This is a genomic window from Streptomyces sp. GS7, assembly GCF_009834125.1.
Taxonomy (GTDB): Bacteria; Actinomycetota; Actinomycetes; order Streptomycetales; family Streptomycetaceae; genus Streptomyces.
Genome location: NZ_CP047146.1, coordinates 7050029 through 7107699, shown reverse-complemented (window position 1 = coordinate 7107699; position 57671 = coordinate 7050029). Strand labels below are relative to the sequence as shown.

Sequence of the window (57671 nt, the reverse complement as noted above, 5' to 3'; positions counted from 1 at the left end):
ATGATCCTGCCGTCCGCCATGAAGACCACCCGGTTCGCCGCGGAGCGCGCGAACCCCATCTCGTGGGTGACCACGACCATCGTCATGCCGTCCCGGGCGAGCTGCTGCATGACCTCCAGCACCTCGTTGATCATCTCCGGGTCGAGGGCCGAGGTCGGCTCGTCGAAGAGCATCACCTTCGGGTCCATCGCCAGGGCGCGGGCGATCGCCACGCGCTGCTGCTGGCCACCGGAAAGCTGTGCGGGGTACTTGTCCGCCTGGGCGCCGACGCCGACCCGGTCGAGCAGCGTACGGGCCTTCTCCTCCGCCGCGGCCTTCTCCGTTTTGCGGACCTTGGTCTGGCCCAGCATCACGTTCTCCAGCACCGTCTTGTGCGCGAAGAGGTTGAAGGACTGGAAGACCATGCCCACGTCGGCGCGCAGCCGGGCCAGTTCGCGGCCCTCCTGCGGCAGCGGCCTGCCGTCGATGGTGATGCTGCCGCTGTCTGTGGTCTCCAGGCGGTTGATCGTGCGGCACAGCGTGGACTTGCCGGACCCCGAGGGCCCGATCACCACGACCACTTCACCGCGCCGGATCGTCAGGTCGATGTCCTGGAGCACGTGCAGCGCGCCGAAGTGCTTGTTCACGTTGTCCAGCACGACCAACGGGTCCCCCGCGGGCGCGGGACCCTCGGCGTTCTCGGTCACCGATACTTCGCTCATCGGCGTACAGCTCCGTCCTCCTCGGTTGGGAGGACCCTAATGACGCCCCGCGACCAGCGTCATTACATCTGAGGGAGAATTGAGCATAACGATCCGGCTGCAACCGGACACACCCGGTGAAGGCGCCGCCGTGCCGCCGGAGGTGAGGTCACTCACCGTAGGCACCGGCGGCGTACCGGCTGGGTAACGGATGGCGGCCCGGAGGTGGCGTCCTCTTGACGGGTGGGGCGGCTATCCCCGTAGATGCCCTGTGGCCCATACGCACACACCGAAGGAGGGGGCCGGATGAGACTGCTGCTCGTCGAGGACGACGACCATGTCGCCGCCGCCCTGTCGGCGGTGCTGGCCCGGCACGGCCTGTCCGTCGTGCACGCCCGCAGCGGCGAGGAGGCCCTCCAGGCCCTGCTGCCCGACGACGCCGAGCCGTTCGCGGTGGTGCTGCTCGACCTCGGGCTGCCCGACCAGGACGGCTTCGAGGTGTGCGGCCGGATCCGCAGGATCTGCGCGACCCCGGTCATCATGGTCACCGCGCGCTCCGACGTGCGCTCCCGTATACACGGCCTGAACCTCGGCGCCGACGACTATGTCGTCAAGCCCTACGACACCGGCGAACTGCTCGCCCGTATCCACGCGGTGAGCCGGCGCACCGTCCCGGCCGCGGGCGGCGAGCCCGCCGAGGAGGCCGCCGCGGCGGAGCCGCTGCGGCTCGGCCCGGTCACCGTCGAACTCCCCACCCGCCAGGTGTCCGTGGCCGGCGCGGTGGTTCCGCTCACCCGCAAGGAGTTCGACCTGCTCGCCCTGCTCGCCCAGCGCCCCGGGGTGGTCTTCCGCCGGGAGCAGATCATCAGCGAGGTGTGGCGGACGAGTTGGGAGGGCACCGGCCGGACCCTGGAGGTGCACATCGCCTCGCTCCGCGCCAAACTGCGGATGCCGGCGCTGATCGAGACGGTCCGCGGCGTCGGCTACCGCCTCGTCGTCCCGGCCGCCGGTGCCGCCCCGGGCACCCGGCCGCCGGCCTCCTGACGGCCGCCGGTCCCCGTGCGCACCCGACTCCTCCCGCTCCTCATCGTCCTGATGGCCGCCGTGCTGCTGGCGCTCGGCATCCCGCTGGGCGTGATCACCGCCGGGGTGGAGCAGCAGAAGGTGGTCGTCGACCGGATCGACGACGCCGCGCGGTTCGCCTCCCTCGCCCAGTTCGTCACCGCCCGCCCCAGCGCCGCGTCCCGCGCCAAGACCCCCGAGGAGGACGAGCGGCTGGCCACCCTCCGGGCCGAACTCACCCGCTACTACGGCCTCTACGGGATACGGGCCGGCGTCTTCTACCGCGACCACACCCCCATGGCAGCCGCCCCCCAGGACCTGCCGGTGCCCACGGACGGCGAGGGCGCCCAGGCGTTCAGCGAGGCGCTGGCCGGCCGCCGCAGCCACGACCCGCACCAGGTCTGGCCCTGGGACGACACCGGCCGGATCCCGGTCGCCTCGCCGGTCATCCGGGACGGGGACGTGGTCGCCGTCGTCGTCACCGACTCGCCCACGGGGCAGATGCGTGCGCGCATCCTGCACGGCTGGCTGCTGATCGCGGCCGGGGAGGCGGCGGCCCTGCTCGTCGCGGTCGGCGCGGCCTTCCGGCTCACCGGCTGGGTGCTGCGGCCGGTCCGCGTCCTGGACACCGCCAGCCACGACATCGCCACCGGCCGGATGAACGCCCGGGTCGCCGCCACCGCCGGACCGCCCGAACTGCGCCGGCTGGCCCGCTCGTTCAACGAGATGGCCGACCACGTCGAGGAGGTCCTGGAACAGCAGCGCGCCTTCGTCGCCGACGCCTCCCACCAGCTGCGCAACCCGCTCGCCGCGCTGCTGCTGCGTATCGAGCTGCTGGCCCTCGAACTCCCGGAAGGCAACGAGGAGATCGCCTCGGTCCGCACGGAGGGCAAGCGGCTCGCCCGGGTGCTGGACGACCTCCTCGGCCTCGCGCTCGCCGAGCACACCGCCGCCGACCTCCAGCTCACCGACGTCGCGGCGCTGACCGCCGAACGCGTCGACTCCTGGCGCCCGTTGGCCGACGACAAGGGTGTCCGGCTGGCCTACGAGGGCCACCCCGCGGTCACCGGCTGGGCCGACCCGGTCGCCCTCTCCAGCGCGCTGGACGCGGTCGTCGACAACGCCCTGAAGTTCACCCCGGCCGGTGAGCCGGTCACGGTGACCGTCGCCGCCGACGGCGCGCACGTGCGGATCACCGTCGCCGACCGCGGCCCCGGCCTCGCCGAGGACGAACTCGCCCGGATCGGCGACCGGTTCTGGCGCAGCGGCCGCCACCAGAACGTCTCCGGCTCCGGCCTCGGCCTGTCGATCACCCGCGCACTGCTCGCCGCCGGCGGCGCCACCATCGCCTACGCGCCGCACCCCCCGCACGGCCTGGAGGTCACCGTGAGCGTGCCGCGCAGTGCCCCCTGACCGCGTGCGGCGCCGCCGTACGCCTGTGCTATCGTAAACGGCGTTGCAGTTGTGGTACCCATGAACTTTGTGCGCGCCCGGAGGCTGGAAGCCCCGGGCGTTCCTTGTTTTCCGGACGTGTTCCGGTGTGGGGCGATCATCTCGGCGACGAGGAGGCCGCGCGGTGCGGTCTCCGGCTTGCCCCATGAAGGAGAAAAACATGGCTTCCGGCACCGTCAAGTGGTTCAACTCGGAAAAGGGCTTCGGCTTCATCGAGCAGGACGGCGGCGGCCCCGACGTCTTCGCCCACTACTCGAACATCCAGTCCCAGGGCTTCCGCGAGCTCCTCGAGGGCCAGAAGGTCACCTTCGACGTGACCCAGGGCCCCAAGGGCCCGCAGGCGGAGAACATCGTCGCCGCCTGACGCCCCCGCGTCCCGTGGACAGGGCCCGCACCGGCCGCGCCGGTGCGGGCCCCGTCCCGTTTCCCGCGGGGCGGCACCCCTTCCCGCGCTCACCCCCCTCCCTCCCTCTGAAGGGCCTGCCGTGACACCAGCGACCGCACCGCGACCGAGCGCCGACCGCGGGACGCCCGCCCGGGCGTCCACCCCTCCGCCCGCCGGCTCCTTCGACGAGCTGCCGCTGGCCGAGGCGCTCCGCACCGCACTGCGCGCGCAGGGCGTCACCACCCCGTTCCCCATCCAGGCGGCCACCCTCCCGGCCACCCTCGCCGGCCGTGACGTCCTCGGCCGCGGACGCACCGGCTCCGGCAAGACCCTCGCCTTCGGCCTCGCCCTGCTCAGCCGTACGGCGGGCAAGCGCGCCGAGAGCAAGCGCCCCCTGGCACTGGTGCTGGTCCCCACCCGCGAACTGGCCGGCCAGGTCACCGACGCGCTCGCCCCGTACGCCGCGGCCCTGCGGCTGCGCTGCGCCACCGTCGTCGGCGGCACCTCGATCAACCGGCAGACCGAGGCCCTGCGCAAGGGCGCCGAAGTACTGGTCGCCACCCCGGGCCGGCTCGCCGACCTGCTGGACCGGCGCGCCTGCACGCTCGACCGGGTCGCCATCACCGTCCTCGACGAGGCCGACCAGATGACCGACATGGGCTTTCTGCCGCAGGTCACCCGGCTGATGGAGAAGACCGACCCCAACGGCCAGCGGATGCTGTTCTCCGCCACCCTCGACCGCAATGTCGACAAGCTGGTCCGCCGCTTCCTGACCGACCCGGTCACCCACTCCGTGGACCCCTCGGCCGCGACCGTGACCACCATGGAGCACCACGTCCTGTACGTGGACGAGGCCGACAAGCGCGCCACCGCCACCGAGATCGCCGCCCGCGACGGCCGGGTGATCATGTTCGTCGACACCAAGCGCGGCGCCGACCGCCTCACCAAGCACCTGCTCGCCCAGGGCGTCCGCGCCGCGGCGCTGCACGGCGGCAAGACCCAGCCGCAGCGCACCCGCACCCTGGAGCACTTCCGCTCCGGCCGCGCCACGGCGCTGGTCGCCACCAACGTCGCGGCGCGCGGCATCCACATCGACGGCCTCGACCTCGTCGTCAACGTCGACCCGCCGACCGAGGCCAAGGACTACCTCCACCGCGGCGGCCGTACCGCGCGGGCCGGCGAGTCCGGCACCGTCGTCACCCTCGTCACGCCCGGCGAGCGCCGGGAGATGACCCGGCTGATGCGCCAGGCGAAGATCAACCCGGGCACCGCCCGGGTCCGCCCCGGTGACGCCGAGCTGGTCCGCGTCACCGGCGCCCGTACGCCCAGCGGCGAGCCCGTCGCGATCGCCGCACCGGCGGCCGGGCGGACGGCCGGGGCGGGCGCGCCCGGCGGTGGGAACGGCAGTGGCAGCGGTGGCAGTGGCAGCGGTGGCCGGCGCCGGCGTCCGCGCCGCGGCCGGCCGTCGGGGCGCAGGCCGGTCACTGCTTGACCGACACGTAGTACTCCCGGGCCCCCTTGTGCAGCGGCAGCGGATCGGTGAACACCGCCGTCCGCAGGTCCACGTTCTGCGCCGCGTGCACCTCGTGCCCGATCGCGTCCCGACTGTTGATGACGGTCCGGGTGATGTCGAACGTCAGTGCGGCATCCTCCCGGTCCGTCGTCACCAGCAGGTTCGCGACCGCGATGGTCTTCACCGCCTCGCCGTCCTGCGCCTGCGGATACGCGTCGGCGGGCATCACCGCCGCCCGGTAATAGCGGGTGCGCTCACCCTGCTTGTGCAGCGCCTCGCCCAGATCCCCGAGCTGCACCAGCCGCACCGGGAACCGCTGCGCCAGCCGCTGCACCGCCTGCGTCGGCAGCCCGCCCGACCAGAAGAACGCGTCCAGGTCGCCGTGCTCCAGCTGACCGGGCTCCTGGTCGATGCCGACCCGCACCGGCACGATGTCCCGGTCGAAATCCAGGCCGGCCGCCTCCATCAGCCGCCGGGTGATCAGCTGGACGCCCGAGCCGTCCGTCCCGACGCCTACCCGCAGCCCCCGCAGGTCCCTGGCCGACCGCACCGGGGAGTTCTTCGGCACCACCAGCTGCATGTAGTCGTCGTAGAGGCGCGCACAGGCCCGCAGCCGGTCCGCGCCCGGCTCGTGGCCGACCTGGTAGGCGGCCACCGCGTCCGCCGTCGCGATGGTGAACGCCGCGCGCCCGGAGACCAGTTGGCGCAGATTGTCGATCGAGCCCTCGCTCCGCGTCAGCCGCAGATCCACCCCCGGCATGTCCCGCGCCAGATCCTGCTTCAGCAGCTCGCCGTAGCGCGCGTACACCCCCGTCGGCACCCCGGTGGCCAGCGTCACGCGGCCGCTCGGCGCGCGCTCACCGACCGGCGGCAGCAGCCACCACAGCACCATCCCGAGCACGGCCAGCACCGCGCCCGCCGCGGTGAGTGCGCGGCGACCGGGGCGGGGGAGTGCGGTGACCATGGGCGGGATCCTGCCAGGACGGGCCGCTCAAGGGGAGGGGCGGGCAGGTCACGTATCGGCCTCCGGACGCCGCCCGGCGTCCGCACCCGCGCCCTCACCGGAGCCGCGCCCCGCCCCGGCCGTCCCCATCGCCGTCCGCAGGCACTCCAGCAGAGCCTGGGCCGCCGGCCCCGCCGGACCGTCCGCCCGCCAGGTCAGCGCCACCCGGCCGCGCGGGCAGGGCGTACGGAATTCCAGCGTCCGCACCCCGGCCGCCGTCGCCGCATCGGGCGCCGGCACGACCGCCACCCCCAGCCCCCGGGCCGCGAGCCGGGTCAGCAGCTGCGGCGCCGCCGCCTCGAAGGCGATCCGCGGCCGGAACCCGGCATCGGTGCAGGCGCGCTCCAGCACCCCGCGGATTCCGGTCCCGCGCGGCAGGCTGATCAACGGGCGGTCGCGCAGCGCCGCCAGCGGGATGCGCCCGCCCTCCGCGGACGCCAGGAGCGGATGGCCCGGAGCGACCGCCGCCACCAGCGGCTCGTCGACGACGACCTGGAGCGAGAGCCCGGCCGGCGGCACCGCGTCCGCGACCCCCAGCAGCGCCACATCGAGCTCCCCGCACTGGAGCGCGGCGAGCATCCGCTCCGAGGTGTCCTCGGTCAGCGCGATGTCGACCTGCGGATGCGCCTCGTGGAACCCGGCCAGCAGCGACACCACATCGGAGTCCGTGCCGGCGTGCGCCCCCGACACCATCCCGAGCGCGACCTGGCCGCGCAGCAGCCCGGTGAACTCGTCCACGGTGTGCCGTACGCCGGCGACGGCGGCCAGCGCGGCCCGCGCGTACGGGAGCACGGCCGCGCCCACCTCCGTCAGCGTCACCGACCGGCCGGACCGGTCCAGCAACGGCTGCCCCAGCTCCCGTTCGAGCTGCCGGACCTGGGCGCTCACCCCCGGCTGTGCCAGATGCAGACGGGCCGCGGCCCGGGTGAAGTTGGCCTCTTCCGCCACGGCGACGAAGTACTGGAGCTGGCGCAGTTCCATAACCGGCAATGCTAGTCACCAGAACACCAAACTCTTGGACTTATGGCACCCACCACCAAGATCCTGGAAGCCGGACACCGACGGGCGCGGCCGGGGACGGCCGCCCGGAAACGGGGGAGCGACCATGGACATCCGAGCCGCCATCGCCGCCGAACGGCGCGAGCTGGCCGACCTGCTGGACGGCCTGACGGCCGAGCAGTGGGACGCCCCCAGCCTGTGCGCCGGCTGGCGCGTCCGCGACGTCGCGGCCCATATGTCGCTCGGCTTCCGCTACCGGCTCCCCGCACTGGCCGCCGAACTCCTCAAGGCCCGCGGCAGCCTGCACCGGATGACCGACCGCTGCGCCCGCAAGGACGCCGCCGCCCTCTCCGCACCGCAACTCGCCGCCGCCCTGCGGGACAACGCCGACCACCCCTGGACCCCGCCGGTCGGCGGCTTCGAGGCGGCGCTGGGGCACGACGTCGTGCACGGCCTCGACATCACCGTCCCGCTCGGCCTGGACCGCCGCGTCCCCGAGGACCGCCTCCGCGTCCTGCTGGCCGGCGTCACCCCCAAGTCCCTGAAGTTCTTCCGCGCCGACACCGACGGCATCGCCCTGCACGCCGACGACCTCGACTGGTCCTTCGGCACCGGCACCCCCCTCCACGGCACCGCCCAGGACCTCCTCCTGGTCGCGTACGGCCGCACACTCCCCCCGGGCCGCCTCCGCGGCGCACCCGGCGAGCGCTTCAGCACCGCCTGACCGCCCCCGGCCCGCCGCGGCCCGGCGGCGCCCCGCCGGCAGCTCCGCGGCGGCCCGGGATCCGGCGTCCGGAGATGTCCCCGGCAGCACCTACCCTTGAGGAATGACCAGCAGCAGCGACCGGAGCCAGGCAGTGGGCGTCAACAGAAGCTACGAGATCCGCACCTACGGGTGCCAGATGAACGTCCACGACTCCGAGCGGCTGTCCGGCCTGCTGGAAGAGGCCGGATACGTCCCCGCGCCCAAGGACGGCGACGGTGCCGACGTGGTGGTCTTCAACACCTGCGCGGTGCGGGAGAACGCCGACAACCGGCTCTACGGCAACCTCGGCCAGCTCGCCCCGAAGAAGGCCGCGCGCCCCGGGATGCAGATCGCCGTCGGCGGCTGCCTGGCCCAGAAGGACCGCGACACCATCGTCAGGAAGGCCCCCTGGGTCGACGTGGTCTTCGGGACGCACAACATCGGCAAGCTGCCCGTCCTGCTGGAGCGCGCCCGCGTCCAGGAGGAGGCGCAGGTGGAGATCGCCGAGTCCCTGGAGGTGTTCCCCTCGACCCTGCCGACCCGGCGCGAGAGCGCGTACGCCGCCTGGGTCTCCATCTCCGTGGGCTGCAACAACACCTGTACGTTCTGCATCGTCCCGGCGCTGCGCGGCAAGGAGAAGGACCGCCGGCCCGGCGACATCCTCGCCGAGGTGGAGGCGCTGGTCGCCGAGGGCGTCAGCGAGATCACCCTGCTCGGCCAGAACGTCAACGCCTACGGCTCGGACATCGGCGACCGCGAAGCCTTCAGCAAGCTGCTGCGCGCCTGCGGGAAGATCGAGGGCCTGGAGCGGGTCCGCTTCACCTCCCCGCACCCGCGCGACTTCACCGACGACGTGATCGCCGCCATGGCCGAGACGCCCAACGTGATGCCGCAGCTCCACATGCCGCTGCAGTCCGGCTCCGACCGGGTCCTCAAGGCGATGCGCCGCTCGTACCGGCAGGAGCGGTTCCTCGGCATCATCGAGAAGGTCCGCGCCGCGATGCCGGACGCGGCCATCTCCACCGACATCATCGTCGGCTTCCCCGGGGAGACCGAGGAGGACTTCGAGCAGACCCTGCACACCGTGCGCGAGTCCCGCTTCGCGCAGGCGTTCACCTTCCAGTACTCCAAGCGCCCCGGCACCCCCGCGGCCGACATGGAGGGCCAGATCCCCAAGGCCGTCGTCCAGGAGCGCTACGAGCGCCTGGTCGCCCTCCAGGAGGAGATCTCCTGGGAGGAGAACAAGAAACAGGTCGGCCGCACCCTGGAGGTCATGGTCGCCGAGGGCGAGGGCCGCAAGGACGGCGCCACCCACCGCCTCTCCGGCCGCGCGCCCGACAACCGCCTCGTCCACTTCAACCCGACCCTGCGGGACGCCGACGACCACCGCGCCCCGGGCACCGAGGCGTCCGACGTCACCGGGCCCGCTCCGCGACCCGGTACTGCGTCCGACGTCACCGGCCCCGCTCCGCGACCCGGTGACATGGTCACCGTCGAGGTGACCTATGCCGCGCCGCACCACCTCCTGGCCGAGGGCCCTGCCCTGAGCATCCGGCGCACCCGCGCCGGCGACGCCTGGGAGAAGCGGAACGCCGCCCCCGCGGAGAAGCCCAAGGGCGTCCTCCTCGGCCTGCCCACCATCGGGGCCCCGGCTCCGAGCCCTGCGCCCGCGGCCGGCTGCGGCTGCGACTGACCCGCGCGGACGGCTGGGGCCCCGGGCGTTACGCTGCGTGGCATGCTCGTTGCCGCCGCCCTGTGCCCCTGCCCGCCGCTGCTCGTCCCGGAGGTCGCCGCCGGCGCCGCCCCTGAGCTGGCGGCGTTGCGGGCCGCGTGCCTGGACGCGGTCGGCGTGCTCGCCGCGGCCCGCCCGGACCGCCTGGTCGTCCTCGGCCCCACCGACGAGGCGGGCCGGGGCACGCACCCGCAAGGCGCCACCGGCTCCTTCCGCGGCTTCGGGGTGGACCTGCACGTACGGCTCGGCGCCGCCGGACCGGCGCCCGAACGGGACCTGCCGCCGTCGCTGTCCATCGGCGCCTGGCTGCTGTCCCGAACGGACTGGGCCGACGCGCCCGTCGACGGGCTGGGCGTGACGGAGTCGCTCGCCGGCGACCGCTGCCGGGCGCTGGGGCGCGAACTCGCCGCGTCCGCGCCTCGGTTGGCACTGCTGGTGATGGGCGACGGCAGCGCCCGCCGGTCGCTCAAGGCGCCCGGCTACTTCGACGAGCGGGCCGCGGACTTCGATGCCGCGACGGCCCGCGCCCTCGGAACCGCCGATCTCGCCGCACTGAGCGCCCTCGACGAAGACCTCGCCGCGGACCTCCTGGTCTCCGGGCGGTCCTGCTGGCAGGTCCTGGCGGGCGCGGCCGAGGGCGCCGGCCTGGGCGGCCGGCTGCTGCGCGAGGAGGCCCCGTACGGCGTCGGCTACGTCGCGGCGGCCTGGACGTAACCGGCGGCACGGCAGCCCCCGTACGCGTTCGCACCCCGCCGGGGCACCGGCGCAGCGCAACGGCCGCGAGGCGGCTTGCTCGCCCCGCGGCCGTTGCGACCGGCATCCGGCAGTCGTGCGCCTACTTGCGCGCGCCCTCGCTGTCCGCCGCCGCTCCCGCGGACTGCTGCCGCGGAATCCCGGCGCCCTCAGCCGCAGCGTCGCCGTCCGCGTCGCCGGACTCCTCCGGAGCCGCCTGCGGCGCCTCGGCCGCGGTCTGCTCGGCGTCCTCCGGTTCCGCTGCCGTGGCGTCCGTACCGGCCTCGGCCTGCCCCGCGTCCGCCTGCGCACCGTCCTCCGGCTGCGCACCGTCCTCCGGCTGCGCCTCGGTCCCCGGCTGCGCCTCCGACGCCGACTGCGGCTCCGACTCCGCCGTCACCGCCGCTGCGGCACTCTCCTCCATCGCCGCCTCGGCCTTACGCCGACGGAACCGCGAAAACACGCCCATAACTGCTCCTACGCTCCTCATGTGGGCGAAATCCCTTCGTCGCCCGGAGCGTCCTCTTGCACCGCCCGACGGGCGCCGGCAGCGCACCGGCGTTCGGGATCTCGCAACAGGCAACGACGCCGTCCGTGCCCCGTCACGTCGCTCGTTCGAGATGGGGGCGTGAGGTTTGCGAGACTGACGGGGTGAACACCGTCGTCCCCACTCCTCGGGTCATCGCCGTCGTCGGCCCCACCGCGGCCGGAAAGTCCGATCTGGGCGTCGCGCTCGCCCGGCACCTGGGCGGCGAGGTGATCAACGCCGACTCGATGCAGCTCTACCGTGGCATGGACATCGGCACCGCCAAGCTCACACCGGAGGAGCGGCAGGGCGTCCCGCACCACCTCCTCGACATCTGGGACGTCACCCGCGCGGCCAACGTCGCCGAGTACCAGCGGCTGGCCCGCGCCGAGATCGACCGGCTGCTCGCCGAGGGCCGCACCCCGGTCCTCGTGGGCGGCTCCGGCCTGTACGTACGCGGCGCCCTCGACGCCCTGGAATTCCCCGGCACCGACCCCGCCGTCCGCGCCCGCCTGGAGGCCGAACTGGCCGAACTGGGCAGCGGCGCCCTGCACACCCGGCTGGCCGCCGCCGATCCCGAGGCCGCCCACGCGATCCTGCCCGGCAACGGCCGCCGCATCGTGCGCGCCCTGGAGGTCATCGAGATCACCGGCCGCCCCTTCACCGCCAACCTCCCCGGTCACGAATCCGTCTACGACACCGTGCAGATCGGCGTCGACGTCGAGCGGCCCGAACTCGACGAGCGGATCGCGCGCCGGGTGGACCGCATGTGGGAGGCGGGCCTGGTCGACGAGGTGCGCCGCCTGGAGGCCGCGGGGCTGCGCGAGGGCCTGACGGCCTCCCGGGCGCTCGGCTACCAGCAGGTGCTCGCCCAGCTGGCGGGGGAGTGTACCGAGCAGGAGGCGCGGGACGAGACGGTGCGCGCCACCAAGCGATTCGCGCGCCGTCAGGACTCGTGGTTCCGCCGGGACCCCCGGGTCCACTGGCTCAGCGGGGCCGCCGACCGCCGGGCCGACCTCCCCGGGCTCGCGCTGGAGTTGCTCGAACGACCGGTCACAGCCTGATCACGTCATGGCATCGGGACGCTCCGGCCGTTATCCGGCCCCCTGAGGGCGTGTCATCATCAACCTTCGATCGAGGCGTGCAATCTGTAGTGGGGAGGGCGCGTGGCAATGGAGGCCGGCCCTCGCAACAGAGCCCAGCAGCCGGACCGTAACGGCACCGAGGCGGCACCGCCGCGCCACGACGGCCCGGAGACGCACGACATCATCCCCGGGCCCCATGACGGCCCCACGGCCACCCTGGACGCCTCGGACGGCCCCGACGCCGACCACGACGCACCTCCCGAGGGCGGCGAGTCCTTCCGCGACCTGCGCCCGCCCCGTCGGCTGCGGCTGTGGCAGCTCGCCCCGATCGTCGGCCTCGCCGCCGTCGGGTCGCTGATGTTCGCCTTCCCGCTCGCCTTCGAGTTCGGCGGCGACGGCGGCGCGGTGATCGCTATGCTCGGCCTGCTGCTCTGCTGCTGCGCCGCCGGCTGGGGCATGATGGCCGCCCGCCGCGTCGGCTACACCTGGCCCGGCCTCCCGGCCCGCGGCTCCGGCCGCCGCGCCAGCTGGCGCGTGGTCCTCCTCTACGCCGCGGTGGTCGCCGTCCTCGCCGCCCTGGCCATCTGGCGCGTGGCCCGGCTGCGCTGAACTCCGCCCTCCGGCTGTCTCCGGACCGGCTTGTCCGTCTTCCCTCCCGTCCCGGGCGTCCGGCTGTCTTCCGAGCGGTGCGGCTGTCTTCCCGCTGCTCTGCCTGTCTTTCCGCCAGTCCGCTGTCCTCCTTTGTCGTCCTTCCCGCCGCCCACCCGCAGCTCTGGCCTGTGCTTTTCCCCGCCGCCCACCCCCCTTCGGGGGGTGGGCGGGTCCAGAGCGCGAAGCGCGACGCGCGGAACGCGCAAGTAGGGGACAAGCAGGCGGGAAGCTTCCCCACAGGCCGCCACGGCTCCGCCCTGGCCTGTCCGGCGGGCGGCCTCGGCCCCGTGGCGCCGGGCCGGTTTGCGACCCGTAGGATTCAAGGGTGACCAGCACGCAGCGCATCGCCTTCCTCAAGGGCCACGGCACCGAGAACGACTTCGTGATCGTCCCGGATCCGGACGGTCGGCTCGATCTGTCCGCGGCGGCCGTCGCCCGGATCTGCGACCGGCGGGCCGGTGTCGGCGGCGACGGGCTGCTGCGCGTCGTGCGATCCGCCGTCCACCCGGAGGCGCGGGCGCAGGCCGGCGAGGCCGAGTGGTTCATGGACTACCGCAACGGCGACGGTTCGATCGCGGAGATGTGCGGCAACGGCGTCCGGGTCTTCGCCCGGTACCTGCTGCACGCGGGGCTGGTCGAGGCCGGCGACCTCGCGATCGCGACCCGCGCCGGGGTGCGCCGGGTCCATCTGGCCAAGTCCGGCGACGTCACCGTCGCCATGGGCCGGGCCGAGCTGCCCGAGGACGGTGTGGTGGTCACGCTCGGCGGGCGCAGCTGGCCGGCCCGCAACGTCGGCATGGGCAATCCGCACGCCGTCGCGTTCGTCGAGGACCTGGCGCACGCCGGCGACCTGTACACCACGCCGCCGTTCAGCCCGGCAGCGGTGTATCCGGACGGTGTGAACATCGAGTTCGTCGTCGACCGCGGCCCGCGCCATGTGGCGATGCGGGTGCACGAGCGAGGCTCCGGCGAGACCCGCTCGTGCGGCACCGGCGCCTGCGCGGTGGCGGTGGCCACCGCCCGCCGCGACGGCGTGGACCCGGCCGAGACCGGCACGCCCGTCACGTACACCGTCGATGTGCTCGGCGGCAGCCTGACGATCACCGAGCTGCCGGACGGCACGGTCGAGATGACCGGCCCGGCCGTGATCGTCGCCGAGGGCAGCTTCGAGCCGGAGTGGCTGACGGGCGCGCTCGGCGCCTGAGGGCGGGAAGCGGCCCGCTTTCCGTCCGACGGGCGGCAGTTGCCCCGTACGGGGTCCCGCTCCGTACGGAGTGCCGGTCGGCGGCCGGCAGCACGTCGCGGCGGACGCGCCACGCCCGGCCGCCGGGGCCCTCCGCCATCTGGCCCGCATGTCCCGTGTCCCGCTTCGTGACTCGCCTTTTCAGGGCAGAAACGGTTCTGGCCGGGAAATTCGCTCGAATGGGTGATCCGGTTCACGCTGAGCGAGAGCCGGACAGCGCTGCGTGATGGGCTCGGTAGCATCAAGCACCGGCCCAGGCGCCAGAACTGACGGCGTCCCACCGCCGGTCGACGCTGCCGGAGGTGCCCATGAGCGCAGAGGCCACGAACCCTGGTAACCCTGAAGCAGCGGGCCGCAAGCGCGGACGCCCCCGGCCGGCGCTGCGGGGGCTGCGCCGTATCGGGCGCGCCGCGCTGCTCGGCCCGACCACCCGCGACGGCCTCCCGGACGCCCTGGAGCACGTCGCCAAGGTCCACCGCCGCCACCACCCCGACGCCGACCTGGACATCCTCAGCAAGGCGTACCAGCTCGCCGAGTCCTCGCACCGCGGGCAGCTGCGCAAGAGCGGCGAGCCGTACATCACCCACCCCCTCGCGGTGACCCTGATCCTCGCCGAACTGGGCGCGGAGACCACCGCGTTGACCGCCTCCCTGCTCCACGACACCGTCGAGGACACGGAAGTGACGCTCGATCAGGTACGGGCGGAGTTCGGCGCGGAGGTCTGCTATCTGGTCGACGGCGTCACCAAGCTGGAGAAGGTCGACTACGGCGCCGCGGCCGAGCCGGAGACCTTCCGCAAGATGCTGGTGGCGACCGGCAACGACGTGCGGGTGATGTCCATCAAGCTCGCCGACCGGCTGCACAACATGCGCACGCTCGGCGTGATGCGGCCCGAGAAACAGGCCCGGATCGCCAAGGTGACCCGTGACGTCCTGATCCCGCTCGCCGAACGCCTCGGCGTCCAGGCGCTGAAGACCGAGCTGGAGGACCTGGTCTTCGCGATCCTGCACCCGGAGGAGTACGTCACGACCCGGCAGCTGGTCCGGTCGTACGCCGGGCGGCCCGATCCGCTCGCCGCGATCGCCGGGCGGACCCGTACGATCCTGGCCGACGCCGGGATCGAGGCCGAAGTCCTGGTCCGGCCACGGCACTTCGTCTCCGTGCACCGCGTCCTGCTGGCGCGCGGGCAGCTGACCGGCGCGGATCTGGGACGGCTGCTGGTGCTGGTGGCGGAGGACGCCGACTGCTACGCCGTCCTCGGTGAGCTGCACACCTGCTTCACGCCGGTCGTCTCCGAGTTCAAGGACTTCATCGCCGCCCCCAAGTTCAACCTCTACCAGTCGCTGCACACCGCCGTGAGCGGCGAGGCCGGCGAGATCGCCGAGACCCTGATCCGCACGCACCAGATGCACCGGGTGGCGGAGGCCGGGGTGATCGCGCTGGGCAATCCGTACGCGCCCACGGACGGCGCGGACGCCCCCGAGGGCGAGCGGGCCGACCCCACCCGCCCCGGATGGCTCGACCGGCTGCTGGAGTGGCAGCGCACCACCCCTGACCCGGACACCTTCTGGACCTCGCTGCGCGACGACCTCGCCCAGGACCGGGAGATCACCGTCTTCTGCACCGGCGCGCCCGCGGACGGGGCGCCGGACGGCTCCGCGGGCCCCGCCGGCGGCGCGATCGGCCTGCCGGCCGGCGCGAGCTGCGTGGACGCGGCGTACGCCCGCCACGGCGAGGCGGCGCACTGCTGCATCGGCGCCCGGGTCAACGGGCGGCTCGCCACCCTCGGCACCGTCCTGCACGACGGCGACAGCCTGCACCTGCTGATGGCCCCGGACTCCGCCGCCGGCCCCTCGCCCGAGTGGCTCGACCACGCCCGGACGCCCGCCGCCCGGCTCGCCATCGCCCGTTGGCTGGCCCGTCCCCCGGGCGGTGGCGAGCCGCCCGCCGCCCCCGCCGGTCAGGGCGGCGAACGGCGCAGGGCCCCGGGGTACCGCCCCACCGGACCGGACCGGCAGGCCGCCGCCTCCGGGCTCGCGGTGGCGGACCTGCCCGGGGCCGCGGTCCGGCTGGCCGGCTGCTGCACCCCGGTGCCGCCGGACACCGTCACCGGGTTCGCGGTCCGCGGCGGCACGGTCACGGTCCACCGCGCGCTGTGTCCCGCCGTGGCGCGGATGGCGGCGATGGGCCGGCAGCCGGTCGGGGTGCGCTGGCGGGGCGCCGGGAAGGGCGGCCACGGCTGCCGGGTGACCCTCCTGGCGGAGGCGTTCAGCAGGCCGCACCTGCTGGCCGACCTCACCGAGGCGATCGCCGCCCAGGGCGCCGCCGTGGTGTCGGCCGCGGTCGAGCCCCCGCACGAACAACTGGTGCGGCACACGTACACGCTCCACCTGCCCAACGCCGCCGGGCTGCCCTCCCTGATGCGGGCGATGCGCCAAGTGCCCGGCGTGTTCGACGTGTTGCGGGCGGGCCGGCCCCGCCCCGCCGCCGCGATGCGGCCCTGACGGACCGAGGGGCAGATCCGGCAGACCGGCGCAAGCCGGACGCCTTCAGGCCGCTCGTTCGGGTGCCGTCCTGCCGCGCCGTCAACAGGGGAGCGGGCCGCGCTGATAGCGGTAACCCATGTCCCTTCCCTTGCGCCGCCCGTCCGGCGGGTCCGACGGGCCCGCCGCCCGCCCCGCTACCGACCACTCCGCGCCCGCACGGCGCCGCTTCCACGCCGTACCCGGCCGGATCCCGCGCCGGGCCGCGGCCCTCGGCCTCGCGATCGCCGCCACGCTCGCCGCGGCAGAGCCGCCGGTCGTGCCACTGGGCCTCGGCGACCGCCTCTTCCCGACGCTCGGCAACACCGGCTACCACGTCACGTCCTACGACGTGTCGATGAACTACTCCGGCCGCAGCGACCGGCCGCTGGAAGCGGTCACCGTGATCAACGCCCGCTCCACCGGCAACCTCGACCGGCTCAGCCTCGACTTCGCGCGCGGCGCCGTCCGCTCCGCGGAGATCGACGGGGCGCCCGCCAGGCACCAGCAGGAGGGCGAGCACCTGGTGCTCACCCCGGCCGCCCACATCTCCCCGGGGCAGAAGCTGCGCATCGTCGTCCACCACACCAGCAATCCGGTCGGCGCGGGCGACGGCGGCTGGATCCGCACCAAGGACGGGCTGGCGATGGCCAATCAGGCCGACGCCGCGCACCGGGTCTTCCCCTGCAACGACCACCCCTCCGACAAGGCGTACTTCACCTTCCACATCACCGCGCCCCAGGGGCTGGTGGTGGTCGCCAACGGGCTGCCGGTGGGGCAGGCCACCCGCGGGCCGCGCCGCACCTGGACGTACCGCACCTCCCACCCCATGGCCACCGAGCTGGCGCAGATCTCCATCGGGCGGTCCGCCGTGCTCACGCAGCACGGACCGCACGGGCTGCCGATCCGCGATGTGGTCCCGGCCGTCGACCGGCCCCTCCTGGCGCGCTGGCTCGCCAAGACGCCGGGCCAGGTGGCCTGGATGGAGAACAAGGTCGGACGCTTCCCGTTCGAGACCTACGGGGTGCTGACGGCGGACGCCAGCACCGGTTTCGAGCTGGAGACCCAGACCCTCTCGCTCTTCGAGAAGCGCCTGTTCACCATGGTTCAGCTGCCCGACTGGTACGTCGAGTCGGTGATGGTGCACGAGCTGTCCCACCAGTGGTTCGGCGACAGCGTCAGCCCCCGCCGGTGGTCCGACGTCTGGCTCAACGAGGCGCACGCGACCTGGTACGAGATGCTCTACGCCCAGGAGAAGGGCGACAGCCGCGCCTCCATGGAGACACGGATGCGCCACGCGTACGAGAACTCGGACGGCTGGCGCGCCGAAGGCGGCCCGCCCGCCCTGCCCAAGCTCCCCGACCACGGCCAGAAGATCAGCATCTTCCGGCCGGTGATCTACGACGGCAGCGCCCTGGTCCTGTACGCGCTGCGTCACAAGCTGGGAACGCAGGGCTTCGACCGCCTTGAACGGGCCTGGGTGCAGAAGCACCGCGACGGGGTGGCCGGCACCGCCGACTTCATCAACCTGGCCTCGCAGATCTACGGCCACAACCTCTCCGGCTTCTTCTGGGAATGGCTGTACGGCACCAAGACCCCGGCGATGCCCGGCCACCCCGACTGGAAGCCCCGGGCGGCCGGGAGCGCCGGCGGCCGGAAGGCGCGGGTGTCGGGCCGGGCCGCCCTGCATCCCGGGTGGCCGCTGCCCGGACGGCACGCGGCCCCGTAGCGGGACATCACCGGAAAACCCGCGTGACGCCCCTCCGCGGGCGTGCGACCATCAACGGGTCGACGCGGACGGGCGCCCGGGAATCTCCGGGGCGGCCCGGACGTTGTCACCAGCGACAGTCCCAGGGGGGACCGGCCGGTCCCCCGAGGGCTTCCCAACGACGCAAAGGATCAAATGACCTCCTCTTCTTCCCTTCCGCAGGACCGGCAGCGCCTCCCCGAGAGCCTTCGGGCCGACGCCCTGATGGAAGAGGACGTCGCCTGGAGCCACGAGATCGACGGGGAGCGCGACGGCGACCAGTACGACCGCTCCGAGCGCGCGGCACTGCGCCGCGTGGCCGGCCTGTCCACCGAGCTCGAAGACGTCACCGAGGTCGAGTACCGGCAGCTGCGCCTGGAGCGCGTGGTGCTCGTCGGCGTCTGGACGTCCGGGACGGTGCAGGACGCGGAGAACTCCCTCGCCGAGCTGGCGGCGCTGGCCGAGACCGCCGGCGCCCTGGTGCTCGACGGCGTGGTCCAGCGTCGCGACAAGCCGGACCCGGCGACGTACATCGGCTCCGGCAAGGCGCTGGAGCTGCGCGACATCGTGCTCGAATCCGGCGCGGACACCGTGGTGTGCGACGGTGAGCTCTCCCCGGGCCAGCTGATCCACCTGGAGGACGTCGTCAAGGTCAAGGTGGTCGACCGGACCGCCCTGATCCTCGACATCTTCGCCCAGCACGCCAAGTCCCGGGAGGGCAAGGCGCAGGTCTCGCTGGCGCAGATGCAGTACATGCTCCCCAGGCTCCGCGGCTGGGGCCAGTCGCTGTCCCGGCAGATGGGTGGCGGTGGCTCCGGTTCGGCGGGCGGCGGTATGGCCACCCGCGGTCCCGGTGAGACCAAGATCGAGACGGACCGGCGGCGGATCCGCGAGAAGATGGCGAAGATGCGCCGGGAGATCGCGGAGATGAAGACCGGCCGCGACATCAAGCGCCAGGAGCGCCGGCGCAACAAGGTCCCCTCGGTCGCCATCGCCGGCTACACCAACGCCGGCAAGTCCTCGCTGCTCAACCGCCTCACCGGCGCCGGAGTCCTGGTGGAGAACGCCCTGTTCGCCACCCTGGACCCGACCGTCCGGCGGGCCGAGACCCCCAGCGGGCGGCTGTACACCCTCGCCGACACCGTCGGCTTCGTCCGGCATCTGCCGCACCACCTCGTCGAGGCGTTCCGCTCCACGATGGAGGAGGTCGGCGACTCCGACCTGATCCTCCATGTGGTCGACGGCTCCCATCCGGTGCCGGAGGAGCAGCTGGCGGCGGTGCGCGAGGTGATCCGCGACGTGGGCGCGACGAACGTGCCCGAGATCGTGGTCGTCAACAAGGCCGACGCGGCAGATCCGTTGGTGCTCCAGCGGCTGCTGCGCCAGGAGAAGCGCGCCATCGTGGTCTCGGCCCGTACGGGCCAGGGCCTGACGGAGCTGCTGACCCTCCTCGACGAGGAACTCCCGCGTCCCCAGGTCGAGATCGAGGTGCTGGTGCCCTACACCCAGGGCGCCCTGGTCTCGCGGGCGCACGCCGAGGGCGAGGTCATCTCCGAGGAGCACACCGCCGACGGCACGGTCCTCAAGGCGCGGGTGCACGAGGAACTGGCCGCCGAGTTCCGCCCGTTCGTCCCGGCCGCCTAGCGGCCCGCACGGAGTCCGTACGGCGAAGGCCCGCCCCCGGTTCCCCGGGGGCGGGCCTTCGTCATGCCTGCCGTGGGCGGTGCGCGGCGGGTGGTGCCGGACACCGGCACCACCCGTCTCACGTCCCTAGCTCTGGCTCGCCCACTTCTTGCTCATCGCGTCGAAGATCGACTTGGCCTCGGGGCCCAGGTGCGGACCCGCCGACCAGCGGGCCGGGCGCGGCCCCATCGACATGTTGGAGACCAGCACCGGCTTGCCGTCCGGGCCCTTGACGAACCACGGACCGCCGGAGGAACCGCCGGTCATGGTGCAGCCGATCCGGTACATGGTCGGCTTCTTGGCGTCCAGCGACAGACGGGTCGGCTTGTCGGTGCACGACTCCTGCACCGCACCGTCGAACGGCGCCTCGGCCGGGTAGCCCTGCGCGGTCAGGCTCGGGATCTTGCCGATCGCCGGGGCGTTGAAGTCGACCTGGTACGCACCGCCGGCCATCTCCTCCAGCGACTTGCCGCCGGTGCCCTCCTCCGGCTTCACATGCATCAGCGCGAAGTCGTACGGGGCCATCGGGACGCCCGGCACGGCGCCGCCGTCCTTGATCCACTCCTGGGACGTGGCCATGTCGTCCGCCCACCACTTGCCCGCCGGGACCCGGTCCTCGAAGGGCGTGGTCTTCATCTGGGTGACCGGCTTGCCGGTCCGGTTGAAGTTCGGCACGAACATCACGTTGCGGTACCAGCCGCCGTTCTTGCCGGCGTGCACACAGTGCGCGGCGGTCCACACGAGGTTGGACTTGCCGGGGTGCGCCGGGTCCTTGACGACGGTGGCGGAGCAGCGGGACTCACCCTCGGGGGTGCTGAACACCAGCAGGCCGACACCCGGCGCGGTGGAGGTGTACGGCGTCTTGACGGGCTGCGCGGTGACCGCGGCCGGCTCCGGGTCGGTCTTGCCCTGGTCCTCGGCGATGTCCGACGGCTTGCTCGGGTCCTGGGGCGGCTTGACGTGGTCGATCTTGTCCGGGTTCCAGAAGCCCTTGATGACCGGGTTGATGAACTGCCCCGCCTCGCGGAGCCACTTGTCCTTGTCCCAGTTCTTCCACTCCCCGTTCTTCCACTTGTCCAGGTTGATGCCGTGCTGCTTGAGCTTGTCCTGGAGGTCCTTGGGGATCTTGATCTCACCCCCGCCCGTGGTGTCCTGGGCGGACTGGCTCGGCTTGGCGTCCGCGTTGTCGCCCGACGGCCCGCAGCCGGTCGCGGTCAGCGCCACTACGGCGGTGAGGGCGGCGGCGGCCAGCACTGGCCGACGTATCGATCGCATGGGTCAGTTCCCCCTGAGTGAATCGGGCTGAGCCGGAGCGGCTCGTGTGGTGCGCACCGTCACGGGTCCTTGTCATGAACCCCAAGATCCGGGTGCAACCCCCCACTATGCCGGTGTCGAGGGGGACGGCGGTACCCGGGTCCCCGGTTCCCGGCCGTCAAGGATCTTGCCGGCGGCCGTGTTCCCCCGCCGGTGCCGTCGTTGGTACGTACGGGGGACGGCCGGGCTGCCCGCAGCGCCCGCGCGGAATCCAACAGTTCACCAGCAGGAGGACACAACTGCCGTGGCGTTGACCGAAACCGTGCCGGCGGGCGCACCGCCGGCCCACGAAGGGATCCTGCGACGGCAGTCCCTGCGTGAGTCCGCTGCCCGTACGTACGCGCGCTCGCTGCCCATCGTCCCGGTGCGCGCCCGCGGGCTGACCATCGAGGGCGCCGACGGCCGGCGCTATCTCGACTGCCTCTCCGGAGCCGGCACCCTCGCGCTGGGCCACAACCACCCGGTGGTGCTCGAAGCGATCCGCACGGTCCTCGACTCCGGGGCGCCGCTGCACGTCCTCGACCTGGCCACGCCCGTCAAGGACGCTTTCACGACCGAGCTGTTCGCCACCCTGCCCGGGGAGTTGTCCGAAAAGGGGCGTATCCAGTTCTGCGGCCCGGCCGGTACGGACGCCGTCGAGGCCGCCTTCACCCTCGTCCGCACCGCGACCGGGCGCAGCGGCCTGATGGCCTTCTCCGGCGCCTACCACGGCATGACGTCGGACGCCCTCGCCGCCTCCGGGGGAGCCCGGCACACCGTCGTGACCCGGCTGCCCTACCCGTACGACTACCGCTGCCCGTTCGGGACCGGCGGCGAGCGCGGCGCCGAACTCTCCGCCCGCTGGACGGAGAACCTGCTCGACGACCACAAGAGCGGGGTGCCGCGGCCCGCGGGCCTGATCCTCGAACCGGTCCAGGGCGAAGGCGGGGTGATCCCGGCGCCGCTGAACTGGTTGCGCCGGATGCGGGAGATCACCGCCGCCCGGGACATCCCGCTGATCGTCGACGAGGTGCAGACCGGCGTCGGCCGCACCGGCACCTTCTGGGCCGTCGAGCAGAGCGGCATCGTCCCCGACGTCCTCGTGCTGTCCAAGGCGATCGGCGGCAGCCTCCCGCTCGCGGTGATCGTCTACCGCGAGGAACTGGACGCCTGGCGGCCCGGCGCCCACGCCGGCACCTTCCGCGGCAACCAACTCGCCATGGCCGCCGGCACCGCCACCCTCGCCTACGTCCGCCGTAACGGCCTCGACCGGCGCGCCGCCGAACTCGGCGCCCGGATGCTCGCCCGGCTCGGCGGACTCGCCGCCGCGCACGACTGCATCGGCGACGTCCGCGGGCGCGGGCTGATGCTCGGCGTCGAACTGGTCGACCGGGCCGCCGACACCGACGCCCACGGCGCCCGGCCCGCCGACCCGGTGCTCGCCGCCGCCGTCCAGCGGGCGTGCCTGGACCGCGGCCTGATCGTCGAACTGGGCGGCCGGCACTCCGCCGTCGTCCGGCTGCTGCCACCCCTGACCATCACCGACGAACAGGCGGACGCGATCCTCGACCGCCTCGCCGACGCCATCACGGCGGCGGTCCGCACCACCCCCGGGCCCCTGGGCTCGTCCCCCACCACCCTGCGAGGCACCTCCGCATGAACGAACGCCCCGGCCCCGACGGGACCCAGGCCGCCGAACGACTCCCCGCCCACCACCCCGGCCCGGGGCTGATCGAGCCGTCCGTACCGCGGCAGCAGCGGCGGCCCGGCGACGACACCTGCCACCAGCAGACCCCGGAAGGCCGCGACCGGCCCCCGGCCGCCTACGGCGCCCCCGGCCCCCACGACACGGCCCGGCACCCCGACGCCGAGCCCCTCGACCACCCCGACGCGGCGGTCGCCGCCGACGCCGCGGGCATCGAGAACCTGCTGCGCTGCTGGCTCCGCGAGAACGGCACCCCCCGTCCGGCCGGCGGCCGGCTGCGCCTCCCGCTGCACGCCAGCGCCACCGCCCTGCACATCCCCGTCCGCTACTGGTCGCCCACCGGCTGGCACCGCCTGGGCGCGCCCACCCTCGAAGGCACCCCGCCCGGCTCCGCCCCCCTGGACGCAGTCACCCTCGCCGCGCTGCTGCGCCGCGAAGCCGTACACGGCGGCGACCGCCGGGCCTCGGACGGCGGCGAGCACCGGGTCGCGGACGGCGACGAGCCCCCGGCGGCGGACGACGCGCCGCAGGCACCGGACGGCGACGGCGCCGAACTCGTCGGCCGGGTCGCCAACTCCGTACGCACCACCGCCGTGTTCATCGCCGACCGGCGCGCCCACCCCGCCGGCGAGCAGGACTCCGGCTTCCTCGAAGGCGAGCAGTCACTGCTGCTCGGCCACCCGCTGCACCCCACCCCCAAGAGCCGCGAGGGCCTCACCGACGCCGAGACCCGCGCCTATTCGCCCGAACTCCGCGGCGCCTTCCCGCTCCACTGGATGGCCGTCCACCGCTCCGCCGTCGCCGCCGACTCCGCCTGGACCGAACGCGGCAAGACCGTACCGGCCGGCCAGCTCGCCGCCGACCTGGCCGGCGACGGGCTCGTGCTCCCCGACGACACCGTGCCGCTGCCGCTGCACCCCTGGCAGGCGCGGGACCTCGCCGCCCGCCCGGAAACCGCCGCGCTGCGCGACGCCGGACTGCTGCACGACCTCGGCCCGCACGGCGCGCCCTGGCACCCCACCTCCTCCGTGCGCACGGTCTACCGGCCCGGCGCGCCCGCCATGCTCAAGCTCTCCCTCGGGCTGCGCATCACCAACTCCCGCCGGGAGAACCTCCGCAAGGAACTGGAGCGCGGCGTCGAGGTCCATCGTCTGCTGCGCACCGGCCTCGGCGAGCAGTGGCAGGCCGCCTTCCCGAGCGCTCCCGGATTCGACATCGTCCGCGACCCGGCCTACCTCGCCGTCGACGGCCCCGACGGAGCGCCCGTCCAGGGCCTGGACGTCGTCATCCGCCACAACCCCTTCGCCACCACCGACGACGCGGTCTGCATCGCCGGGCTCACCTCGCCGCGGCCCTGGCCCGGACACGGCGAGATGCGCTCCCGCCTCGAAAGCCTGGTCAGCGCACTGAGCGCGCGCACCGGGCGGCCCGCCGGGGCGGTGGCCACGGAGTGGTTCCTGCGCTACCTCGAAGCGGTCGTCCGCCCCGTCCTCTGGCTCGACGGCACGGCCGGCATCGCCCTGGAGGCCCACCAGCAGAACACCCTCGTCCTGCTGGACCGCGACGGCTGGCCGGCCGGCGGCCGCTACCGCGACAACCAGGGCTACTACTTCCGCACCTCCCGCCGCGCCGAACTGGAGCGGCGGCTGCCCGGCATCGGTGCCACCAGCGACACCTTCGTCGCCGACGACGTCACCGACGAGCGCTTCGCCTACTACCTCGGCATCAACAACGTCCTCGGTCTCATCGGGGCCTTCGGCGCCGCCCGCCTGATCCGCGAGGAGATCCTGATCGCCGCCTTCCGGCGCTTCCTCGCCGACGCCGCCGCGGCTCCCCGCGCCCACCGCTCGCCCCTGCCGGAGCAGCTGCTGGAGGCCCGCACCCTGCGCTGCAAGGCCAACCTCGCCACCCGGCTGCACGGCCTGGACGAGCTCGTCGGCCCCGTCGACACCCAGTCCGTCTACGTCACCCTGCCCAACCCGCTCGCGGCCTAGATGACGCGGTCCCCAGCCATCAGAGGAGAGCGACACCGTGCCACCGACCGATTCCGACCTCCACGCCGCCTCGGACCACATCCTCGGCCTCCGGATCCCGCCCGAACCCGGCGCGCTGCCCGCCGACGCGGACCGCCCGCCCGCTGACGGCACCCCCGCCGCCGGCCCCCTGCTGGACAACCTGGCGGGCTGGCCGGCGGCCGACACCCCCGCCGGACCGTTCGCCCTCGTCCCCGTCCGGCCGGAGTGCGACCTGGACCGGATCACCGGCTGGATGAACGATCCCGCCGTCGCCGCGTTCTGGGAACTGGCCGGCCCGCCGGAGACCACCGCCGCCCATCTGCGCGCCCAGCTGGACGGCGACGGGCGCAGCGTGCCCTGCCTGGGAGTGCTGGACGGCGTCCCGATGAGCTACTGGGAGATCTACCGCGCCGACCTGGACCGCGTCGCCCGCCACTACGGGGCCCGGCCGCACGACACCGGAGTGCACCTGCTCATCGGCGGCGCCGGCGACCGGGGCCACGGCCTGGGCACGATGCTGCTGCGGGCCACCGCCGACCTCGTCCTCGACCAACGCCCCCGATGCGACCGCGTCATCGCCGAACCCGACCTGCGCAACACCGCCTCCGTCGCGGCCTTCCTGAGCGCGGGGTTCCGCTACGCGGAGGAGATCGAACTCCCGGAGAAACGCGCGGCGCTGATGATCCGCGACCGCGCCCTGCGCCACCTGCTCTGACCCCGGGGCCGTCCGTCGACGGCCCCGATCCGGTCCGCCATCCACCCCGCCGCCCCGGTTGTCCCCCGCACGTGCCGGGCCGGTCCCGCATCGAGGAGTCCCACATTGTCTCCTGCGTTCCCTGCGTTCCCCGCGTCCCAGCCGTCGCACCGCGCCTGGCAGCGCGCCGCCCGCCGCCTCTTCGCCAAGACCCTCGCGGAATTCGCCTACGAGGAAATCCTCACCCCCGAGCCCGACGGCACCGCCCCCGACGGCACCCCGCGCTACCGCCTGCCCGTCGGCAACGACCTCACGTACCGCTTCACCGCCCGCAGAGGCTCCTACGGGCACTGGCGCGTCGACCCCCACTCGATCACCCCCGACACCGATCCCTTCCGCTTCCTCACCCACGCCCACGACACCGTCCTGGGCCTGTCCGGCGACACCACCGGCCACCTCATCCGCGAGCTGACCGCCACCCTCGCCGCCGACACCCGCCTGGACGCCACCGCCCTGACCGCCGCCCAGCTCGCCGACCTGGACTACGCCGACCTCGAAGGACACCAGACCGGCCACCCCTGGCTCGTCGCCAACAAGGGGCGGCTCGGCTTCTCCGCCACCGACGCGGAGACCTGGGCCCCCGAGGCCCGCAGCCCCCAGCGGCTTCCCTGGCTCGCCGCCCACCACCGCATCGCCCACTACCGCGGCGTCCCCGCTCTCGCCACCCCCGACCGCCTCTACAGCGACGAACTGTCCCCCGCCACCCACCGCGCCTTCGCCCGCACCATCACCGACGCCGGCCAGGACCCCGCCGACTACCTCTACCTCCCCGTCCACCCCTGGCAGTGGGACGAGACCATCGCCCCGCTCTTCGCCCCGCAGCTCGCCGACAGATCCATCATCGCGCTGCCCACCGACAACGACCTCCGGCTGCCGCAGCAGTCGATCCGCACCTTCCTCAACGTCAGCCGCCCCGGGGCGCGCACGGTCAAGCTGCCGCTGTCCATCCTCAACACCCTGGTCTGGCGCGGCCTGCCCACCGAGCGCACCCTCGCCGCCCCGGCGGTCACCCGCTGGGTCCACGGCCTGCGCGACGGCGATACGTATCTGCGTGACGAGACCCGGGTGATCCTGCTCGGCGAGACCGCCTCGGTCACCGTCGAGCACCCCCTCTACGACCGGCTGCCCGGCGTCCCCTACCAGTTCAAGGAACTGCTCGGCTGCATCTGGCGGGAGCCCGTCAGCCGCTGCCTCGACCCGGGTGAACGGGCCCGCACCCTGGCCTCCCTGCTCCAGACCGACCCCGCCGGACGCGCCCTGACCACCGAGCTGGTGCACCGCTCCGGACTGCCCGCCCGCGCCTGGCTGGCCCACCTCTTCGCCGCGCTGCTGCCGCCCCTGCTGCACTTCCTCTACCAGTACGGCACGGTCTTCTCCCCGCACGGCGAGAACGCCATCGTCGTCTTCGACGAGCACGACATCCCCACCCGCCTGGCCATGAAGGACTTCGTCGACGACGTCAACACCAGCGCCCAGCCGCTGCCCGAGCACGACGCCATGCCGGACGACGTCCGGGCGGTCCTGCTGACCGAACCGCCCGCATTCCTCACCCAGTTCATCCACTCGGGACTCTTCGTCGGCGTCTTCCGCTATCTGGCGCCGCTGTGCGAGGAGCAACTCGGCGTGCCCGAGGACGAGTTCTGGTCACTCGTGCGGGCGGAGATCCTGCGCCACCACGAGCGCTTCCCGCACCTCAAGGAACGGCAGGAGACCTTCGACCTGCTCACCCCGGAGATCGAGCGGCTCTGCCTGAACCGCAACCGGCTGCACGTCGACGGTTACCGCGACCGCCGCGACCGCCCGCACGCCGCCGTGCACGGCACCGTCCCGAACCCCCTGCACGTCCCGTGACCGACCCCGCTGTCAGTGGTCCCGCGTAGGCTGGCAAGCGCTATGACGAAGCCCTCTCTCCCCGATCTGCTCCATGCCGCCGTCACCGCCGTCGGTGGCACCGAGCGGCCCGGCCAGGTAGCCATGGCCGAGGCCGTCGCCGAGGCCGTGGACGACACCTCCCATCTGCTGGTGCAGGCCGGCACCGGCACCGGAAAGTCCCTCGGCTATCTGGTGCCGGCGCTGGCCCACGGCGAGAGAGTGGTGGTCGCCACCGCCACCCTCGCCCTCCAGCGCCAGCTCGTCGAGCGTGATCTGCCGCGGACCGTCGAGGCGCTGCATCCGCTGCTGCGCCGCCGCCCCAGCTTCGCGATGCTCAAGGGCCGCTCCAATTACCTCTGCCTGCACCGCCTCCACGAAGGCGCCCCGCAGGAAGAGGAGGACGGTCTCTTCGACGTCTTCGAGCAGGCGACGCCCACCAGCAAGCTCGGCAAGGACCTGCTCCGGCTGCGCGACTGGGCGGACGAGACCGAGACCGGCGACCGCGACGACCTCACCCCCGGTGTCTCGGACCGCGCCTGGGGCCAGGTCTCGGTCTCCTCCCGGGAGTGCCTGGGCGCCTCCAAGTGCGCGTACGGCGCGGAGTGCTTCGCCGAGGCCGCCCGCGAGCGCGCCAAGCTCGCCGACGTGGTGATCACCAACCACGCCCTGCTGGCGATCGACGCCATCGAGGGCGCCCCGGTCCTGCCGCAGAACGAGGTCCTGATCATCGACGAGGCACATGAGCTGGTCTCCCGGGTGACCGGCGTCGCCACCGGCGAACTCACCCCCGGCCAGGTCAACCGCGCCGTCCGCCGCGCCGCCAAGCTGGTCGACGAGAAGGCCGCCGACCAGCTCCAGACGGCCGCCGAGACCTTCGAGCGGCTGATGGAGCTGGCGCTGCCGGGCCGCCTGGAGGAGATCCCGGAGGAGCTGGGCTACTGCCTGATGGCGCTGCGGGACGCGGCCCGCACGGTCATCTCGGCGCTCGGCGCGACCCGCGACAAGTCCGTCCAGGACGAGGACGCCGTCCGCAAGCAGGCCATCGCCGCGGTGGAGAACGTCCACGCGGTCGCCGAGCGGATCGCCAACGGCTCCGAGTACGACGTCGTCTGGTACGAACGGCACGACCGCTTCGGCGCCTCCCTGCGGGTGGCCCCGCTCTCCGTCTCCGGCCTGCTCCGCGAGAAGCTGTTCGCCGACCGCTCCGTGGTGCTGACCTCCGCCACCCTCAAGCTGGGCGGCGACTTCAACGGCGTCGGCGCCTCTCTCGGCCTGGCCCCCGAGGGCACCCAGGGCGACGACGAGCCGGTGTGGAAGGGGCTGGACGTCGGCTCGCCGTTCGACTACGGCAAGCAGGGCATCCTCTACGTCGCCAAGCACCTCGCCCAGCCCGGCCGCGAGGGCAGCCGTACGGACATGCTCGACGAGCTGGCCGAACTGATCGAGGCCGCCGGCGGGCGGACGCTCGGGCTGTTCTCCTCGATGCGCGGCGCCCAGGCCGCGGCCGAGGCGATGCGGGGCCGGCTGGACATGCCGGTCCTGCTTCAGGGCGAGGAGACCCTCGGCGAGCTGATCCGGAACTTCGCCGCGGACGCGCGGACCTGCCTGTTCGGCACGCTGTCGCTCTGGCAGGGCGTCGACGTGCCCGGCCCCAACTGCCAGCTGGTGGTGATGGACCGGGTGCCCTTCCCGCGCCCGGACGACCCCCTGATGAGCGCCCGGCAGAAGGCGGTGGAGGAGGCCGGCGGCAACGGCTTCATGGCGGTCGCCGCGACCCATGCGGCGCTGCTGATGGCCCAGGGGGCGGGCCGCCTGGTCCGGGCCACCGACGACCGCGGTGTGGTCGCGGTACTGGACCCGCGCGTGGAGCGGGCCCGCTACGGCTCCTTCCTCCGCAAGTCCATGCCGGACTTCTGGTACACCACCGACCGGAATCAGGTCCGCCGCTCCCTCGCGGCCATCGACAAGGCAGCCAAGGAGGCCGGGTAGCCGGCGGTGACCACGACCGTTCAGGAGCAGGCCCGCCGGAGCGGCGCCGGTTCCGGGACAGAGTCGAGCCCCGGAACCGGCGCAGTGGTTCCGGGGCCCGGTCGCGAGCGCGGGGTCAGACCCGGCGCAGCACCGCGACCACCTTGCCGAGGATGGTCGCCTCGTCACCGGGGATGGGCTGATACGCGGAGTTGTGCGGCAGCAGCCACACATGGCCGTCCTCGCGCTTGAAGCGCTTGACGGTCGCCTCGCCGTCGAGCATCGCGGCGACGATGTCGCCGTTCTCGGCGACCGGCTGGCGGCGGACGGTGACCCAGTCGCCGTCGCAGATCGCGGCCTCGATCATGGAGTCGCCGACGACCTTCAGCACGAACAGCTCGCCGTCACCGACCAGCTGGCGGGGGAGCGGGAAGACGTCCTCGACGGATTCCTCGGCGAGGATCGGGCCACCGGCCGCGATCCGGCCGACCAGGGGGACGTAGGACGCGGCGGGCTTGCCGGCGGTCTCCGTCGCCGCGCTCGTGGGCTGGTCGGAGCCGCGGACCTCGTACGCCCGCGGGCGGTGCGGGTCGCGCCGCAGGAAGCCCTTGCGCTCCAGCGCCATCAGCTGATGGGCGACGGAGGAGGTGCTGGACAGCCCGACCGCCTGGCCGATCTCGCGCATCGACGGTGGATAGCCGCGCCGCTGCACCGAATCCCGGATCACCTCGATCACCCGGCGCTGGCGATCGGTGAGCCCGGAGCTGTCGGCGCGAATTCCCGGGGGGCGTCCCGGAAGCGAGCGGGTCGGCTTGTTCTCTTCGGAGCCCGACGTGGCGTCATCCATCGGCCGCTGTGCCCTTTGCGGTTGTTCGAATCGGCTCTGGGAGTGGCTCTGTGCGGTGATGGTCGCGCTGTCTGCGGTGGTGGTCACGTCGGCCCCTCTCGAAATGTTCTCCCTAGTTAGCCAACGGTAGTTGCTTTCGAAAGGTTGCGCCAAACACACGTTCGAGTGAAAAATTCAGCGATTGGCTGACCTGATCACGCAGCGGGGTGTATGGCCCAATGGCAATTCGGGTCCCCGGGGTGCTTTCCGCCGGGTTTCCCTCCGGCCTCCGCGTCGGTTTCCGCCCCGGGTTTCCGGTCGGCGGCCCTTCCGGAAAACCGGTGAACGGCCGTCGCGCCGGCGGGCCGCCGCGACGCCGCCGATTGTGTCATCCCCGCCCCTCCGGCCGGCCCCCCGGGTGCCTTCCCGTACCCTCTTGGACGGCCCGCCGGCCCGCCTCCATCGCGACACGCGGTAGGCACGTATAAGCACCCCGACACCATATCTAGTGCTTAGATGCGTTCGGCCGCCTACAAGTTGTGGTGCCGGGTCCTTCGAGGCCCCGGGGATCGCCTATGCTGGTGGCTGCTCCGAAGGGCCCGTACGGACCGGCCGGAGGTCAGTCGCCGTACGCCGGTTCCTTTGGCGTGCGTCCGTATTCGAGGGTGAGGAGGGTGGAGCCATGCACTGCCCCTTCTGCAGGCACCCGGACAGCCGGGTCGTCGACAGTCGCACCACGGATGACGGGACGGCGATCCGCCGGCGCCGCCAGTGCCCCGACTGCTCCCGCCGTTTCACGACGATCGAAACGGCGTCACTGATGGTGATCAAGCGGAGCGGGGTCACCGAGCCCTTCAGCCGCAACAAGGTCATCGCGGGGGTGCGCAAGGCGTGCCAGGGGCGGCCGGTCACCGAGGACGCGCTCGCCAAGCTCGGCCAGCGGGTCGAGGAGGCGGTGCGCGCCACCGGCAGCGCCGAGCTGACCACCCATGACGTCGGGCTGGCCATACTGGGTCCGCTGCAGGAACTCGACCTCGTCGCGTACCTGCGCTTCGCGTCCGTCTACCGGGCGTTCGACTCACTAGAGGACTTCGAGGCGGCCATCGCCGAGCTGCGGGAGCAGCGCGAGCAGGGACCGCCCGTGCAGGACCGCGGGACGGACGAGGAGGCCGGCGACCCGGCCGTTCCCGTGCCCGCCACCGCCGCCGACTGAGCTCGGCGCGCATCCAGACCTGGGCCGGGGCGAGAGCAGGGCGTCCCGGTCGCAGAAAGACATACACCGTGCCACGGAATGAGTGTGCACATATGGGCGTTTGCCTATACAGGGAGGCGGAATGACAGAGACGACGAGCGGCCCGGCACGAGGCTCCCGCGCCAAGGGCAGCAAGGTGAGCAAGGGTCTGCGTATCGAGCGCATCCACACCACCCCCGGCGTGCATCCGTACGACGAGGTCGAGTGGGCGCGCCGTGACGTCGTCATGACCAACTGGCGCGACGGCTCGGTCAACTTCGAGCAGCGTGGCGTCGAGTTCCCCGAGTTCTGGTCGGTGAACGCGGTCAACATCGTCACGAGCAAGTACTTCCGCGGTGCGGTGGGCTCCCCGAACCGGGAGTCGAGCCTGAAGCAGCTCATCGACCGGGTCGTCAAGACGTACCGGAAGAGCGGCGAGGAGAACGGTTACTTCGCCTCCCCGGCCGACGCCGAGATCTTCGAGCACGAGCTGGCCCACGCCCTGCTCCACCAGATCTTCAGCTTCAACTCCCCGGTGTGGTTCAACGTCGGCACCCAGCAGCCGCAGCAGGTCAGCGCCTGCTTCATCCTCTCCGTGGACGACTCCATGGAGTCGATCCTGGACTGGTACAAGGAAGAGGGGATGATCTTCAAGGGCGGCTCCGGCGCCGGCCTGAACCTCTCCCGTATCCGCTCCTCCAAGGAGCTGCTCTCCTCCGGCGGCAACGCCTCCGGCCCGGTCTCCTTCATGCGTGGCGCCGACGCCTCCGCCGGAACGATCAAGTCCGGTGGCGCCACCCGCCGCGCGGCCAAGATGGTCGTCCTCGACGTCGACCACCCCGACGTCGAGGCGTTCATCGAGACCAAGGTCAAGGAAGAGGAGAAGATCCGCGCGCTGCGCGACGCGGGCTTCGACATGGACCTGGGCGGCGACGACATCACGTCCGTCCAGTACCAGAACGCCAACAACTCGGTCCGCGTGAACGACGAGTTCATGAAGGCCGTCGAGTCCGGCGCCAAGTTCGGGCTGCGCGGCCGGATGACCGGCGAGGTCATCGAGGAGGTCGACGCCAAGGGCCTGTTCCGCAAGATGGCCGAGGCCGCCTGGGCCTGCGCCGACCCCGGCATCCAGTACGACGACACCATCAACCACTGGCACACCTCGCCGGAGACGGGCCGGATCACCGCGTCCAACCCGTGCAGCGAGTACATGCACCTGGACAACTCCTCGTGCAACCTCGCCTCGCTCAACCTCCTGAAGTTCCTCCGCGACGACGACCAGGGCAACCAGTCCTTCGACGCCGCGCGCTTCGCCAAGGTCGTCGAGTTGGTCATCACGGCGATGGACATCTCGATCTGCTTCGCGGACTTCCCCACCGAGAAGATCGGCGAGACCACCCGCGCCTTCCGCCAGCTGGGCATCGGCTACGCCAACCTCGGCGCCCTGCTGATGGCCACCGGCCACGCCTACGACTCCGACGGCGGTCGCGCGCTGGCGGGTGCCATCACCTCCCTGATGACCGGCACCTCCTACAAGCGCTCCGCCGAACTGGCCGCGGTCGTCGGCCCGTACGACGGCTACGCCCGGAACGCCGACGCCCACAAGCGCGTCATGAAGCAGCACTCCGACGCCAACGGCAGCGCGGTGCGGATGGACGACCTGGACACCCCGGTCTGGGCCGCGGCCACCGAAGCCTGGCAGGACGTGCTCCGCTTCGGCGAGAAGAACGGCTTCCGCAACGCCCAGGCGTCCGTGCTGGCCCCGACCGGCACCATCGGCCTGATGATGGACTGCGACACCACGGGCGTCGAGCCGGACCTGGCCCTGGTCAAGTTCAAGAAGCTGGTCGGCGGCGGCTCCATGCAGATCGTGAACAACACGGTCCCCAAGGCGCTCAAGCGGCTCGGCTACCAGCCCGAGCAGGTCGAGGCGATCGTCGCCCACATCGCCGAGCACGGCAACGTCGTCGACGCCCCCGGCCTCAAGCCGGAGCACTACGAGGTCTTCGACTGCGCCATGGGCGAGCGCTCCATCTCCCCGATGGGCCATGTCCGCATGATGGCCGCGGCCCAGCCGTTCCTCTCCGGCGCGATCTCCAAGACGGTCAACGTCCCGGAGACCGCCACCGTCGAGGAGATCGAGGACGTCTACTTCCAGGGCTGGAAGCTCGGCCTGAAGGCGCTCGCGATCTACCGCGACAACTGCAAGGTCGGCCAGCCCCTCTCCGCCAAGAAGAAGGAAGAGGAGAAGAAGGCCGAGCCCGCCGCGCAGACCGCGGAGAAGAAGGTCGTCGAGTACCGCCCGGTCCGCAAGCGCCTCCCCAAGGGCCGCCCGGGGATCACCACCTCCTTCACCGTCGGCGGCGCCGAGGGCTACATGACCGCCAACTCCTACCCGGACGACGGTCTCGGCGAGGTCTTCCTGAAGATGTCCAAGCAGGGCTCGACCCTCGCGGGCATGATGGACGCCTTCTCCATCGCGGTGTCGGTCGGCCTCCAGTACGGCGTGCCGCTGGAGACGTACGTCTCGAAGTTCGTCAACATGCGCTTCGAGCCGGCCGGTATGACCGACGACCCGGACGTGCGGATGGCGCAGTCGATCGTCGACTACATCTTCCGCCGCCTGGCGCTGGACTTCCTGCCGTTCGAGACCCGCTCGGCACTGGGCATCCACTCCGTCGAGGAGCGCCAGCGCCACCTGGAGACCGGTTCGTACGAGCCGGCCGAGGACGAGGTCGACGTCGAGGGGCTGGCCCAGTCCGCCCCGCGCCAGACGGAGGCCACCCCGACGGTGAAGATCGTCGAGGAGCCCGCCGCGCCGGCCCCGAAGCAGGCGCACACCAACGCCGAACTGGTCGAGATGCAGCTGGGCATCAACGCCGACGCGCCGCTCTGCTTCTCCTGCGGCACGAAGATGCAGCGGGCCGGCAGCTGCTACCTCTGCGAGGGCTGCGGCTCCACGAGCGGCTGCAGCTGACGGCGCACGCTCCCCGGCGCGTACGCAGGTACGTAGCCGGGGGGCATGAGCCGGCGTGAAGAGCCGGCCAGGGCGGTGGAACCGGACATCCGGTCTCCACCGCCCTGGTTTTTTGCCGGGCCGGCCGGGTGGGAGCCCGGGAGCGCCCCGGCCGGGCTGTCGTGGACCTGATGCCTGCCTGCGGCCGGATGCGGTGTGCACCGGTTGCTCCCGGCCCTGAACCGCCTGACCGGAAATCCCCGTCGGCGGGAACCCCCGGCGGCGGGAGCCAGGCGGCCGGTTGGGGCTTCTCCCGGTTAACGGCCGGGTTTCCCCGCCGAGAGGAATTCCTCGACGGTCCGGGTGAAGTGGTGGGGATCGTCGAGCCATGGGTAGTGGCCGGCGTCCCGTTGGACGGCCAGTTCGGCGCCGGGGAGCAGTTCGGCGATGTCGGCGGCGACGCGGGGGAGCGGGCCGCCGTCCTTCCCACCCGCGAGGACCAGGACCCGTGCCTCCCCGGCGGCGAGGGCGGCACGTGCCGCGGCCGGGTCGAACGCGCCGCGGGAGGCATAGATCTCCGCGGCCGGTTCGTTGGTCTGCGCCACTTCGCCGGCGGCGTGGGCCGCGGCGACCGCATCCCAACGGCCGTAGAAGAACGGGGCGATGGCGTCCCATTCCGCGTCCGTCGCGGAACCGGCCCACACGGCTTCGTAGGCGGCGTGCGCCTCCGGGAACCACGGCTCGGCCGACCGCAGCGAGGCCGCCTCCCGGCGGTGCTCCTCGGTGAAATCGACGCCCACGGCCCGCGCACGGGCCGTGACCAGCGTGAGCGAGCGGACGCGCCGCGGGTACCGGGCCGCGTAGAGCAGCGCGAGATCACCGCCCGCGGAGTGGGCGAGAAGATCGACGCGGTCCGTTCCCAGGTGGGCGCGGAGCGACTCGACATCGTCGACCTGTCGGTCGCAGCGGTACGTCGCCGGGTCGGCGGGGACGGCCGAGCCGCCGGTGCCGCGCAGATCGAGCATGATCAGCCGGCGGTGCCGCGAGAGCCCGCCGAGATCGCCGAGATAGGCGGCGGCGCGCATGGGCCCACCGGGAATACAGAGCAGCGGTTCCCCGCCTTCTCCTTGTTCCTGGTAGGCGAGTTGGGTCCCGTCGGGCGCGCTGAAGGTGGGCATGGCGCCATCTTTGTGAAGGCCTGACGATCACGGCAAGGGATTACCTGCCGGAGGGGTGTTCCTGGTCCGGATTGCGCTGTTGCGTCCTGAGGGCGTGCCCCGGGCATTTCCGGCCCCCGAATTCCCGGCGCCCGGGTCAGGCGCCCGTGGACTTCCCTGCGTGTCTGCCGAATCCCCTGCGCGTTCGCGAACTCCCTGCCCGTGGAACTTCCTGCCCATGGACCCGTTGTCCGTGGATTTCTGCCGTGCCGGACTTCCCCCTGCGGGCTTTCTCTCCGTGATCTTCCGTCCGTGATGCGGCTGACGAGGTGCGGTGGCCGATGTGGCGGGCAGGGGTGAGTCGGACGAGCCGCCGTGCCGTCTTGGACTCCCCACCACTTGCGTCGGAGCAGGCCGCCGGCGACGGCTGTCAGGCCGCGCGGGAGTGCGATTCCGGGAGCCGGTCCGCCGCACCAGGGGAGTGGTGAGTGGCCGACCGGCCGCGCGCATGGAGCAGCGCACCGGCGAGCTGGAGGGCGGCGATGGCCAGCAGCAGTGCGGGCGGTGGCAGCGGTGCGGCCAGTCCGGCGAGGGCCGCCCCGCAGGCCGCTGCCGTGATCTTCAGGCCCGCCCCCAGGGTGAAGACCTGGGCCCGTACGCGCGCCGGGGCGTGATCCGCCCGGATCCGCAGCGTCGCGGTCAGGAGCGGACCGTCGAACAGCCCCGCGATGGCGAACAGCGCCACGATGACAGGCGGCGCCGGGATCAGGGCCGCGGCGCCCAGTGCCAGCCCGGTGCCCAACAGGGCGACGGTGGCCTGCTGTTGGACCGGAATGCGCGGCTCCCGGCGGGCCAGGGCCAGGGATCCGGCGAGCGCCCCGACGGCGAACGCGGTCATCAGGGCGCCACCGCTCCCCGGGCTGCCCCGATAGGTGGCGAGCAGCACCGCGGCGGTGGTCAGCCCGCCGATCCCGACGAATGCCAGGCAGGTCGCCGAGGTGATCGCCCGCAGCTCGGGGATGTGCCGTACGGCCGCGAGGCTCGCCGCCAGATCGGACCGCAGCGTGGTCGGCGCGGCGGGCGGGACCGGCGCCGGGGGCGCTTCCGCGGGACACGCGCCGGGAAGCGCGCGCGGGTGGGGGAGCGCGGTGGCCAGTACCGCGGCAGTGGCTGCCGCTCCTGCCAGCAGCCACATCCCGGGTCCCGGCGCGGTCAGCCCGGCGATGACGCTGACGACCGCGGGCCCGGCCACCGATGCGGCGTTGTAGACCGCCGCATCCCGTGCGTAGGCGCGGTCGCGCGAGGCGCCCGCCGGGACCAGGCTGGCGATCAGCCCCGACAGCCCGCCGGAGACCACCGGGCCGCAGCAGCCGCCGACGAGGGCTGTGGCCAGGGTGACGGGGACGGGAGCGCGGCCCATGAGCAGTGCCAGTGCGGCGATGGCCGCGGCGAAACCGCCCAGCGCGCCGGCGTAGAAGAACCGGGGCCTTTGCATCCGGGCGGCGACGGCGCCCACCAGGGGGGCGGCGAGGACGTGCGGTGCCATCCAGGCGGTGAGGGTGTACGCCCCCTGAGTCGCGCTTCCGGTACGGGCGAGCGCCAGCAGCACCACGGCCACGCCGGCGCCCTCCTCGGCGAGCCGCGCGAAGAAGGCGGTGGCCGGATAGAGCCGTAATCCGGTGGGGAGTTGGGGTGTGCGCACGGCGATTCCTCCACGGGCGGCGGGAAACGGGCGACGGGCGATGGACAGGTGTAACGTGCTAAACGAATAAGACGTTACACCTGGCCGGCCCACGTCGCCGGCGCGAAGATCATCCGAGCGCTCGCCCGGGACTCGGCAGCAGGGAGATGGGGGACATGACCGGTATCGGTGGCGCGGCACAGCACGGCTTCCGGCCCATGGACCGGCTGATCGACCTGGCGAACGCGGTGCGTTCCGCCCCCGGCCTGCCGCGTACGGCCCTCGCCGAACTCCTCGCGCGCCATGGGGAGGGCCCGGACGACCTCACCGACGAGGCGTTCTCGCAGCACGACGCCGATGACCTGCGCGGCGCCGCGGCCCGTATCGCGCACCTCCTCGCGGAGACCGACATCGACCGGGCCGCGCTCGCCATCAACGCGCTGCTGGCCGAGTGCGGCGCCCGTCCACATCTCTCCCGGCACGGCGGCCACCCCTGGCACCTCCACGTGGACCGGGGCGATGACGCGAGCTGGGCCGGCTGGTTCCTGGCCTCAAGTGCCCTGGCGCTGGCCCAGGTTCTGACCGAATACGGCCGCATCCCCTGGGGCGAATGTGCCGCGTCCGGCTGCCGAACCCTCTATTCGGGCACCGGCCCCGGAAGCGCCCGCCGCTACTGCTCGGCCACCTGCGCCTCCCGGGAACGGGTCGCGGCGCACCGCCGCCGCAAGCGGCAGGAGGCTGCGGGGAGAGAAACGTGAGAGCGGGAGCGCCCGAAGGAGAGGCAGGGGAAGCGGCCGGCCGCCGGCTCCCCTCCGTACGGGCGCGTGCCGTTGCCGACGGCGTCCTTCAGCCGGTCATCAGCCGCCCATGAGCCCGGCGAACGTGTCCGGGTCGGCGTCGAATCCGCGTATGACGGGGTGGAACCGCCATTCGCCCGCCGCGTCCCGGGAGAATTCGGCGACCGCCGCCGCGGTGGCCTCCGCGACTTCGGCGAGGTCGTTCTCGGCCAGCTGGTGGTATCCCTCGCGCACCACGACAACGGTGTTCTCCACCTCGCCGAAGACCTTCCGGCCGTCGGTCTGCTGTATGAGAACGCCCACCACGACGCGGGAGTAGCTTTCGGACAGCCGGTTCAGTTCCAGCGTCATGACCTCGTCGGCGCCGAATCCCTGGCCGGTCCGGCTGTCGCGATTGAGGGTGATGGTTCCGTCGGGCGACCGGCTGTCGAAGTGCACCAGATATGCCGGCTCGCCGTGTGGTGCGTCCGCCGGGTACGTCGCCGCGATGATGTCGAGGTCGTTGTCCGGCTCACCGATGGGGCTGGGGTCCCACCCGAGCGCTACCTCGACCTTGTCGATGCCTTTGTTGAGCGTGCTCACCGGGCTCCCCTTCCGTCAGCTCCCGTGGCGCGGCTCGCCCGCGTGCATGCGGGCAACTCCCCAGGATTTCCCCTTGTTTGCCATGGTGCCACGCAGGGGCGTCCGGCGGACGAGGTGAACTCCGCCTGTGGATAACCCGTGACGAACGGTGCCGCCGCCCGGCAACCGCGGACCGGCCGAGGGGAGGAGCGCGGGGGCAGGGCGCGCCGCTCCCCATTGATCCGCGCCCGTAAGGCAGTTCGGGGAGGTCGCCGTGTGACGCGCAGCTATTCGGCGTGCCCGCGGGCCGTACGATGGCGCGGTGCTGGTCAAGTGGATTCGCCTCACCGTTGTGGACCGTCGAGGGTTCGAGCGGGGGCAGCGGAAATGGGCGGGGCTGCTGGGGGAGCCAGGGTTCCGAGGACAGGCCGGAGGGTGGAGCCGGGGGCGTCCGGGCGTGGCGCATCTCGTCGCCTTCTGGGAGAGCCGGGCGTTCTACGACTCCTTCATGGCGCGCTCCCACGACCGGCTGGCCGCCTCCCAGGTCGGCACCTACAAGGACAGCCAAGTCCGGCTTTTCGAGCATGAATTCGACGTAAAGGTCGGATTCCGGCCGGCGTTCGGCGACGCGGACGTGCTGCGGCTGGCGCACTGTCAGGTGCGCCAGGAGCGGGTGGACCACTTCGTCCTCATGCAGGAGAAGGTCTGGAACCCGGCGATGGCCGGTTCGCCGGGCATGCTGCGGGGGATGGTCGGCCGGGCCCCCGGCGAGGAATTCCTGGTCCTGTCCATGTGGCAGTCCGCGGCCGAGCGCGGGAAGTACCGGCCGGAGCGGGTGGAACGGCTGGCGCTGCGGGCCCAGATAGCCGCGGACGTACGCGCGATCGCGGGCGATGTGGTGCAGCTCGAACCGTCCTGGACGGTGTGAACGCATCGCCGGCCGTCGCGCCGCGGCGGTGAACGGCGCGGCCGGTGCGGTCAGGTGGCGGTGCCGGGGGAGCCGTCGCCCGAGGCCGCCGCGGCCGGCCGTTCCGTGGTGAAGACGCCCGCGCGGGCGGCGGCCAGGGTTGCCGCCGCGGCCTGGTCGGCGAGTGCCGTGTCGACCGGCTCCCGGCTGACGAACAGCCGGAAGAACAGCGGCGCGGAGACCGATCGGACCAGCGCCCCGGCGTCGATGGCGGCCCCCTCGGGGGAGCCGGGGAGGGGCTCCGGTCCGGTCAGTTCCCCGCGGTGGACGGCGCGCTCCACGATGGTCTCGCAGCGCGCGAACCGCTCGGTGTAGTAGGCGCGCAGCGCCGCGGCGGCCCGTTCCGACTGGAAGGCGGCTGCGATGAACGCGGACCCCGACGCGGCCACCGCCGGGTCGGCGAACGAGGTGACGACCTCGTGCGCGAGCGCCCGCAGGTCGCCCTCGAAGGAGCCGGTGTCGGGCGGGGTCCAGGTGTCCTCGCCCGCCAGGTCCAGGGCGTCGGCCACCAGTCCCTCGACGTCGCCCCAGCGGCGGTAGAGCGTCGTCTTGTGCACGCCGGAGTGCTCGGCGACGTATTCGACGGTCAGTCCGGGATAGCCGTGCTCGGTGAGGCCGGTCAGGACGGCGTCGCGGACGGCGGCCCGGGTGCGGGCGGTGCGCCCGCCGGGGCGCCGGGTGCCAGGGGTGGGCGCGGTCGCGGGTGTGCCGCCGCCGGATGCCGCTCCGGCCTGCTTCTTCTCGTCCTCGCCAGACAACTGCAACTCCTGTTGCGTTAGTGGGTCTCCCGTGTCATCATCAGCGTAACGCAACACTAGTTGCATTTGTTGGCTCCGGGGGTGCTCGGAGTGCTGCGGCATTGCCTGGAGGTTCGCTTGCCCACCCAGATCTCGTTGCACGACGTCACCAAGTCCTATGCCGACCGACTGCTGCTCGACGGTGTCTCCCTGTCGATACGCCCCGGTGACCGCGTCGGGATCGTGGGGGAGAACGGGGCCGGCAAGTCCACGCTGCTCCGCATCATCGCGGGCATCGAGCAGCCCGACGAAGGCCGCACCGTGCTCAGCGCCGACGGTGGTGTCGGCTACCTCGGACAGACCCCCGACCTCCCCCCGGACCACACCGTCCGGGATGCGATCGACGCGGCCCTGGCCGACCTCAGAGCCGTCGAACGCCGGCTGCGCGCCCTGGAGTCCGACCTGGGCGGCGCCGGGACCAGCAGGCTCGACGAGTACGGAGACCTGCTCACCCTCTTCGAGCTGCGCGGCGGCTACGAAGCCGACGCCCGCGTCGCCAGGGCCCTGCACGGCCTGGGCCTGGAGGCGCTGGGTCACGACCGGCGGCTCGGCAGCCTCTCCGGGGGCGAGCAGGCCCGGCTGGGTCTCGCCTGCCTCATCGCCGCATCACCGGAGGTCATGCTCCTCGACGAACCGACCAACCACCTCGACGCGACCGCCCTCGACTGGCTGGAAGACGCCCTGCTCGCCCACCGCGGCACGGTCCTGGCCGTCTCCCACGACCGGCTCTTCCTCCAACGCATCGCCACCACGATCGTCGAGGTCGACGCCGACCGCCGCGACCTCGCCCGCTACGGCGAGGGCTACGGCACCTTCATCGCCACCAAAGCCGCCGCCCGCCGCCGCTGGGAACAGGACCACGCCCGGTGGCGCGACGAGATCGACCAACTCACCGCGTACGCGGCGGGCACGGCACACGGCGTCGCCCGGGGACGGCTCATGAAGGACAACAACAAAATGGCCTACGACCGGGACAGGGGCCGCGTCCAGGCATCCGTCTCCAGCAGGGTGCGCAACGCCCAGGAGCGATTGCGCCGGCTCCGCGAGGAGCCGGTCCCCAGCCCTCCCGAGCCGCTCCGCTTCCGCGCGGCGCCCGGCGTCGGCGAGGCCGAGGGCACCCTCGTCCGGCTCGACGGGGTACGGGTCGGTGACCGGCTCGCGGTCGACTCGCTCACCGTGGGCGCCGGCGAGCGTCTGCTGGTCCACGGCGCCAACGGCGCGGGCAAGTCCACACTGCTGCGCGTCCTGGCGGGCGTCACCGAACCGGAGCGCGGCACGGTCGTCCGTCGAGGACGCATCGGGTTTCTTGCCCAGGAGATACCGGTCTCCCGCCCCGCCGAGCCGCTGCTGACCAACTTCAGCCAGGGCCTGGCCGGCGACGCCGAAGAACGGGCCGCTCTCCTGCTGTCCTACGGCCTGTTCCGGGAGCGTGATCTGCAGGTGTCGGTAGGGGCACTCTCCGCCGGCCAGCGCCGCCGTCTCGCCCTGGCCCGCCTGCTCGCCCGTCCGGCGGATCTGCTGCTGCTCGACGAGCCGACCAACCATCTGGCCCTCGCCCTTGTCGAGGAACTGGAGGAAGCCCTGGCGCAATGGCCCGGCGCCCTGGTCGTCGTCTCCCACGACCGCCTGCTGCGCCGTCGCTTCGCGGGCCGCCCGTACGAGATACGCGACGGCCGCCCGGTCCTCGTCCCCTGCTGACCGGCCCGCACCGAATCCACCGGCGAGGGGCTGCGCACAACGGTGGACGTAGCAGCACCCCGGGGCAGCGGCACCCGCGGACCGCGAGACGGAGAGGGCGGAGGGCGGACGGCCGGAGGGCCGTGGAAGTACCCGGAGGGGTCACGGAAGTACGGAGCACACGGCATGCGCAGAGAGGAGTGTCGTGCGATCAGGACGGCACCGGAGGCGAGGGCCCGGCAGGGAGGCCGGATGCGGCATGTACAGGGCAGCGGATTTAGGCTGGCGGCATGGCCCGGCCCCGACGCATTGTCCTCGTCCGCCACGGAGAGTCCGAGGGCAACGTCGACGACACCATCTACGAGCGCGAGCCCGACCACGCGCTCTCCCTGACCAAGACCGGTATGCGGCAGGCCGAGGAAGCCGGTGTGCAGCTGCGCGAGATGTTCGGCCACGAACGGGTCTCCGCCTATGTGTCGCCGTACCGCCGCACCCACCAGACCTTCCGGCTCCTCGGCCTGGACCCCGACAGGGTCCGCGTCCGCGAGGAGCCCCGGCTTCGAGAGCAGGACTGGGGAAACTGGCAGGACCGCGACGACGTACGCCTCCAGAAGGCATACCGCGACGCCTACGGCCACTTCTTCTACCGCTTCGCCCAAGGGGAATCCGGCGCGGACGTCTACGACCGGGTCGGGGCGTTCCTGGAGAGCCTCTGGCGCAGCTTCGAGGACCCCCGCCACCCACCCAACGTCCTGATCGTCACGCACGGCCTCACCATGCGTCTGTTCTGCATGCGCTGGTTCCACTGGACGGTCGCGGAGTTCGAGTCGCTGTCCAATCCGGGCAACGCGGAATGGCGCACCCTGCTCCTCGGGCTGGACGGCCGCTACTCCCTCGATCGCCCCTTCGACCGCTGGTGTGAACCCGAGCCTTATGGCGTCACCGGTTAGAGTGCCACCGATGACCGCCGACCGTCGTGACGCCGACCGCTGGGCGCGGGCTCTGGCGAGCCTGCGCGGACTCGCCGTGGGTGACGCCCTCGGATCGCAGTTCTTCGTCCCCGCCCACTACCCCGCCCTCAAGCACCGCGAGCTGCCCCCCGCCCCCTGGCGGTGGACCGACGACACCGAGATGGCCTGCTCCGTCCTGGCCGTGCTCGCCACCCACCACCGCATCGACCAGGATGCGCTGGCCCGCTCCTTCGCCGACCACCACGACGTCGACCGCAACTACGGCCGGGCCGTCGACCGCATGCTCCGGCTGATCCGCGAGGGCGAGGACTGGCGCGAGCTGGCGTCCGGCCTCTTCAACGGCCGCGGCTCCTGGGGCAACGGCGCCGCCATGCGCATCGCCCCCCTCGGTGCCTGGTACGCCGACGACCCGGAGCAGGCCACCCACCAGGCGGAGATCTCCGCCTACACCACCCACCAGCACCGCGAGGCCGTCGTCGGCGCGATGGCCGTGGCCGCCGCGGCAGCCCTGGTCGCCGACCCGGCGCGCGCCCTCGGCCCCGGTGAACTGCTCGACGGTGTCCTCGCCCTGATCCCGCGCAGCGCTGTACAAGCCGGCCTGCGCCGGGCCCGCGACATGCTCGACTACGCCGACCCCGGCACCGTCGCCGCCGTCCTGGGTTGTGGCCGCCGGACCAGTGCCCATGACACCGTGCCCTTCACCCTCTGGGCCGCGGCACGGAACCTCGGCGACTACGAGAAGGGGTTCTGGACCACCGTCCGGGCCGGCGGCGACGTCGACACCACCTGCGCCATCGTCGGCGGCATCATCGCGGCGGCCCCCGGCGGCGCCCCGCCCCAGGCATGGCGCGACGGCACCGAACCCCTCCCGTCCTGGGCGCCCGGCTCCGCCGCCTGACCGCACCCCGCGGGACGGCGCCCCGGCGCGCCCGCACCGCCTGCCCGCGACCATGGCCACCACCCGTCCGCGCACGCCCGCCCACGCCGCCAACAGCCCCCGTGGAAGGGCGACTTCACCCCGGCGCGGGCGCCTGCCCGCGCCCGTACCGGCGCCTGCGCCGCGCCGTCCGCGCCCGCCGCGTATACCCGCCGGTAAGTGCGCGGAGCCGCCCCGTCCGCGCCCCCGCCGCAACCGACCGCCATCAGGTCGGGATCCGGTGCGGACGACTGGGCCGAATAGGCGTAACCTGGCTGGCGCCATGCCGTACGAGCCTCCCACCCATACCGTCGAGCGATCACTGCGCGCCAAGACGGGCGCCAAGATCGTCGCAGGGATCGACGAGGTCGGGCGCGGAGCGTGGGCCGGTCCGGTCAGCGTCTGCGCGGCCGTCACCGGACTGCGCCGGGCGCCGGACGGACTCACCGATTCCAAGCTGCTGACCCACAAGCGCCGCACCGAACTCAGCGAGGTGCTCACCGACTGGGTCACCTCGTACGCCCTGGGGCACTCCTCACCGGAGGAGATCGACGCCCTGGGGATGACCGCGGCGCTGCGGCTCGCCGCCGTACGCGCCCTGGAGGCGCTGCCGGTCCGACCGGACGCGATCATCCTCGACGGCAAGCACGACTACCTGGGTGCGCCGTGGCGGGTGCGCACGGTCATCAAGGGCGACCAGTCCTGTATCGCGGTCGCCGCCGCGTCCGTGATCGCCAAGGTGCGGCGGGACGCGCTGATGGCCGAACTGGGCCTGGAATACGCCGACTTCGACTTCGCGGCCAACGCCGGCTATCCCTCGCCGACCCATCGCATCGCCCTGGAGGAGTACGGTCCCACGCCGCACCACCGACTGTCGTGGTCCTACATGGACGCACTGCCCCGGTGGCGGCATCTGAAGAAGGTGCGCATCACCCCCGAAGCAGCCGCTCTGGAAGCCGGTGGCCAACTCGGCTTCGACTTCTGAGCGGTGCGGGCAAGAATTCGGTACCCACTGACGTGTCCCGCACTTACGTTTGATAGACATCCTTTTATGCCTCTCATCCCCGAGGAGCCTCAGATTCACGAGAGTGTCCCGGGTCCCCGCGCTACTCCGGCCGCCGGCCGCACCGCGCCGACCCCCCGTCCTGTCCCTGGTCCCGGTCCCCGCCCCGCCCCGCCGCGTGGCGCTCCGGCGTCCAGTGCCCGTCCGGGTAAGCCCGGACCCGCTGCCCCGCCGCGTGGGCCTGTCGCCGCTCCGCCGGCGCAGCGCACCGGCTCGCCGCAGCCCCCCGCAGTCACGACCGATACCGCCACGGGACCGCAGCTCCAGCTGATCCCGGCGCCCGCCGGGGGCGCCGTCGACGCCGCGGACGAGGCCGTCGACCTGCTCCTGGACTCCGGGCGCGCACCGGGCGAGATCCTGGTGCTGACCACCGGCGAGAACCACCCGTGGGCGGCCCACGAACTGTCCTTCGGTGAGGCGTCCTACTGGGCCCAACACGACGCCGCGGACGACGTGTTCTACGCGGACGCCTCCGCCGAACGCGCCTCCGGGCGGCCCGTGGTGGTCGTCGCCGTCAACGGTGGTACGGACGAGACCGCTGCACGGGTGCTGCCCGCCGCGATGGCCCGTGCCGGAACGCTGCTGATCGTCTGCGGTGACCCGCAGCGGATCAACACCGCTCTCGGCGCGAACGCCTGATCGCCGCGGGTTCGACGCAGCCCGCCGGCCCCACAGGCCGGTCGGGCTCGTTCGCCTGCCCGGATGCGTCAGGCAGGCGCGCGCCGGGAATCCGCGGCTGCCGGGCCGCGCCGGTCAGCGCGCCGCCGTGTGCCGGTGCGCCCCGGCCGGGCCGCCTCCGGCCCGGCGCGGCGCCCCGCGGCCACCGCTGCGCGGCTGCTCGGGCAGCGGCACGGTAGGCGCCTGAGGGGTGGTGCGCTGCGGCGACGCGTCGGCCGTGCCGGGCGGCCGAAGCCTGGCGGCGGGCAGCGCCTCCGGCGCACCCGGCGTCTCCATCGGGGGTGCGACGGCCCCGGGGGGCGCAGGCGGTGCGTCCGTCAACGGTGCCGCCATACGGGGCGATTGCGTACGGGCTGCCGCCGTACCGGGCGGTGCCGTGCGCCGCGGCTCCGTGTGCGGCGCCGCCTCAGGCCCCGGCAACGGCTCGCCACCAGGTGCGTCCGGTTCGGTATGGCGCACTACCGTGCCGTCGGCGCCGTCGGCCGCGCTTGCCGTAGCGCCCCGCGCGCTCATCCGCGCCCCGTCCGGATCGCTCCAGGGCTTCTGCGCGGCGGACCCCCGCGGGCGCCGTCCGCCCCGCCCCTCGCCCAGCACCTGCCAGCGGTCCCGCGTGAGCGTGATGTAGGCCCCGCAACGGAGCCCGTGCAGGGTGCAGGCATCGCGCAACCCCCACATCCACGCACCGTCCGCCTCCGTCCAACGAGGCTCGCCCGCACGGCAGTAGAGCAGCACCGCCGTCCGCACCGGGACACGCAGCCGCAGGTCGTGCGGGATGATCCGGCGCAGCTGCGTCAACAGCGCATTGCGGAACTCCCAGCCGTCGGGAGCTACCGCGGGCTGGGTGAACGACGCGCTGGCGATGACCCGCTCCTGGGGGTCGAGCACCGCCACAACGGCCGTGGCGAGCCCCGGGAGGTGCCGTGCGTGCAGACCGGCGACCACCTCACGAGGATTGCGCAGCAGCGGAATTCCGGCCGAGGCCCACTCCGCGGGCTCCAGCATCCGCCCCAGCCGGGCGGCGGAATCGGTGGACGGGGGCCGGGACACATACGGGGGCTGGGCGAATCCGAAGGTCATCGTCCTCCCTTCGTCGACGCGTCCGCGCTTCGGGTGGTGGCCCGGCACGCGAGCGCACCGCGACAAGGCCCATCCGCACCGCGAACGGCCGGATACGGGGAGCCACTTCAATTCTCGCGGTTCGTACAGGCATGCGGCAACGAGCAATTCCCCCGCGCGGCCGGAATGAACCGGTCCGCCGCCCGTATCCCTGCCCGCCGCACCCGCCTCTGATACCCGCCGCCTCCCTTCCTTCTCTCCAGGCCCCCATCCGTTCACCGACGGGCCCACCGGTCCGTGCAGGGCTAGCCCTGCACGGCCAGAACCAGCGGAAACACGTCCCCGGCCCCCGCTCTGCGCAGCAGCCGGGCGGCAACCGCCAGCGTCCAGCCGGTGTCGGCGTAGTCGTCCACCAGGAGCACCGGTCCGCCGGCCGACGCCAGCGCCCGGGCGAGCTCCGGCGGCACACTCAGCGAGCTGTGCAGCGCCCGCAGCCGCTGGGCGCTGTTGCTGCGCGGAATCCTGCCGTCCGGACCGTCGTCCGGCGACCCCACGGTGCCCAGGAACGGCATCCGGCCCACCGAGGCGATCCGCTCGGCCAGCGACCGGATCAGCTGCGGGCGGCTGCGCGAACCGAGGCAGACGACGCCCACCGGGCGGGCCGGTGCGCCCGCCGCGCCCGAGGCCCAGCCCCCGGGGCCCTTGGCCCAGTCGGCGAGGACCGTGACCACCGCCGCCGACACATCGTCGGGCACCGGACCGTCGGGGGCCTGCGGTGTGAGCATCGGCCGCAGGCGGTTGCCCCACCCGATGTCCGAAAGCCGCCCCAACGCCCGTCCGGCGGCGGCCAGTTCACCGGCCGGGATACGGCCCTTGAGGTCGATGCCGACAGCCGGCAGACCCGTGGGCCACATCCGCCGCGGCTCCACCTCCACACCAGGGCGCCCCAGTTCGCCGCGGGCCGCGTCCAGCGACGCGGCGGACACCTCGCTGCCGAACCGCGCCCCCGCGCAGTTGTCGCACCGGCCGCACGGGGCCGCCGCCTCGTCGTCCAGCTGCCGCCGCAGAAACTCCATCCGGCAGCCGGTCGTCGCCGCGTACTCCCGCATCGCCTGCTGCTCGGTCTCCCGCTGCCGCGCCACCCACGCGTAGCGCTCGGCGTCGTACGACCACGGCCGCCCCGTGGACGTCCAGCCGCCCTTGACACGCTGGACGGCACCATCCACGTCGAGCACCTTGAGCATGATCTCCAGCCGGGAGCGGCGCAGTTCGACCTGCGGCTCCAGCGCGGGCAGCGACACCGGCCGGCCGGCCGCCGCCAGCACGTCCAGCGTCCGACGCACCTGCTCCTCCGGGGGGAACGCCAGCGAAGCGAAGTACTTCCAGATCGCCTCGTCTTCCCGGCCGGGCAGCAGCAGCACCTCGGCATGCTCGACCCCGCGCCCGGCGCGGCCCACCTGCTGGTAGTACGCGATGGGCGACGACGGCGACCCCAGGTGCACCACGAACCCCAGGTCGGGTTTGTCGAAGCCCATCCCCAGGGCCGAGGTCGCCACCAGCGCCTTGACCCGGTTGGCGAGCAGGTCGTCCTCGGCCTGCTGGCGGTCCGCGTTCTCCGTCTTGCCGGTGTACGAGGAGACCGTGTGCCCCCGGTGGCGCAGGAACGCCGTGACCTCCTCGGCGGCGGCGACCGTGAGCGTGTAGATGATCCCGGAGCCCGGCAGTTCATGCAGATGGTCCGCGAGCCAGGCGAGGCGGTGCGCCGCGTCCGGCAGTGGCAGCACGCCCAGGCTCAGGCTCTCCCGGTCCAGCGTGCCGCGCAGCACCAGCGCCTCGCCGGTTCCCTCTCCCGTCCCCAGCTGCTCGGCGACGTCGGCCGTCACCCGGGCGTTCGCGGTGGCCGTCGTGGCGAGCACGGGCACACCGGGCGGGAGGTCGGCGAGCATCGTGCGCAGCCGCCGGTAGTCCGGCCGAAAGTCATGGCCCCAGTCGGAGATGCAGTGCGCCTCGTCCACCACCAGAAGGCCGGTGGCCGCCGCGAGCTTGGGCAGCACCTGATCGCGGAAATCGGGGTTGTTGAGCCGCTCGGGGCTCACCAGCAGCACATCCACCTCGCCGGCCGCCACCTCGGCCTGGACGGTGTCCCACTCCTCGGTGTTGGCGGAGTTGATCGTGCGCGCGCGGATCCCGGCCCGCGCCGCCGCCTCGACCTGGTTTCGCATCAGTGCGAGCAGCGGAGAGACGATCACGGTCGGACCGCTGCCCCGCTCGCGCAGCAGCGCCGTCGCGACGAAGTAGACCGCGGACTTCCCCCAGCCCGTGCGCTGCACGACCAGGGCGCGGCGGTGGTCGGCGACCAGCGCCTCGATCGCCCGCCACTGATCCTCGCGCAGCCGGGCGTCGCCACCGGGATCCCCGACGAGGCGGCTCAGGACGGCATCGGCTGCGGCACGCAGGTCTTCGTTGCTCATGCCCCCATGCAACCCGATGCCACCGACAACGCGCGAACCCCCGCCCGAACCTGTGGACAACCACCCCACCCGCGAGTTATCCACAGGGGTCGCGGAACCGCGGCGACCTGCGCGATCTTCGAGCCATGAATCCGCACAGCGAACCGCGCAAGCCCGGCACCGACAACCCCTCACCCGCCTCCGCGAGCCCGCCCTCCGCAGCCCCCGCGGGCCCGCCCGAGCCCCCGGCCCCCGGCGCTCCGCCCGGCCCACCCGTCTCCGCCGACCCCACACGGGTCGCCGATCCCACCGCCGCTGCCACCCCCGCGACCCCTTTCATCGAGCCCGACCCGTCCGCCCCCTCCCTCTCCTGCAGCGCCTACGCCCCGGCCGATCCCACCGCCTCCCGCCCGTCCTCCGCCCCCGCCGGTTCCCAGGCCGACTCCCGGCCGCGCGACGCCACCGCGTCCGAGGAGACGGCCAAGGAACCCCCGGTCACTTTGCGCGGCCCCGCCGAACTCGCCGACGCACTGCCGTATCTCATGGGTTTCTATCCGGACGACAGCATCGTGATGGTCGCGCTGCACGGCGAGCGCGCCCGCTTCGGCGGACGGCTCAGGCTCGGCATCCCGACCGACACCACCCAATGGCCCGACGTCTGCGACCAGCTCGCCGACTGCCTCATCACCGGCGCCCGGGACCGCGCCACCCGCCCCGTGGGCATCCTCGTCTTCCTGTGCCAGGAACCGTCACAGGGAGAGAGCGGCAAGGACGTCAGGGACCGCCTCCGCCCCCTCGCCCAACGCCTCCGCACCGCCTGCGGCGCACAGGACGTACCGGTCCTCGAAGCCCTCTGCCTCTCCAACGGCCGCTTCTGGTCCTACTGTTGCTCCGACTTCCGCTGCTGCCCCGCCGAGGGGACACCCCTCTACCTGCCCGGTACGTCCGTGATGGCCGCAGCCGCCGCCTACGCGGGAATGCAGGTGCGCGGCTCACTCAAGGAGATGGAAGCCCGGCTGGCACCCCGCACCGGACCGCGTGCCGCCGACCAGGAGCAGGCCCTGGACGCCGCGGCGGCGACGCTCATGCCCCGGATGCTCCGGCCGGACGGCGCACCCGCCGTCCGGCGCGAAACCCTCGATCTGGCGCACGCGATGATCCGCCGCTTCCGCCAGGACACCCCCACCGGCAGCAACCGCGCCAGGGACGCCTGCGACGACGCGCTGATCACCGACCGTGAAGCCGCCGATCTCGTCCTCGGCCTCCAGGACCGCGGCACCCGCGACCGGGCCGCGGAATGGATGGACGGCCCCGAGGCCGCCCCGGCCCTCCGGCTCTGGCGTGCCCTCGCCCGCCGCTGCGCCGGCGGCTACGTCGAGCACGCGGCGGCGCCGCTGACCCTGGCCGGCTGGGTCTGCTGGTCCACCGCCGACGACCCGTCCGCACGCGTCGCTCTCACCCGCGCCCTCACCGTCGACCCCGGCTATGTCTTCGCGCAGATGCTGCACCGCGCGATCAACGACGGCCTGGATCCCGAGCCGCTGCGCCGCTGCCTGCGCGAGCAGCGGAGGGAGGCGGAGGGCGCCGCCGACGGACCGGCGGCCGTCCCGGAGGAACCGCAGCGGCCCGCGAAGCGGCCCGGACCGCCGCGCCCCGGTGCCGCCGACCGCCCGCGCGGGCCACGCGGCGGCACCGGTCCCGGCACCCGTACGACCGGCGCCGCCGGCAAGCGCCGGACCGGCCGGGACGGCGACCGGAGCCGGCGGTGAGAGGCGGTCGCGGTCTGGCCGGCGTGACCTGGGCGCCGGCCGGAACGTTCACCTATATGGCGCAGGCCGTACGGAGCCCCGACCTCACCAGGGAGCGCAGAGCGTGCCAGGGATCGTCCCCACCACCCAGCCGACCCACCCGCCCGCCGGAGAACGGCGCACCGCGCCGCCCCGGCCGCCCCAACCGCAGCCCGTCCACTCCTCGCTCATCTGCGTGGCCCTGCCGTCCCTCGCCGTGTCGCCCCCCTCGGGGCAGCTCACCGGCGAGGGCCTGGAGGGCTACTACCGGGACGGCCGGCGGATCCTCTCCCGCTGCGAAGTGCGGGCCGCGGGCGGCGAACCGCTCGTCGTCCAGGGCCGGTTGGTCGCCGCGGACCGCGCCCGGTTCATCGGTGTGGTCCGCAGAACGGGCGAGCGCGGGCCGGACCCGGAGATCCGGATGGAGCGGATCCGGTCCGCCGACGGCACCGAACGGATCACCTTCCACAGCAGCGCCGGCCGGCCCGTCCGGCTGCCGGTCGAAATCCGGCTCGGCACCGACCTCGCAGAGCTCGGAGCCGTCGCCGTCGGCTTTCCCGGCGCCGAACTCCGCGCCGCGGTCCACGGCTCCGGGCTCCGCTGGTCCGGGACCGGCGCGCACGCCGTGGTCTCCGCGACGCCCACACCCCAGGACGCCCTGGCCTCGGCGGGCCTGCTGCGCTGGGACCTGGAGCTGCCACCGGGCGGCCGGCGCACGGTCGAACTGCACGCCCGCCTCGAATACAACACGGGCAGCCCTCGGAGCCGCGCCCACCCGGCCGCCTACGCGCGCCCCGGCCAACCCCGTATTCCCGCCCCGCGCCCCGCCCCCGCCGGCCCCCGGATGCGCGGTGATCGTCCGCCACACCCCTGGTCGGCCGCGCGCCTGGAGTGCGACGACCACCGCGCCGACGCCCTCATGGCAGGCAGCCTCGACGATCTGCGCGGCCTGCTGATGCGCGACCCGGCCATGCCCACGGACGTCTACGTGGCCGGGGGGTTCCCCTGGCGCTGCGGCCTCGCCCCGGCCGAGGCCCTCTGGACCGCCCGGATGCTGCTCCCTCTCGGCACCCGGCTCGCCGCGAGCACCCTGCGCACCCTCGCCCGTACTCAACAAGCCACCCCAGGAGCGGATTTCGGCCGAATTCCCGGCCCTCTGCGAGACGCCGGGCCGCACGCTCCGCCGAGCTGCACGGGTATCGAAGCCACCCTCCTCTTCCCGGCGGTCCTTGCGGAGGCCCGCCGCTGGGGCCTCCCCGATCCGGAGACCGAACGGCTGCTGCCCGCCGCCGAACGCTGCCTCCAGTGGCTGCGCACGGCCACCGACCCACCGGGCGGAGGCCGCGGCGGCTACCTCCCCGATCCGGCGCCCGACGGCCCCTACCGCTGCGAGACACAGGCCCACGCCCACCGTGCCGCGCTCCTGGGCGCCGACCTCCTCGACGCCTGCGGCTCCTCCGGTGCCGCCGCACTCCGCGACTGGGCGGCCGACCTGCGCACCCGCTTCCGGACCGACTTCTGGCTGGAGGACCGCGCCGGCGGCCGTCCCGCCGCCCTGCTCACCGGCGACGGCAGGCCGCCGGTGCCGCACCTCGGCTCCACCGCCGCCCATCTCCTCGACACCGGCCTGCTCGGCGGCGGCACCCTCGCCCTCGGCCTCCTGGACGCGGCACAGACCGATCAGCTGGCCCGACTGCTGCGCGGCCCGGCCATGGATTCCGGCTGGGGCCTGCGCGGACTCGGCGCCAAGGAGACCGGCTACAACCCGTTCGGCCACCGGAGCGGCGCCGTCCGCGTGCAGGAAACGGCCATCGCCGCCGCCGGACTCGCCGCGGCCGGCCACGAAGCCGCGGCCGGCGCCCTGACCAGGGGCGTTCTCGACGCCGCGGAGAGCTTCAGCCACCGCCTCCCGGAGATGTACGCGGGCGACCAGCGCACCGCCGACGGCGCGCCCGTCCCGCACCCGGCGGCCTGCCGCCCCGCCTCCGTCGCTGCGGCCGGGGCGGTCCAGATGCTTGTCGCCCTCGCGGGCCTGCGCCCCGATGTCCCCTCGGGAACGGTGGCCGTCCGCCCGCTCGGCACCACCCCGCTCGGCGCGATGCAGCTCACGGGTCTCACCATCGCCGAGCAGCCCTTCGCCGTACGGATCAGCCGGCTGGGGATGGGAATGGTCGAGGCGGCGGCGGACGGCCTGCAACTGAGGTCGTGAAGGGCCGCATGACCTGTTTATCGTCAGGCGGACGACTATGATCACGTCATGCCTCCCTACGACCCGTCGGCCTTCCCGCCCTTTGCTGTCACCGTCGACCTGGTCGTGCTCACCGTGCGCCGCCACGCCCTGTGCGCGCTGGCGGTACGCCGCGGTGAGCCGCCGTTCCAGGGCCGCTGGGCCCTGCCCGGCGGGTTCGTCCGCGCCGACGAGGATCTTGAGGACGCGGCTGCCCGGGAACTCGCCGAGGAGACCGGCCTGCACGCCCACCCGGAGGCCGGCCCGCCGCCCGCGTACGGCGCGCACCTCGAACAGCTCGCCACCTACGGTGACCCCAAGCGCGACCCCCGGATGCGCGTCGTCAGCGTCGCGCACCTGGTGCTGGCTCCCGACCTGCCCGCTCCCAGAGCCGGCGGCGACGCCCACAGCGCCCGCTGGGCGCCGGTGGACACCCTCCTGGAGCACGAAGGAAGCGCGCACGCCCGCGACGGCGAGCTGACGACCCCGCTCGCCTTCGACCACGCGCGGATCCTCGCCGACGGCGTGGAACGCGCCCGCTCGAAGATCGAATACTCCTCCCTCGCCACGGCCTTCTGCCCGCAGGAATTCACCGTCGGCGAACTCCGTCGGGTCTACGAGGCGGTCTGGGGCGTCGCCCTCGACCCCCGCAACTTCCACCGCAAGGTCACCGGCACCCCCGGCTTCCTGGTCCCCACCGGCGGCACCACGACCCGTCAGGGCGGACGCCCCGCGCAGTTGTTCCGCGCTGGCGGCGCGACCCTCCTCAACCCCCCGATGCTTCGCCCCGAGGTCTGACTAACCGCCGCGCCCCCCTCGGGCCTCGCGCCACCACATCGGCTTCCCGGCCGACCCGCACCTCACGAGGCACGCGCCGGCCGCCACCCGCCCGGTCGCACCGGCCGCAGATGCTGTCCGCGGCGTCACCCCGTGGGTCAACGTGCCGCTCGCGAAGTCACCGGACGAGGTGACTCCACCGCCTCGGCACCCCCAGTGGTCACAGCTTGCGCTCCGCCAACTCCTCTGCTCCACAGTGAACTTGGGTGCACGCTGGTAAAGCGACGCCTTGCACCCCCCTGGTCCCACCACCACGCATCACTACGCACGAGGCATCGCCCACGAAGCCACCACTCGCTTGCAGTTCGCCCGGCACGTGTCCGACCGCATCCCCGAGTGGTCTGTACGCCCCACTGGTTGCCTCGCGCCCGAAGCCGGCCGCGTACGCGACGGACCGGTCACCGGCGCATGACCACGGTCGGTGATGCGGTGGACGGCCGAACTCGCCACGCCCATCCGGCGTCGGCCGCGGGCGCACGCGTCATGCCCAACCCGTCGGCCCGAGCCCCAGCCGGAGTGCCCGGTCCGCGGGCCTGCCGGCGGCGGTTCGCCGGCCTTCCGGATTCGACCAAGGCGTATCGATGGCGACGCGATGTGCGCCCAACCCTCGGGCGGTGCACCCGCGTTGCCGCCGTCCGCCCTGGTCTGCGCTTATGTGTTCACCGTGCTAACGGGCCGGGGGACGCCGACCGGCCAAGACGCCCGTTTCCGGGCTCCGTTGTTGCACCCACTGTCCACAACTCGCCGCCGAAAGCGCATTTCTTTCCGATAAAGCGTCAATTGCGAGATAACGGGCGATCACCCTTTCGTGTGCTTTTCACCAAAGACCTCAAGGCCGTTCAGGGTGTCGCCGACAAAGGATGCGTGAGTACCCTTGCGCACACCATGATGACCGCGGCTCGCCCCGGCGACACCGGCCTCGCAGGCCCCGGCGAGCTTGACCGCTACTCCTACGCCAACGCCGCCAACGCGACCGGCCAGGAGCGCGCAGAGCGCGTTTCGCCGGTCTGGGAAGGCTCCGAAGCAGACATCGGCCGGGTCGGCCGCCGCGCGGCCGGCAGCCGTGGCCGCGGCCTCCACGGCCAACTCGTGCAACAGCTCGGCCAGATGATCGTCTCCGGCGATCTCGGCGCCGACCGCCCACTCGTCCCCGAGGAGATCGGCCAGCGCTTCGAGGTCTCCCGCACCGTCGTCCGCGAGTCGCTGCGTGTCCTGGAGGCCAAGGGGCTGGTCAGCGCGCGCCCCAACGTAGGCACCCGGGTGCGCCCGGTCAGCGACTGGAACCTCCTCGACCCCGACATCATCGAGTGGCGGGCCTACGGACCGCAGCGCGACGACCAGCGGCGCGAGCTGTGCGAGCTGCGCTGGACGATCGAGCCGCTCGCCGCCCGGCTCGCCGCCGGGCACGGCCGCGAGGACATCCAGCAGCGGCTCGCCGACATGGTCGAGATCATGGGCCACTCCGCCGCCCAGGGCGACACCATGACCTTCACCCGCGCCGACGTCGAGTTCCACACCCTGCTCCTCCAGCTCGCCGGCAACCGGATGCTTGAGCACCTCTCGGGCATCGTCACCTCCGCCCTCCACGTCTCCGGCGGATCCGGAGGCGGCTGCGAGCGGCCGGTCGAGACGTCCGTGGGCCAGCACATGCGGGTCGTCGACGCGATCGGTTCCGGCGACGCCACGGCTGCCGAATCCGCGATGCGCCAGCTCCTCGCCGCGCATGGTGAGTCCGGCGCGCAGGGCACCGGGACGCCCGTGGACCATGTCGTCCCCGCGCCCCGCGAGCACTGAAGGGCCGTACCTGACCACGTGCGGACCGTAAGCCCCGCGCGGCCTCGTGCCCCGCATGCCCCGATGGAGGGTGTGCCGTGCGTACCGAAGGAGCGCAAGATCGCCGGATCCGGGGCGTCGTCCGGATCCGGCGGGCAGACCTTGAGAGGGTTGCATGTCATATGACTGGGAATGGGTCGTTATGGGGTGTGACTCGGGCCACGCAGATTGGGCGTAACGCTCTCCGGGGAAGCGCGATGACTTAAGAGGTGATAGCCGAGGAGGGAATACGAGCGGCGTTCGTGACGCTGTTCAACTCCCCGGTTGCCCCTGCGCCGTCGGTCCATCCCCACCGGCGGTCGTCGGCTCCGATCCGTATGGACGGGGTCGGAAGCCGTTTCCATCGTTCCGAGAGGTTGTTCGTGTCGGCCAGCACATCCCGTACGCTCCCGCCGGAGATCGCCGAGTCCGAGTCTGTGATGGCGCTCATCGAGCGGGGAAAGGCAGATGGGCAGATCGCCGGCGATGACGTGCGTCGGGCCTTCGAGGCTGACCAGATTCCGCCAACCCAGTGGAAGAACGTTCTGCGCAGCCTCAACCAGATCCTCGACGAGGAGGGTGTGACGCTGATGGTCAGTGCCGCAGAGGCGCCCAAGCGCACCCGCAAGAGCGTCGCAGCGAAGAGTCCCGCAAAGCGCACCGCCACCAAGACCGTGGCCGCGAAGACGGCCACGGTGAAGAAGGCCACCGCCGCTGCCCCCGCCCCCTTGGCGGACCCGCCGGCGGGTGAGTCCGAGTCCGTGCCTGCTAAGAAGGCGGCGGCGAAGAAGACGGCCGCCAAGAAGGCGGTCGCGAAGAAGACCACGGCCAAGAAGGCCACGGCCAAGAAGACGGCGTCCAAGAAGGACGTCGACGAGCTGCTCGACGACGACGTGGCCGAGGAGACGGCGGCGCCCGGCAAGGGCGACGCTCCCGAGGCCGCCGAAGGTGCCGAGAGCGCCGGCTTCGTGCTGTCCGACGACGACGAGGACGACGCCCCCGCGCAGCAGGTCGCCGCGGCCGGTGCCACCGCCGACCCGGTCAAGGACTACCTCAAGCAGATCGGTAAGGTCCCGCTCCTCAATGCCGAGCAGGAGGTCGAACTCGCCAAGCGCATCGAGGCCGGTCTGTTCGCCGAGGACAAGCTCGCGAACAGCGACAAGCTCGCGCCGAAGCTCAAGCGCGAGCTGGAGATCATCGCCGAGGACGGCCGCCGGGCGAAGAACCACCTCCTGGAGGCCAACCTCCGACTGGTCGTCTCCCTGGCCAAGCGGTACACCGGCCGCGGCATGCTCTTCCTGGACCTGATCCAGGAGGGCAACCTCGGCCTGATCCGCGCGGTCGAGAAGTTCGACTACACCAAGGGTTACAAGTTCTCGACGTACGCGACGTGGTGGATCCGCCAGGCGATCACCCGCGCCATGGCCGACCAGGCCCGTACGATCCGTATCCCCGTCCACATGGTCGAGGTCATCAACAAGCTCGCGCGCGTCCAGCGCCAGATGCTCCAGGACCTGGGCCGCGAGCCCACCCCGGAGGAGCTGGCCAAGGAGCTCGACATGACCCCCGAGAAGGTCATCGAGGTCCAGAAGTACGGCCGCGAGCCGATCTCGCTGCACACCCCGCTGGGCGAGGACGGCGACAGCGAGTTCGGTGACCTCATCGAGGACTCCGAGGCCGTCGTCCCGGCCGACGCGGTCAGCTTCACGCTCCTGCAGGAGCAGCTGCACTCCGTGCTGGACACCCTCTCCGAGCGCGAGGCCGGCGTGGTGTCCATGCGCTTCGGCCTCACGGACGGCCAGCCCAAGACGCTGGACGAGATCGGCAAGGTCTACGGCGTCACGCGTGAGCGGATCC

At 73.0% G+C, this 57671-nt stretch carries 43 protein-coding genes and 1 pseudogene (2 of these 44 running past the window's edge); 32 read left to right on the top strand and 12 right to left on the bottom strand.

What is annotated here, in order from left to right; genetic code table 11:
* Window positions 1-701 carry the 5' portion of an amino acid ABC transporter ATP-binding protein gene (locus GR130_RS30820; protein ID WP_159507732.1) on the bottom strand. Its footprint begins 85 nt before the window's first position, so 701 of the gene's 786 nt are visible here — the first part of the coding sequence; it begins with the start codon at window positions 699-701; its stop codon lies beyond the left edge, outside the window.
* A 285-nt stretch (window positions 702-986) separates the two neighbouring features.
* Between GR130_RS30820 and GR130_RS30815 the strand changes: the two genes are divergently transcribed.
* The 4 genes from GR130_RS30815 (at window position 987) to GR130_RS30800 (ending at window position 5071) form a co-directional block, all read left to right on the top strand.
* The gene (locus GR130_RS30815; protein WP_159507731.1) at window positions 987-1724 is read left to right on the top strand and encodes a response regulator transcription factor; all 738 of its coding nucleotides are present in this window, start codon (window positions 987-989) and stop codon (window positions 1722-1724) included.
* A 15-nt stretch (window positions 1725-1739) separates the two neighbouring features.
* Complete coding sequence (locus GR130_RS30810) at window positions 1740-3155, top strand: sensor histidine kinase (protein WP_159507730.1); 1416 nt, start codon at window positions 1740-1742, stop codon at window positions 3153-3155.
* Between the two features lie 199 nt (window positions 3156-3354).
* Window positions 3355-3558, top strand: a complete 204-nt coding sequence (locus GR130_RS30805) for a cold-shock protein (protein ID WP_083107766.1) — start codon at window positions 3355-3357, stop codon at window positions 3556-3558.
* 121 nt (window positions 3559-3679) lie between these two features.
* Window positions 3680-5071 (top strand): DEAD/DEAH box helicase, encoded by a 1392-nt coding sequence (locus tag GR130_RS30800; protein WP_159507729.1) that lies wholly within the window; start codon window positions 3680-3682, stop codon window positions 5069-5071.
* Here GR130_RS30800 and GR130_RS30795 read toward each other — a convergent pair.
* Window positions 5061-6056: a TAXI family TRAP transporter solute-binding subunit gene (locus GR130_RS30795; RefSeq protein WP_159507728.1), complete on the bottom strand. Its 996-nt coding sequence runs from the start codon at window positions 6054-6056 to the stop codon at window positions 5061-5063. The two genes, GR130_RS30800 and GR130_RS30795, sit on opposite strands and share 11 nt — an antisense overlap.
* Window positions 6057-6104: 48 nt before the next feature.
* The gene (locus tag GR130_RS30790) at window positions 6105-7076 is read right to left on the bottom strand and encodes a LysR family transcriptional regulator (protein ID WP_159507727.1); all 972 of its coding nucleotides are present in this window, start codon (window positions 7074-7076) and stop codon (window positions 6105-6107) included.
* 124 nt (window positions 7077-7200) lie between these two features.
* On the opposite strand from GR130_RS30790, the gene GR130_RS30785 reads away from it, so the two are divergent.
* The 3 genes from GR130_RS30785 to GR130_RS30775 all read left to right on the top strand — a co-directional run bounded on the left by GR130_RS30785 (window position 7201) and on the right by GR130_RS30775 (window position 10285).
* Window positions 7201-7818 carry a maleylpyruvate isomerase family mycothiol-dependent enzyme gene (locus GR130_RS30785; protein WP_159507726.1) on the top strand — a complete coding sequence of 206 codons (618 nt, stop codon included), beginning with the start codon at window positions 7201-7203 and terminating at the stop codon, window positions 7816-7818.
* 103 nt (window positions 7819-7921) lie between these two features.
* Entirely contained in the window at window positions 7922-9532 is a 1611-nt protein-coding gene (gene miaB / locus GR130_RS30780) for a tRNA (N6-isopentenyl adenosine(37)-C2)-methylthiotransferase MiaB (protein ID WP_159507725.1), read from the top strand.
* Window positions 9533-9574: 42 nt separating this feature from the next.
* Window positions 9575-10285 carry a class III extradiol dioxygenase subunit B-like domain-containing protein gene (locus GR130_RS30775; RefSeq protein WP_159507724.1) on the top strand — a complete coding sequence of 237 codons (711 nt, stop codon included), beginning with the start codon at window positions 9575-9577 and terminating at the stop codon, window positions 10283-10285.
* 121 nt (window positions 10286-10406) lie between these two features.
* Here GR130_RS30775 and GR130_RS30770 read toward each other — a convergent pair whose 3' ends face one another.
* A complete protein-coding gene (locus GR130_RS30770; RefSeq protein WP_236573693.1) occupies window positions 10407-10772 on the bottom strand; it encodes a hypothetical protein in 366 nt (121 codons plus the stop codon).
* Between the two features lie 182 nt (window positions 10773-10954).
* On the opposite strand from GR130_RS30770, the gene miaA reads away from it, so the two are divergent.
* The 6 genes from miaA to hflX all read left to right on the top strand — a co-directional run bounded on the left by miaA (window position 10955) and on the right by hflX (window position 19721).
* A complete protein-coding gene (gene miaA / locus GR130_RS30765) occupies window positions 10955-11893 on the top strand; it encodes a tRNA (adenosine(37)-N6)-dimethylallyltransferase MiaA (protein WP_159507722.1) in 939 nt (312 codons plus the stop codon).
* A 108-nt stretch (window positions 11894-12001) separates the two neighbouring features.
* Complete coding sequence (locus tag GR130_RS30760) at window positions 12002-12523, top strand: hypothetical protein (RefSeq protein WP_159510327.1); 522 nt, start codon at window positions 12002-12004, stop codon at window positions 12521-12523.
* Window positions 12524-12890: 367 nt separating this feature from the next.
* On the top strand, window positions 12891-13769 hold the full coding sequence (dapF, locus tag GR130_RS30755; protein WP_159507721.1) for a diaminopimelate epimerase: 879 nt from the start codon (window positions 12891-12893) through the stop codon (window positions 13767-13769).
* Between the two features lie 347 nt (window positions 13770-14116).
* Window positions 14117-16312 (top strand): RelA/SpoT family protein, encoded by a 2196-nt coding sequence (locus tag GR130_RS30750; protein WP_159507720.1) that lies wholly within the window; start codon window positions 14117-14119, stop codon window positions 16310-16312.
* A 118-nt stretch (window positions 16313-16430) separates the two neighbouring features.
* A complete protein-coding gene (locus GR130_RS30745) occupies window positions 16431-18059 on the top strand; it encodes a M1 family metallopeptidase (protein WP_159507719.1) in 1629 nt (542 codons plus the stop codon).
* Window positions 18060-18233: 174 nt separating this feature from the next.
* Window positions 18234-19721: a GTPase HflX gene (gene hflX, locus GR130_RS30740; RefSeq protein ID WP_159507718.1), complete on the top strand. Its 1488-nt coding sequence runs from the start codon at window positions 18234-18236 to the stop codon at window positions 19719-19721.
* 126 nt (window positions 19722-19847) lie between these two features.
* Here hflX and GR130_RS30735 read toward each other — a convergent pair whose 3' ends face one another.
* Window positions 19848-21035, bottom strand: coding sequence for a trypsin-like serine peptidase (locus tag GR130_RS30735; protein WP_201305053.1), 1188 nt, complete (start codon window positions 21033-21035; stop codon window positions 19848-19850).
* A gap of 283 nt (window positions 21036-21318) precedes the next feature.
* On the opposite strand from GR130_RS30735, the gene GR130_RS30730 reads away from it, so the two are divergent.
* From GR130_RS30730 to GR130_RS30710, 5 genes are all read left to right on the top strand, one after another.
* Entirely contained in the window at window positions 21319-22713 is a 1395-nt protein-coding gene (locus GR130_RS30730; protein ID WP_159507717.1) for a diaminobutyrate--2-oxoglutarate transaminase family protein, read from the top strand.
* On the top strand, window positions 22710-24752 hold the full coding sequence (locus GR130_RS30725) for an IucA/IucC family protein (protein ID WP_201305052.1): 2043 nt from the start codon (window positions 22710-22712) through the stop codon (window positions 24750-24752). The genes GR130_RS30730 and GR130_RS30725 overlap by 4 nt, the downstream gene beginning before the upstream one ends.
* Window positions 24753-24789: 37 nt before the next feature.
* Window positions 24790-25488, top strand: a complete 699-nt coding sequence (locus GR130_RS30720) for a GNAT family N-acetyltransferase (RefSeq protein ID WP_159507716.1) — start codon at window positions 24790-24792, stop codon at window positions 25486-25488.
* A 105-nt stretch (window positions 25489-25593) separates the two neighbouring features.
* Window positions 25594-27378, top strand: a complete 1785-nt coding sequence (locus GR130_RS30715; protein ID WP_159507715.1) for an IucA/IucC family protein — start codon at window positions 25594-25596, stop codon at window positions 27376-27378.
* Between the two features lie 42 nt (window positions 27379-27420).
* Window positions 27421-29388 (top strand): ATP-dependent DNA helicase, encoded by a 1968-nt coding sequence (locus tag GR130_RS30710; RefSeq protein WP_159507714.1) that lies wholly within the window; start codon window positions 27421-27423, stop codon window positions 29386-29388.
* 115 nt (window positions 29389-29503) lie between these two features.
* Here GR130_RS30710 and lexA read toward each other — a convergent pair whose 3' ends face one another.
* On the bottom strand, window positions 29504-30301 hold the full coding sequence (lexA, locus tag GR130_RS30705; RefSeq protein ID WP_043266465.1) for a transcriptional repressor LexA: 798 nt from the start codon (window positions 30299-30301) through the stop codon (window positions 29504-29506).
* Between the two features lie 574 nt (window positions 30302-30875).
* On the opposite strand from lexA, the gene nrdR reads away from it, so the two are divergent.
* Together nrdR and GR130_RS30695 are read left to right on the top strand one after the other, a co-directional pair.
* The gene (nrdR, locus tag GR130_RS30700; protein ID WP_159507713.1) at window positions 30876-31406 is read left to right on the top strand and encodes a transcriptional regulator NrdR; all 531 of its coding nucleotides are present in this window, start codon (window positions 30876-30878) and stop codon (window positions 31404-31406) included.
* A gap of 121 nt (window positions 31407-31527) precedes the next feature.
* A complete protein-coding gene (locus GR130_RS30695) occupies window positions 31528-34401 on the top strand; it encodes a vitamin B12-dependent ribonucleotide reductase (protein ID WP_159507712.1) in 2874 nt (957 codons plus the stop codon).
* 296 nt (window positions 34402-34697) lie between these two features.
* Here the strand turns inward: GR130_RS30695 and GR130_RS30690 are convergent, their stop codons facing one another.
* Window positions 34698-35558: an alpha/beta fold hydrolase gene (locus GR130_RS30690; RefSeq protein ID WP_159507711.1), complete on the bottom strand. Its 861-nt coding sequence runs from the start codon at window positions 35556-35558 to the stop codon at window positions 34698-34700.
* A gap of 409 nt (window positions 35559-35967) precedes the next feature.
* Window positions 35968-37239 carry an MFS transporter gene (locus tag GR130_RS30685; RefSeq protein ID WP_159507710.1) on the bottom strand — a complete coding sequence of 424 codons (1272 nt, stop codon included), beginning with the start codon at window positions 37237-37239 and terminating at the stop codon, window positions 35968-35970.
* Window positions 37240-37385: 146 nt separating this feature from the next.
* Here GR130_RS30685 and GR130_RS30680 point away from each other — a divergent pair, with 146 nt between their 5' ends.
* On the top strand, window positions 37386-37976 hold the full coding sequence (locus GR130_RS30680; protein ID WP_201305051.1) for a CGNR zinc finger domain-containing protein: 591 nt from the start codon (window positions 37386-37388) through the stop codon (window positions 37974-37976).
* 99 nt (window positions 37977-38075) lie between these two features.
* Here the strand turns inward: GR130_RS30680 and GR130_RS30675 are convergent, their stop codons facing one another.
* The gene (locus GR130_RS30675) at window positions 38076-38597 is read right to left on the bottom strand and encodes a TerD family protein (RefSeq protein WP_159507708.1); all 522 of its coding nucleotides are present in this window, start codon (window positions 38595-38597) and stop codon (window positions 38076-38078) included.
* 301 nt (window positions 38598-38898) lie between these two features.
* Between GR130_RS30675 and GR130_RS30670 the strand changes: the two genes are divergently transcribed.
* Complete coding sequence (locus GR130_RS30670; RefSeq protein WP_159507707.1) at window positions 38899-39504, top strand: YdbC family protein; 606 nt, start codon at window positions 38899-38901, stop codon at window positions 39502-39504.
* A gap of 50 nt (window positions 39505-39554) precedes the next feature.
* On the opposite strand, the gene GR130_RS30665 is transcribed toward GR130_RS30670, so the two are convergent.
* Window positions 39555-40301 carry a TetR/AcrR family transcriptional regulator gene (locus tag GR130_RS30665; protein WP_236573686.1) on the bottom strand — a complete coding sequence of 249 codons (747 nt, stop codon included), beginning with the start codon at window positions 40299-40301 and terminating at the stop codon, window positions 39555-39557.
* Between the two features lie 117 nt (window positions 40302-40418).
* On the opposite strand from GR130_RS30665, the gene abc-f reads away from it, so the two are divergent.
* The 5 genes from abc-f (at window position 40419) to GR130_RS30640 (ending at window position 45606) form a co-directional block, all read left to right on the top strand.
* Entirely contained in the window at window positions 40419-42038 is a 1620-nt protein-coding gene (abc-f, locus tag GR130_RS30660; RefSeq protein ID WP_159507705.1) for a ribosomal protection-like ABC-F family protein, read from the top strand.
* Between the two features lie 269 nt (window positions 42039-42307).
* Entirely contained in the window at window positions 42308-42967 is a 660-nt protein-coding gene (locus GR130_RS30655) for a histidine phosphatase family protein (protein ID WP_159507704.1), read from the top strand.
* 10 nt (window positions 42968-42977) lie between these two features.
* On the top strand, window positions 42978-43886 hold the full coding sequence (locus GR130_RS30650; RefSeq protein ID WP_159507703.1) for an ADP-ribosylglycohydrolase family protein: 909 nt from the start codon (window positions 42978-42980) through the stop codon (window positions 43884-43886).
* A gap of 301 nt (window positions 43887-44187) precedes the next feature.
* Window positions 44188-44889, top strand: coding sequence for a ribonuclease HII (locus GR130_RS30645; RefSeq protein WP_159507702.1), 702 nt, complete (start codon window positions 44188-44190; stop codon window positions 44887-44889).
* 66 nt (window positions 44890-44955) lie between these two features.
* Window positions 44956-45606 carry a hypothetical protein gene (locus GR130_RS30640; protein ID WP_159507701.1) on the top strand — a complete coding sequence of 217 codons (651 nt, stop codon included), beginning with the start codon at window positions 44956-44958 and terminating at the stop codon, window positions 45604-45606.
* 590 nt (window positions 45607-46196) lie between these two features.
* On the opposite strand, the pseudogene GR130_RS41075 reads toward GR130_RS30640, so the two are convergent.
* Both GR130_RS41075 and GR130_RS30630 read right to left on the bottom strand, forming a co-directional pair.
* Window positions 46197-46722, bottom strand: a pseudogene (locus GR130_RS41075) (hypothetical protein); the annotation flags it as partial.
* Window positions 46723-47006: 284 nt separating this feature from the next.
* The gene (locus GR130_RS30630) at window positions 47007-49172 is read right to left on the bottom strand and encodes a RecQ family ATP-dependent DNA helicase (protein WP_159507699.1); all 2166 of its coding nucleotides are present in this window, start codon (window positions 49170-49172) and stop codon (window positions 47007-47009) included.
* Between the two features lie 125 nt (window positions 49173-49297).
* Between GR130_RS30630 and GR130_RS30625 the strand changes: the two genes are divergently transcribed.
* The 5 genes from GR130_RS30625 to GR130_RS30605 all read left to right on the top strand — a co-directional run.
* Window positions 49298-50920: a DUF4192 domain-containing protein gene (locus GR130_RS30625; RefSeq protein WP_159507698.1), complete on the top strand. Its 1623-nt coding sequence runs from the start codon at window positions 49298-49300 to the stop codon at window positions 50918-50920.
* 214 nt (window positions 50921-51134) lie between these two features.
* Complete coding sequence (locus GR130_RS30620) at window positions 51135-53147, top strand: glycogen debranching N-terminal domain-containing protein (RefSeq protein WP_159510324.1); 2013 nt, start codon at window positions 51135-51137, stop codon at window positions 53145-53147.
* 48 nt (window positions 53148-53195) lie between these two features.
* On the top strand, window positions 53196-53963 hold the full coding sequence (locus GR130_RS30615) for an NUDIX hydrolase (protein WP_043266495.1): 768 nt from the start codon (window positions 53196-53198) through the stop codon (window positions 53961-53963).
* Between the two features lie 849 nt (window positions 53964-54812).
* Window positions 54813-55796, top strand: a complete 984-nt coding sequence (locus tag GR130_RS30610) for a FadR/GntR family transcriptional regulator (RefSeq protein WP_159507697.1) — start codon at window positions 54813-54815, stop codon at window positions 55794-55796.
* Between the two features lie 401 nt (window positions 55797-56197).
* A protein-coding gene (locus tag GR130_RS30605) for an RNA polymerase sigma factor (RefSeq protein ID WP_268977944.1) crosses the window boundary here: on the top strand, window positions 56198-57671 show its 5' portion. The gene runs 77 nt beyond the window's last position; the window shows 1474 of its 1551 coding nt (coding positions 1-1474); it begins with the start codon at window positions 56198-56200; the stop codon falls past the right edge of the window.

Coding starts and splice junctions, on each gene's coding strand:
- GR130_RS30815 (WP_159507731.1), top strand. CDS start 987: ATGAGACTGCTGCTCGTCGAGGACGACGACCATGTCGCCGCCGCCCTG.
- GR130_RS30805 (WP_083107766.1), top strand. CDS start 3,355: ATGGCTTCCGGCACCGTCAAGTGGTTCAACTCGGAAAAGGGCTTCGGC.
- GR130_RS30795 (WP_159507728.1), bottom strand. CDS start 6,056: ATGGTCACCGCACTCCCCCGCCCCGGTCGCCGCGCACTCACCGCGGCG.
- GR130_RS30790 (WP_159507727.1), bottom strand. CDS start 7,076: ATGGAACTGCGCCAGCTCCAGTACTTCGTCGCCGTGGCGGAAGAGGCC.
- GR130_RS30785 (WP_159507726.1), top strand. CDS start 7,201: ATGGACATCCGAGCCGCCATCGCCGCCGAACGGCGCGAGCTGGCCGAC.
- miaB (WP_159507725.1), top strand. CDS start 7,922: ATGACCAGCAGCAGCGACCGGAGCCAGGCAGTGGGCGTCAACAGAAGC.
- GR130_RS30775 (WP_159507724.1), top strand. CDS start 9,575: ATGCTCGTTGCCGCCGCCCTGTGCCCCTGCCCGCCGCTGCTCGTCCCG.
- GR130_RS30770 (WP_236573693.1), bottom strand. CDS start 10,772: ATGGGCGTGTTTTCGCGGTTCCGTCGGCGTAAGGCCGAGGCGGCGATG.
- GR130_RS30760 (WP_159510327.1), top strand. CDS start 12,002: ATGGAGGCCGGCCCTCGCAACAGAGCCCAGCAGCCGGACCGTAACGGC.
- GR130_RS30750 (WP_159507720.1), top strand. CDS start 14,117: ATGAGCGCAGAGGCCACGAACCCTGGTAACCCTGAAGCAGCGGGCCGC.
- GR130_RS30745 (WP_159507719.1), top strand. CDS start 16,431: ATGTCCCTTCCCTTGCGCCGCCCGTCCGGCGGGTCCGACGGGCCCGCC.
- hflX (WP_159507718.1), top strand. CDS start 18,234: ATGACCTCCTCTTCTTCCCTTCCGCAGGACCGGCAGCGCCTCCCCGAG.
- GR130_RS30735 (WP_201305053.1), bottom strand. CDS start 21,035: ATGCGATCGATACGTCGGCCAGTGCTGGCCGCCGCCGCCCTCACCGCC.
- GR130_RS30725 (WP_201305052.1), top strand. CDS start 22,710: ATGAACGAACGCCCCGGCCCCGACGGGACCCAGGCCGCCGAACGACTC.
- GR130_RS30710 (WP_159507714.1), top strand. CDS start 27,421: ATGACGAAGCCCTCTCTCCCCGATCTGCTCCATGCCGCCGTCACCGCC.
- nrdR (WP_159507713.1), top strand. CDS start 30,876: ATGCACTGCCCCTTCTGCAGGCACCCGGACAGCCGGGTCGTCGACAGT.
- GR130_RS30695 (WP_159507712.1), top strand. CDS start 31,528: ATGACAGAGACGACGAGCGGCCCGGCACGAGGCTCCCGCGCCAAGGGC.
- GR130_RS30690 (WP_159507711.1), bottom strand. CDS start 35,558: ATGCCCACCTTCAGCGCGCCCGACGGGACCCAACTCGCCTACCAGGAA.
- GR130_RS30680 (WP_201305051.1), top strand. CDS start 37,386: ATGGGGGACATGACCGGTATCGGTGGCGCGGCACAGCACGGCTTCCGG.
- GR130_RS30655 (WP_159507704.1), top strand. CDS start 42,308: ATGGCCCGGCCCCGACGCATTGTCCTCGTCCGCCACGGAGAGTCCGAG.
- GR130_RS30650 (WP_159507703.1), top strand. CDS start 42,978: ATGACCGCCGACCGTCGTGACGCCGACCGCTGGGCGCGGGCTCTGGCG.
- GR130_RS30645 (WP_159507702.1), top strand. CDS start 44,188: ATGCCGTACGAGCCTCCCACCCATACCGTCGAGCGATCACTGCGCGCC.
- GR130_RS30640 (WP_159507701.1), top strand. CDS start 44,956: ATGCCTCTCATCCCCGAGGAGCCTCAGATTCACGAGAGTGTCCCGGGT.
- GR130_RS30630 (WP_159507699.1), bottom strand. CDS start 49,172: ATGAGCAACGAAGACCTGCGTGCCGCAGCCGATGCCGTCCTGAGCCGC.
- GR130_RS30625 (WP_159507698.1), top strand. CDS start 49,298: ATGAATCCGCACAGCGAACCGCGCAAGCCCGGCACCGACAACCCCTCA.
- GR130_RS30615 (WP_043266495.1), top strand. CDS start 53,196: ATGCCTCCCTACGACCCGTCGGCCTTCCCGCCCTTTGCTGTCACCGTC.